The organism is Mesorhizobium sp. P2_C7, assembly GCF_056404515.1.
In genome coordinates, this window is sequence record NZ_JBFUDW010000001.1 from 505,124 (window position 1) to 560,750 (window position 55,627).

Here is a 55,627-nt window from a genome sequence, read left to right on the forward strand (position 1 = left end):
CAAAGATCCGTCCGCGCGCCGGGCATAGCGCAGCAGCGCGGTGCCGTGGCACAAAGCGGCGGCAACCTTGCCGGCTTCATGGAAGGCGACGAACGTCCGTTGCAGGCCTGTCGCGTGCTCATACGTGAACATCGGCGCCTGGCCGCCGGCGACGACGATCGCGTCGAAGCTTTCGACCTCGATCTCCGCCACCGGCCGCGTGCTGTCGACCAGGGCACTGAGTTTCGGGCTCGATAGGAAGCCGAGCGAGATGAGGTCGGTCTGCGAATAGCCCGACGGATCGCGCGGGTCGCTCAGCGCATCGGCCTCGCATTTGCCGCCATTGGGCGAAAAGATCTCCACCGCATAACCGCGTTCGGTGAAAGCGAACCACGGGTGGGTTAGCTCGCTCCACCAGAAGCCGACCGGCCACCCGGTCGTGGTCGAGAGTGCCGGGTTGGCGATGACGATCGCCACTCGCTTCGGGTTCTTCGCATCAACCGGATTGGCGTCCCGCACGCTCATCGCCGCTCTCCCTTTGAAGGCCTGCTGCCGACTGATACGGACGCGGCCCTGCGCTGCCTAGCTGGCCAGATGGCCTGGCAAATTCTGCTTCAGGCGCTGCCGGGCCTTGCCTACCATGCGTGCATGACCCAACGCGGTAGGCTTTACGGCTGCCCGGTCGAGTTCGCGCTCGATGCGCTCGGCGGCAAATGGAAGACGGTGATCCTGGCGCGGATCAAGCAACAGCCGCTGCGCTATTCCGAACTGCGGCGGACGATCCCGTCGCTGTCCGACAAGATGTTGACGCAGCGGCTCGCCGATCTCGTCGACATCGGCTTTGTCGTGCTGGAGGCGTCGCCCGATGGCAAGGGGCGCTACACCTTGACCGACCGCGGCCGCGATCTGGCAACCACCTTGCAAGCGCTCTATGACTGGGGAGACGTGCACGGACGCGCTGTCGGCGTCCGCTTCCGCACCGAGATCGAGGCCTAGCAAGGCGCGCCTATCTCCCTGCGGCGAGCGCGCCGCAAAAACCCGCGACATCGGTGATGACAGCTTCGCCAAGAAAGCCCAGCGTCGCCATCGAGCGGTCGCGCGCTTCCTGGTTGCCGAAGCCGCAGGCGTCCTCGATTACCACCGCCACGAAACCATTGTCGGCCGCCTGCCGGACCGTCGGCTCGATGCCGATTTCCATCGCCACTCCGGCGAGTGCGACCGCACGCACCCCGCAATCGTGCAAGGCGAAGCTGAGCGCTGTGGAATCGAAGGCCGACATGGTCAGCTTGTCGAACACCGCCTCGTCGGCGCGTGGCGCGAGTTCGGGAATGATTTGCGTGGCTTCGGCATCGCGCGGGAACCACGGCTCGACCATGTCTGGGCTATCGCACCGCTGCCAGGCCATGGCGGTGCGCAGCTGGGTTGCGCCCATCCATTTGCGCGGCAGCGACAAATGGCGTGTGAACGCCACTCGCATGCCCGCCGAGCGCGCCGCTTCGAGCACCATACCGGTGCATTCGACGATCGCTGCCGCCCCAGTGATCTGGCGGCAGATGCCGACCTGCATGTCGTAGACCACAAGCGCCATGCGGTGCGGGTCGCACCACTGCGCCAGGCTGGTCGGGATCTCGATCCCTTCGCTTGACCGGATCATGCGGCCGTCCTGTCCCAGGGTTGGGCGATGTCGACGGTGGGATCAAACAGATATTCGAGCGGCAATGGTGCGGGATCGAAGGCGAGAAAATGCCATTCCAGCAGCCCGGCCTTCGACAGCGGAAAGTCGTCGGTGTAGCGCCTGGCCGCCTCGACGCTGTCGAGCTCGAAGACGATGATCACACCGCCGACATCGGCTCGTGCGTAGTTTTCGCGGACGATACCCGCCTTCCAAAGCCGCCAGACATTCGAGACCTCGTCGCGCAGATAGGGTTTCAGATCGTCGATGGTGACGCCGGGCTTGAAATTATCATAGGCGATGATCTTCATCGAAGGTTTCCCTGCGTTTGGCCCCGAACGCCATGAGCGCGACCGCATCAGGGCGCCTCATGCCTCCCGGCTAGCATGCGGAAATTGCGGCTCGCAACGAACGAGTTGGTGCGTCGAGACGATCGGTGGCCGTGCCGAGGAAATCAGCCTGTCAGGGCGGCGCCGCCAGATTGTGGAATGACATTCTCCATCTGGCCGGTTGATTGGCACGATCTATCTTCTTTCCGACTGCAAAGGGCTGGAAAAGAGGATACGCTGCCGCTCTGCCCCGAGGCGGTCGCTTGATCATGGAGCATCGATATGAGCGAGCAGAAGATCGCCGCGGCTGGCAGTGCGCCCCCGGAAAGCGCGACATCCCGCCTGCGTCCGCCCTATGCGTCGGTACTCGACCTGATCGGCCAGACGCCGGTGGTCGAGCTGACCAAGTTCGACACCGGCAAGTGCCGGCTGTTCATCAAGCTTGAGAGCCAGAATCCCGGCGGCTCGATCAAGGACCGCATCGCGCTGTCGATGATCGCCGCCGCCGAAAAGCAGGGCAAGCTCAGGCCAGGCGGCACCATCGTCGAGGCGACCGCCGGCAATACCGGCCTCGGTCTCGCCCAGGTCGGCATCCCCAAGGGCTACCGCATCGTGCTGGTCGTACCTGACAAGATGTCGCGCGAAAAGATCCAGCACCTGCGCGCGCTCGGCGCTGAAGTGCGCATGACCCGCTCCGACGTCGGCAAGGGCCACCCCGAATACTACCAGGACATGGCGGAGAAGATCGCCGCCGAAGTGCCGGGCGCCTTCTATGCCAACCAGTTCGCCAACCCTGCCAACCCGCTGGCGCATGAAACGACCACCGGTCCGGAAATCTTCTCGCAGCTCGGCGGCGATGTCGATGCGGTGGTCGTCGGCGTCGGCTCGGGCGGCACGCTGACCGGGCTTGGCCGCTACTTCGCCAAAGTGTCGCCGAAGACCGAAATGGTGCTCGCCGATCCGGTCGGCTCGGTGCTGGCGCCGCTGATCAAGACCGGCAAGATGGAAGAGGCCGGCAGCTGGACGGTGGAAGGCATCGGGGAGGATTTCGTGCCGCCCAATGCCGACCTGTCGCTGGTGAAAAAGGCTTACGCCATCCCTGACAAGCAGAGCATGCTGGCCGTGCGCGACCTCTTGTCGAAGGAAGGCATTCTCGCCGGCTCGTCGTCGGGCACGCTGCTGTCGGCCGCTCTGCGCTATTGCCGCGAGCAGACGGTCGCCAAGCGCGTCGTCACCTTCGTCTGCGACAGCGGCAACAAATATCTGTCGAAGGTGTTCGACGATTTCTGGCTGGCCGAACAGGGCCTGGCCGAGCACGAGCAGCATGGCGATCTGCGCGACCTGGTCATGCGCACCCACCGTACCGGCGACACCGTCTATGTCGGTCCCGACGAAAGCCTGCTCAACGCCTATGGCCGCATGCGCCGCTCCGATGTCTCGCAGCTGCCGGTGCTCGACAATGGCAAGCTCATCGGCATCGTCGACGAGAGCGACATCCTCGCCCATGTCGACGGCCCCTATGACGGCCGCTGGGAGCGCTTCAACGGCCCGGTGCGCACGGCGATGACCTCCAGCCTGCACACGCTGCAGGCCAGCCAGACGCTCGACGCGCTGCTGCCGGTGTTCGACCGCAACGAGGTCGCCATCATCTTCGACGGCGACGAATTCGTCGGCCTGATTACCCGCATCGACCTGATCAACCATTTGAGGCGCGCACGATGACCAGCCACACACCACCACCATCGGGCAAAAATCGCCTGGCCTTCTCGACGCGCACCATCCATGGCGGCCAGAGCCACGACCCGCTGACCGGCGCGGTGATGGTGCCGATCTACGCCACCTCGACCTATGGCCAGCAGTCGCCCGGCGTGCACAAGGGCTTTGAATACGCCCGCAGCCAGAACCCGACTCGCTTCGCCTTCGAGCGTGCCGTGGCCGACCTCGAAAGCGGCTCGGCAGCTTTTGCCTTCGCCTCCGGCCTGGCGTCGATCGCCACCGTGCTCGAGCTGCTCGACAGCGGTGCCCATATCGTCGCCACCGACGACATCTATGGCGGCTCCTTCCGGCTGATGGAGCGGGTGCGCAAGCGCTCTGCCGATCTCAAGGTCAGCTTCGTCGACTTCACCGACCTTGCCGCGGTCGAGGCGGCGATCCGCCCGGAGACGAAACTGCTCTGGGTCGAGACGCCGACCAACCCGCTGCTGCGCATCGTCGACCTCGAAGGCGTCGCCGCCCTTGCCAAACGCAAGGGGGTTCTCACCGTCGCCGACAACACGTTCTGCAGCCCCTACATCCAGCGGCCGCTGGAGCTCGGCATCGACATCGTCGTCCACTCGACGACCAAATATCTCAACGGCCATTCCGACATGGTTGGCGGCGTCGCCGTGGTTGGCGACAACAAGGACCTCGCCGCGCAGCTGAAATTCCTGCAGAACGCCATCGGCGCCATCTCGGGTCCCTTCGACAGCTTTCTGGCGCTGCGCGGCCTGAAAACGCTGGCGCTCAGGATGGAGCGCCATTCCGCCAACGGCCTCAAGATCGCGCAGTGGCTGGAGGCCCGCAAGGACGTGCGCCGGGTCATCTATCCCGGTCTCGCCAGCCATCCGCAGCACGCCATCGCCGTCCAGCAGATGCATGCCTTCGGCGGCATGATCACGGCCGTGCTCGACCGCGACCTCGCCGGTACGAAACGCTTCCTCGAACGCACGCAACTCTTCACGCTTGCCGAAAGCCTCGGCGGAGTGGAGAGCCTGATAGAACATCCCGCGCTGATGACGCATGGCTCGATCCCGGCCGAGAAGCGGACGGAGATCGGCATTTCGGATTCGCTGGTGCGGCTGTCGGCGGGCATCGAGGACGGCGATGATCTGATTGCGGATCTCGACCAGGCGCTGGGGGCGTGAGGGCACGCCGCAGCTCGCACGCGTGAATACTTACCGATGTCGGCGCCCCCCTCATTGCCCTGCCGGGCATTTCTCCCCGTATAGTGACGGAGAGAAAGAAGCTGGCCGCAACGCCGTCGCCATCCTTGCAATGCTGGTGATTGGCGAAACCATTGATGACAGCGTCCCTCTCCCCGTCACTATACGGGGAGAGGATGCCGGCAGGCAGGTGAGGGGCAGCGCCAACCTCTCGCAATATGGGTTCACCACCCCCGTTGACCCCGAACCCCATCTGCCCGAATTGTAGCGCCCCATGGCAGCGCACGCCCCTCAAAAACCCGCCGAAACGCCCCTCACCTTCGCCGTGCTGGTGTTTCCCGGCTTTCCGATGATGGCGTTCAGCTCGGTCATCGAGCCGCTGCGCGCTGCCAATGTGCTGGCCAAGCGGCAGTGCTACCGCTGGATCATCGTCGGGGCCACCCCAGGTCCGGTCGAGGCCTCGAACGGCGTCGTCATCCAGCCAGGCTTTTATGCCGGGGATGCGCCCAAGGTCGACCGCATCGTCGTCTGCTCGGGCGGCGATGCCGATCACCTCGTCGCCGAGGATGCCGCCAGTTGGATCCGCAAAAGCCTGCGCAACGGCGCCCATATCGGCGCGGTGGCGGATGCCGCGTTCTTTCTTGCTCGCGCGGGCCTGCTCGACGGCCATGCCTGCACCTTGCACTGGACCAGCCAGGCCGCCTTCACCGAGGCGTTCCCCAACATCGAGCTGAGACGCGACCTCTATGTCATCGACCGCAAGCGCTTCACCTCGGCCGGCGGCGTCGGCAGCCTCGATATGATGCTGGAGATCATCACGCGCGACTATGGCGCCGAGCTCGCCGCCGGCGTCGCCGAATGGTTCGTGCACAGCCAGCTCCGCTCCAGCATCGATCGCAAGATGATGCCTTTGCGCCTGCGCACCGGCGTCCAGAACGAGCTGGTGCTGTCGGCCATCGCCATCATGGAGGATGCGGTCGAGGAGCGGCTCGGCATGGCCGAACTCACCGCCAGGCTCGGCGTGTCCTCAGACAAGCTCGAACGCTCCTTCCGCTCCGAACTCGCCATCTCGCCCAACGGCTACTACCGGCGGCTGCGGCTGAAGCGCGCCGCCGATCTTCTGGCGCATTCGACCCTCGCCGTGCGCGACGTGGCGCTGGCCTGCGGCTTTGCCTCGATGTCGAGCTTTGCCCGGGCGTTTCGCGAGGAGCATGGCCATCCGCCGAAGCTGGCGAGACGGCATTAGGGCGGCGGACGTACTAGGCGCGACGTCGAGTTCCGTCCCACCCCCCCTCTGTCCTGCCGGACATCTCCCCCACAAGGGGGAGATCGGATTGCATCTTTGCTTTCGCCAATCTCCACGTCGCAAGAGAGGCGGCGGCATCGAAGCTGCCAATCTCCCCCCTTGCGGGGGAGATGTCCGGCAGGACAGAGGGGGGTGCTGCCCCTCCAGCGTTCCGCATAAGATCCCAGCGGCATCCCGCATAACCCCTGCGGTTTTCCGCACAATCCTTCCGTCCCTCATGCGCCATGGTCAACCCTTGCAACCCAGCCAAGGCCGCACACCCATGAGCATCGTCGTTTTCGACCCCGACAGCACGCAGGACGTCGACTTCAAGGATCGCATGCGCCACCCCGCGGCGGCCGATCCGGCCGGCGGCATGTGGCTGTCCGACACCGAGCCGTCCTTCATCGATGCGGATGCTTTGCGAAAAGGCCGGCTGGCAAAGCTGCGCGGCTGGATGCGCGAGGCCGGCTATGGCGGCGTCGTGCTGTTCGACCCCTACAACCAGCGCTACGCCACCGGCTCGCGCAACATGTTCGGCTATTTCCTGCGCAACTCGACCCGCTATTTCTTCATCCCTACCGTCGGGCCGATCGTGCTGTTCGAATACCCGCAGAGCTACCATGTCTCGATGGTGCTCGACACGATCGACGAGGCGCGTCCTTCCAAGCTGGTCTGGTCGTCGGTCTCCGGCCGCGACGACGAGACATCAGGCCCCTTCGCCGACGAGATCGCCGAGCTGTTGAAGCTGCATGGTGGCGGCTCGATGAAGCTCGGCCTCGACCGCTGCAGCCATCTGCAGGCCCTCGCCTTGGAAAAGCGCGGCTGCGAGGTCCGGGATTGCCAGGGCGAAATCCTCGCCGTGCGCGCGGTCAAGACGCCCGAGGAAGTCAAATGCCTGCAGGTGTCGATGGCCGGCGCCGAGGCCGCCGTCTATGCCGTGCGCGAGGCGATCAAGCCCGGCGTGTCGGAAAACGACCTGTTCGCCATCATGTATGGCGAGGTCATCCGCCAGGGCGGTGAGTTCATCGAGACCCGGCTGTTGACCTCCGGCCAGCGCACCAACCCGTGGTTCAACGAGGCCAGCGGCCGCAAGATCCGGCCCGGCGAATTGTTGGCGCTCGATACCGACACCATTGGCTGCTACGGCTATTATTCCGACTTCTCCCGCACCTTCCGCTGCGGGCCGGGCAAGCCGACGCCCTACCAGAAATCGCTCTACCGCATGGCCCATGACCAGGTTCAGCACAACATCGGCATCGTCAAGCCTGGCATGGCCTTCCGCGAGATCGCCGAAAAGGCCTGGAAGATCCCCGACCGCTTCGTCGACCAGCGCTACACCTCGGTCATGCACGGCGTCGGCATGCATGGCGAAACGCCGTTCATCGCCCACGCCATGGACTACGAGACCTATGGCCGCGACGGCCATATCGTGCCAGGCATGGTGGTGAGCGTCGAAAGCTATATCGGCGAGAAGGGCGGCCGCGAGGGCGTCAAGCTGGAGGACGAGATCCTGATCACCGACATTGGCACCGAACTCCTGTCGCGTTTTCCGTATGAGGATGAGTTTCTGGAGAAGCAGGTTTGATGCTGGCATACAACGCTCGCAACGAGCGCATCATTCCCTCCCACCCCCCTCTGTCCTGCCGGACATCTCCCCCGCAAGGGGGGAGATTGGCAGCGTCGCCGGCAGCGCTGTTTCCTGCAACTCTGGCGATTGGCGAAGGTATTCGCGACGGCCGATCTCCCCCCTTGCGGGGGAGATGCCCGGCAGGGCAGAGGGGGGTGCTGTCCCACTGGCATGTGAAAGAGTCTTGGACTGCTTCGTCCTGGAATGACGAAGGCACCGCATGAAAACCCCCATCGCCCTCAAGCGTGGCACGGTGGCCGCGGTGTTCATCGACCTGCAGGAGGAGCACCGGCAGGACCCCCGCTATCTGGTCGAGGGCTTTGCTGGCATCCTCGCCAATGTCCAGCGCCTGCAGGCGGCGGCGCGGCAGAATCATGTGCCGCTCTATCACTGGGCCTACATCGTCGATCTCGACAAGCAGGATCGCCCGTTTCATCCGCTCGGTGCCGACGGCAAGTCGGCCTTTTCAGACAAGAGCGACCCGCTGACCGAAATCTGCCGTGAAGTCGCGCCCGCCAAGGGCGAAGCCTTGCTGGTCAAGGCCGAGGCCAGCGCCTTCCGCACCGGGCCGGCGGCCCGCGACCTCAAGTCGGTCGGCATCGAATGGCTGGTCGTTGCCGGCGTCTGGACCGAGGCCTGCATCGACGCCACCGTGAAAGATGCCGTCGCCAAGGGTTTTCGCGTGCTTTTGGTCAAGGATGCCTGCGGCAGTGGCAGTGCCGCCATGCACCAGACTGGCATCCTCAACCTCGCCAACCGGCTCTATGGCGGCGCCGTCACCGATACCGAAGGCGCATGCCGGCTGCTGGCGGGCGAAAGCGTCACCGCCTGGCAGGTCGAAGGCTCGGTGCCGCTGCGCTTCACGTTTGAAAACGCGGCGGAGCTCTACGCCGAGCTGTAATGCATGTCGCCCAAAAGTGTGCGGCGGTTTTGGGACAACAACATGCACAAAAAAGTAGCCGGACCGAGCATCAGCCGCGGCAAATACGAAACCCGGCTCGACCCGGCTTTGTGGGCCTATATCGACGCGGTCAACACCTGGTATCCGCCCGAGATCATCGGCCTGCCGATCGACAAGCAGCGCGCCGTCTACGACAGGATGTGCCGTGCCTTCCACCCGGGCCGCCCGCCAGGGGTCAAGGCCAGCGACGGCCTGATCGCCGCCGCCGGCCGCGACATCCCGGTCCGCCGCTACCAGCTTGCCGGCAAGGCGGCAGCGGCGATGGTGGTCTATTATCATGGCGGCGGCTTCATCCTCGGTGGGCTCGACAGCCATGACGACATCTGCGCCGAAATCTGCGCCGGCACCGGCTTCGACGTGCTGTCGGTCGACTACCGGCTGGCGCCGGAGCATGTTCACCCCGCCGCCTTCGACGATGCCATGACAGCCTTCGAATGGGCGGCAGCGGCCACCGGCCTGCCGCTCGCGCTGTGCGGCGAAAGCGCCGGCGGCAACCTCGCCGCGGCAGTGGCGCGGGCGACGCGCCGCCACGCCGCGATCGGCCAGGTGCTGATCTATCCCGAACTCGGCGGCGACGAAGGTGCGGGCTCCTATGTCAAGCACGCCGACGCGCCGCTGCTGTCGCTGCACGACATCGCCTTCTACCGCGACGTCCGCTCGACCAAGGCACAATCACCGGACGACCCAACCTTCTCGCCGCTGCGCGGCCGCGATTTCTCCGGCCTCCCGCCGACAGTGATCGTGTCAGCCGAATGCGACCCGCTGTCGTCGGATGGCGAGGCCTACCGCGACCGCATCCTGGCCGCCGGCGGCAAGGCGTTCTGGCGCGAGGAGCCCCGCCTCGTGCACAGCTTCCTGCGCGCCCGGAACACGGTGCCGGCGGCGGCCGAGGCGTTTGCGCGGATCATCGCGGCGGTTGCTGCGCTGGGCCGGGGCGAGTGGCCGTATTGACTTTTCAAGGCTTGGGTTCCTCGCCCCACGAAAGTGGGGAGAGGTGGCTCGGCGAAGCCGAGACGGAGAGGGGACCGCCCTATGAGAGCCCCCTCTCCGGCCGCTTCGCGGCCACCTCTCCCCCGCTTTGCGGGGGCGAGGAACCCAAGCTGGAACTGCGGAGCACCGCACAATCACTGCGGAAAACCGAACACTCCGCTACGTCACCCCGCCTTATCATCCCTCAGGCAATGGCGCCCCGGCGGTCGCGTCCGCCCCCGCGTCTGTCGACCGGCCGGGGCGCCCAACAAGAGGGAACGACGATGAAATTCATGCTGACCGACCGGAAACTGCACCCCCGGGCAAAGCCCGTCGCCGACGATTTCAGGACGGGCGGCATCAACCGCCGCGAATATCTCGCAGTGATGGCCGGCCTCGGCGCCAGCGCCGCCGGCGCGCTGGCGCTGGGCGGCCTTGCCTCGACGCCCGCCCGCGCCGCCGAGCCCAAGCGCGGCGGCACCTTGCGCGTCGCCATGAACGTCAAGGGGTTCAAGGACCCGCGCACCTTCGACGGCGTCGAAATGTCCAACGTCGCCCGTCACTGCAACGAATATCTGGTGCGCTGGAACACCGACTTCTCCTTCGAGCCCTGGCTGCTCGAAAGCTGGGAGGCGAGCGACGACGCCAGGACGCTCACCCTGCATGTGCGCAAGGGCATTTCTTGGTCGAACGGCGATGCCTTCAACGCCGATGATGTCATCCACAACCTCACCCGCTGGTGCGATGCCTCGGTAGCCGGCAATTCGGTCGCCGCGCGCATGGGCGCGCTGGTCAATGCCGACACCAAGAAGCTGGTCGATGGCGGCATCCAGAGGGTCGACGACTTCACCATAAAGCTCAATCTGCCCAAACCCGACATTTCGCTGATCGCCGGCATGGCCGACTATCCGGCGCTGATCATGCACCGCTCCTATGGGGGCGACGGCGACCCGCTGAAGGCGCTCGCCATCACCACCGGCCCGTGCGAGCTGGTCAGCTGGAATGCTGAGACCGGCGCCGAGGTGAAGCGCAAGGAGAAGCCGTGGTGGAAGGGCGAATTCTACCTGGACGGTATCAAATGGGTCGACTACGGCTCCGACCCCAACGCCATGCTGTCGGCCTTCGAATCCGGCGAGATCGACACCGACCACGAGACCGCCTCCGATGCCGTCTCGCAGACCGACAAGATGGGGCTGAAGAATTCCGAGATCGCCACCGGCTCCACCATCGTCGCCCGCTTCAATGTCGGCAACGCGCCCTATGACGACGCCAAAGTGCGCCGCGCCGCCCAGCTCGCAGTCGACAATTCCGCCGTGCTGAAGCTCGGCCTCGACGGCCGCGGCAAGCCCGCCGACAACCATCATGTCGGCCCCATGCACCCCGAATATGCCGATATCGGCCCGGCCAAGCGCGACGTGGAGGGGTCAAAGAAACTGCTCGCCGAGGCCGGCAAGGCCGACCACGAGTTCGACCTCATCTCCGTCGATGTCGAATGGCAAAAGAGCACCGGCGACGCGATCGCCGCGCAGATGCGCGAGGCCGGCCTGAAGATCAAGCGCACCGTGCTGCCGGCCGCCACCTTCTGGAACGACTGGAGCAAATATCCCTTCTCCTGCACCGAATGGCTCGGCCGCCCGCTCGGCGTCCAGGTGCTGGCGCTGGCCTACAAATCCGGCGCCGCCTGGAACGAAAGCGCCTACGCCAATCCGGAGTTCGACACGCTGCTCGACAAGGCGCTGGCGATGCCCGACGCCAAGGCGCGCAAGGAGATCATGGCCAAGATCGAGCAGAACCTGCGCGAGTCCGGCATCATCATCCAGCCCTACTGGCGCTCGGTCTACCGCACCTACCGCAAAGGCATCGAAGGCTGCGAACAGCACCAGGCACTCGAGCAGCACTTTGAGAAGGTGTGGATCGAAAGCTGAGCGGTAGCCGTCCTTGGTTCCTCGCCCCCGTGAAACGGGGGAGAGGTGGCCCGGCGAAGCCGGGACGGAGAGGGGGCGACATCCGCGAAGTCAAAGTCGCGTCGAGGACAGAGGGCTGACTGGCACGACAGGAAGCCTATAAGGAACCCTTTGAAGCAACCCTCCCAGACTCGGCGCAGTCCCCTCTCCGTCCCGGCTTCGCCGGGCCACCTCTCCCCACTTCGTGGGGCGAGGAACCCAAGCCTGAGAGAGCCGCAGCCAGATGAGGGGCGGCGCTACCGCTGATCTTCCCTTCTCCCCCAGTGGGAGAAGGTGGATTGCCGCAAAGCGGCAAGACGGGTGAGGGTGTTCCAGCTTGGCGATACATCAACAGCGCGGCACGCCGCTCACCGCCCAGGCCTCACCAAGGTCCAGATCCACCCGATGAAGGTCAGCACCAGGAACGGATAGCCGGCGGCGGGCAGCGGCGACGAGGTCGGCAGCAAGGGCGCGCCCCACAGGATCATGCCCGCCGAGGCGACAAACAGGGCGGCAGCCACGACAGCGGTCAGCCGCATCCAGATCGCAAAAGTGTTCGCTGCGCTGACCATGACAAGCCCCGCCGCCCAAAGCGAGATGCCGCCGGCATAGGAGGGAACGCTGGCCTGCAGGCCCGCCGCATTGCCGGCCAGCAGCAGGCTCTCGCCGGCGAGGAAGGTGAGGAACCCGGCCGCGACGCAGTCATTGCCCAGCCGCTGATACTTCATCGTCAGCAGCGCGGTCGCCACCACCAGTGCTGTGCCGTCGATCGCCCACAGCGTTTCGCGCAGCGCGTCGCTCGCGACGAAGGTGCCGGCCATTCCCAGGGCGCCACCGATGGCGAGGCCGATCGCGGCGACGGTGTCCAGATTGGAACGCATTTTTATGTCTCCCCCAAGCCGTGCGGAGGATACGCCTACGCGGTGCATTCTCAAAGGGAGCTGTCCGAAAGCGAAGCAGAGTGTCGAGAGGTTGCCGTCTGCCTCTGGCGATCCAGCGGCGGGGCAAAATGGCCGGCGCGAATGCCGGTGAGGGCAGCTGCCTGAGCCCGCGCCGGCCACTGGCGAACTGATTAAGGTCCGCCGCCCGATTTTTCTACCGCTCCGGCGCTGCAGGATCAACCAACTCAGGGTTGGTGCGGACTCGAACCAACCTTCCCTGGCATCATTTGTTATTGCGGGAACTGGGTGTCGTCCGCGCGATGATCGGGAAAGCCGTGTGCGTCCAGCACCACCTGAAAGCTGCGGTCAAACGCCCCGCACGTCATGAACAGCCGAAGCCGACACAGCCGAGCGCCACCAATCCGTTCTGGGACAGAGATCATACTTGATCCTGAAATGGCTGCGAGCTTGCGGAGATTTGAAGACATCCGTAACTAGCTTCACTAGGTCTGTCAGCAGATAGGCGACCGGCTTCTCAGTCCCCCATCTTCAGTGCCTGGATAAACGCCTCCTGCGGGATATCCACCTTGCCGAACTGGCGCATCCGCTTCTTGCCCTCTTTCTGCTTGTCCAGCAGCTTGCGCTTGCGCGAGACGTCGCCGCCGTAGCATTTGGCGGTCACGTCCTTGCGCAGCGCCGAGATGGTTTCGCGGGCGATGACCTTGCCGCCGATGGCGGCCTGGATCGGAATCTTGAACAGATGGTGCGGGATCAGCTCCTTGAGCTTCTCGCACATCTGCCTTCCGCGCTTTTCCGCCGCCGTGCGGTGCACCAGCATCGACAGCGCGTCGACCGGCTCCTCATTGACCAGGATCGACATCTTCACCAGGTCGCCTTCTTTGTAGTCGGTGAGGTGGTAGTCGAACGAGGCATAACCCTTGGAGATCGACTTCAGCCGGTCGTAGAAATCGAAGACGACTTCGTTGAGCGGCAGATCGTAGGTCAGCATGGCGCGCTTGCCGACATAGGACAGGTCGGCCTGGATGCCGCGCCGGTCCTGGCAGAGTTTCAGGATGCCGCCGAGATAGTCGTCGGGCGTCAGGATGGTGGCGCGGATCCACGGCTCCTCGATGGCCGAGATTTTGACCACGTCGGGCATGTCGGCCGGGTTGTGCAGTTCCTTCATCGAGCCGTCGGTCAGCAGCAGCCGGTAGACGACGCTGGGCGCGGTGGCGATCAGGTCGAGGTTGAACTCGCGCTCGAGCCGCTCCTGGATGATTTCCAGATGCAACAGGCCAAGGAAGCCGCAGCGGTAGCCGAAGCCGAGCGCCGCACTCGTTTCCATTTCATAGGAGAAGGAAGCGTCGTTGAGGCGCAGTTTGCCGACCGCGGCGCGCAGATCCTCGAAATCGGCGGCGTCGACCGGGAACAGGCCGCAGAACACCACCGGCTGCGCCGGCTTGAAGCCGGGCAGCGCTTTGGCGGTGGCGCGCTTGTCTTCGGTGATGGTGTCGCCGACGCGGGTGTCGGCCACTTCCTTGATCGAGCCGGTGAAGAAGCCGAACTCGCCGGGGCCGAGCTCGTCGACATTGATGCGGGCGGGCGTGAACACGCCGGTGCGCTCGACCAGGTATTTGGCGCCGGTGCCCATCATGCGGATGGTCTGGCCCTTCTTCAGCACGCCGTCGATGATGCGCACCAGCACGATGACGCCGAGATAGGCGTCGTACCAGCTGTCGACCAGCATCGCCTTCAAGGGAGCCGTGGCGTCGCCCTCGCGCGGCGGCGGCAATTGGTGGACGATCGCTTCCAGCACATCGGGAATGCCAAGCCCGGTCTTGGCCGAGATCAGCACGGCGTTGGAAGCGTCGATGCCGATCACCTCCTCGACCTGCTCGCGGATGCGCTCGGGCTCGGCGGCCGGCAGGTCGACCTTGTTCAGCACCACGACGATCTCGTGGTTGTTGTCGATCGCCTGGTAGACATTGGCCAGCGTCTGCGCCTCGACGCCCTGCGAGGCGTCGACCACCAGCAGCGAGCCCTCGCAGGCGGCGAGCGAGCGCGACACTTCATAAGCGAAGTCGACATGGCCGGGCGTGTCGATCAGGTTGAGGATATAGTCCTCGCCATTGTTGGCGCGGTATTTCAGCCGCACGGTCTGCGCCTTGATGGTGATGCCGCGCTCGCGCTCTATGTCCATCGAGTCCAGCACCTGTTCCTTCATGTCGCGCAGCTCCAGCCCGCCGGTCAGCTGGATCAGCCTGTCGGCAAGCGTGGATTTGCCATGGTCGATATGGGCGACGATGGAGAAATTTCGGATGTGGTCGAGGGGCGTGCTCATGGCGGGCGCTTTAGCAGGGGCTTGTTGCTGCGGCAAGCGCTGTACCGCCACCGGGCAAGCGCCGTACCGCTGGCGGGCAAGCGGCAGTGCCGATGCCGGGGCGCGGGAACTTGTCGGCTTTATCGGGGGATGTCGCGGAAAGTCGATAAATTTTAACCAAGTGCGTTAGAGCAATATTCGTGACTGCCATGTTAGCCCGTGGAGATATTCGTTTGTAAGGATCACGACATGCGGGGGTTAGCAGGCAGGTTTGTCAGGTCGAGGAGCGGCTCGTTCACGCCGATCCTCATCTTCGCCATGATGCCGATTATTGCCGCCATCGGCTTCTCGGTCGACTACACCTCGGCGGTCCAGACCAGGTCGGACATGCAGTCGGCGCTCGATGCCGGCATCCTGTCGATCACCACGATGGCGACGACCTCGACGCTGGCGCAGCGCCAGGTGGTGTTGCAGGATTCCTTCGCCGCCAATGGTGCACCGACGGGGGCCACCGCGACGCTGAACAGTTTCGTGGTCGGCACTGACGGCACCGCCACCGCGCAGGCCACGGCAAATTACTCGATGCCGACCGTTTTCATGCAGATCGCCAGGATCAACACTGTGCCGGTCGCCGTCGCGTCGGCGGTGAGCAAGTCGCCGGCGCTGGTGCAGACCACCTTCAAGGTAACCGGGGTGTCAGGTTACTGGAACAAGACGATGACGCTCTACGGCACGCAATTCGGTGCCACGGTGGCCAAACCGCTGATGACGATCAACTATACCTATGGCAACACCAAGGATCCCAAGGGCTACGGCACCACCACCGTCAACACCATCACCAATTCGGGCGGCCAGGACGTCACCACGATGGTCCAGAAGCAGGTCTGCTCCGTCGGCAACAATCCGCCGAACGGGGTGTCGGTCAAGACCGATGCGAGTGGCACGAAATATTACTGTGTCGATACGATGTATCCGTCCACTGGCTCCGGCGCGGTGATCGATGTCAGCCAGATGAGCGGTCTCTACCTGCAGATGGACGTGCCATCGGGCAACCCGACAAAGCTGATGTCGAACGATCCGAACACCTCCAACCGGCTCTACAATGGGGTGAGCGCGAACGGCCTGACGGAGATCGCGACCGGGCAGAACGTCGACATCTTCAGCATCGTGCCCTGCGGCATTCCGGGCTATCAGGCCTGGGAGGACGGCGGCAATGCGGTGCCGGCACCAGCCTCCAATGCCGACTTCTTCTACACCGTCACCGGCAAGTGCGACTTCAACAAGCGGCCCTCCGAGACGCTGCTGACGCAGTGAAGCTGCCAATCTCCCCCACGTGGGGGAGATGGCCGGCAGGCCAGAGGGGGGCGCTGTCCCGCCGACCTTGTCATTGTCGGCGATGTCCGCCCTCACTTTTCTCAGAGCGATCTGACCATCATTGCACACTGTCGCGCGGCGCCACCGTCGATCGCGCCTATGTTGGTGCTCTATGGCGCCCCCCTCTGTCCTGCCGGACATCTCCCCCACGAGGGTGGAGATCGGCTGCCGCGACCGGTTTTGCCGATCTCCAGCGTCGCAAAGGCGCTAACGACAACGATCACAAACCGGTGAGCGCTGTAACAAAGCCTCGGCCGGCGGCGAAGTGGGGACATGAGCGGCGCATCGGGGCGCCGTCACCCACGGAGCCAGCCGATGTCGCGTTCCTGCAAGTCACTCGTCGTGTCCAGCCTCGGCGCGCTCGCGCTCGCCACGTCGCTAGGTGCGGCGCAAGCCCAGCCGCTTACCGTGGTCGAACTGTTCACCAGCCAGGGCTGCTCGTCCTGCCCGCCGGCCAACGCCAATCTGATCAAGGTCAAGGACCAGCCGGACGTGCTGGCGCTGTCCTTCAACGTCACCTACTGGGACTATCTCGGCTGGAAGGACACATTCGGCCGCCAGGAATTCACCCAGCGCCAGGTCACCTACGAGCCCTCCCTTGGCCATGACGGCCCGTTCACCCCCCAAGTGGTGGTCAATGGCCGCGCTGATGTCGTCGGCGCGGCGCCGGGCGAAATCCAGCAGCTGATCTCGAGCACCGACCGCGCCAGCGGCCCGTCGCTGTCGCTCGTCGGCGGCAAGGTCAGCATCGGCGCCGGCTCGGCGCCGGGCGGCCGGGCCGATGTCTGGGTGGTGCACTATGCCAAGGGTGTCGTCGAGGTGCCGGTGGCGCGCGGCGAAAACACCGGCCGCACCTTGCCGCACGCCAATGTCGTGCATTCGCTTGAGAAGCTCGGCAACTGGACCGGTGACGCGACGGCGCTGAATGTGCCGGTCGCTTCAGGCGGGCTCAGCACCGCGGTGCTTGTCCAGTCGCCGGGCGGCGGACCGATCCTGGCCGCCGCGACCAACTGATGTTTCCCCTGCGCATGGTCCCGGAAAGGATCATGCGCAGACAACGACCCGCGCAACGCCGCAGCAGCGGCGCCGCGACAACCCGGCCCACCGAAAGAGGTGCGCCATCATCCCCAACCCAAGGAGACCATCATGACGACCTTTTCCCGGATGACGCTGCCGGCACTGGCTCTCGCTTTGTGCTCGACGGCACTGTTTGCCGGCGGCATCGCCCGCGCCGACGACGCGACCAACGCCATGAAGCCCGCCGTCAACGCCATGAAGCCGGCGACCGACGCGATGAAACCGGCCGACGCCATGGCACCCGACGCGATGAGCACGAACGCCATGAAGCCCGCGGACAACGCCATGAAGCCGGCAACCGATGCGATGAAGCCGGCAACGGACGCCATGAAGCCGGCGGCGGATGCCATGGCCCCGGCCAACTAGGGTTGACGCTGTTTCCGGCTCCGGTCCCGACACCAGGACCGGATCCGGACGCACGTGAAAGTGAGGCTTCGGCCGCAACTCACCGTCGCATGATCCTCTTTTATCCAATAGACTCCACATGATGGACGTCACAGGAGCTCAGCCATGACCGACATTCGAAAACCAGTCGCCAGACGACAGTCGAATTTTGCCAGGAGCGCGCTCGCCGCGTTGGCGCTTGCCGCCGTGGGCGCCGCCTTCTGGCTGACGCCGGCGGTTTCCGCCGAGGACGCGGTGGTCATCCCGCCGCCGTCGATCGACGAGAAGGCAGCCAGCGGCAGCGAGAAGGCGATCTTCGCCGGCGGCTGCTTCTGGGGCGTGCAAGGCGTCTTCCAGCACGTCAAGGGCGTCAGCAAGGCGGTCTCCGGCTACACCGGCGGCAGCAAGGACACCGCCGTCTACGAGACCGTCGGCTCAGGCAGCACCGGACATGCCGAATCCGTCGAGATTACCTATGATCCGTCTGTTGTAACCTATGGCCAGCTGCTGCAGGTCTATTTCTCGGTCGCCCACAACCCTACCCAGCTGAATTTCCAGGGTCCCGATAGCGGCACGCAGTACCGCTCGACGATCTTTGCCGAAAACGATGCGCAAAAGAAGATTGCGCAGAGCTACATCGCCCAGCTCGACCAGGCCAAGGTCTTCCCCAAGCCGATCGTCACCACGCTGGAAACCGGCAAGACCTTCTATCCGGCCGAGAACTACCACCAGGACTTTTTGACCCTGAACCCGACCTATCCCTACATCGTCTACAACGACCTGCCCAAGGTTGCCAACCTCAAGCAGCTGTTCCCGGCGCTGTACAGCGAGAAGCCGGTGCTGGTGCTGTCGGCCAGCAACTGAGGCAGCTTTGCCGAAGAGGCGTCGGGCRCGACAGCGCCACCCTCTGCCCTGCCGGGCATCTCCCCCCTCGAGGGGGGAGATTGGCAGTTCCGCCGTCCCAGCGACCTTGCAGCGTCGACCGCGGGCGGCGGGGTCTTCAGCGATCCCACCGGTCGTAGTCTCGCCAGTCCCGTCGCGTCTGCCGCTCCGGCAAGCCGATATCGTGCCTCAGATGGTCGCTTTGCGGTGGCAAGCGGCGCTTGCCCAGCAGTTGCGTGGGCAGCTCCACCGCGATCCGCCATAGACGTCCGGGCAAGGAGGGCGCGCGGCCGCTGTTTGCCATGGCCGCGACACCGGCCGGCATGTCGCCATTGCCGCCTCGAGCGATCGTATCTTCATCAGCGATAAAAGTAGGGTTCAAGAACCCTCACCTCCGTGATCTTGTCGACCGGCAGCGAGTTCATCTGGGCGGTGCTGCGGATCGCCTCCGGCGAGGGCGCGTCGTAGACGCAGAAGGTGTGCTTCTTGTCGGGCGACACGAACGACTGCACCCAGGTCACGCCTTTCTCCGCGTTGCGCATGATGACGCCGCCCAGCGCATCGGCGCCGGCTTCGTTCATCGGCACGTTGAGGCCATCCGGAAATGTACGTTCAATCAGGTAACGGGGCATGGGAGACTTCCCTTTCCACTGCTTCACGCTCGATTTTGAGCGCGGTTGGACAAAGATCACGCTCGCAAAGGACGCGCATCGGAGCCTTTCCCTATGTTTGGCGGGACGATTCCCCATGTTAACGACGTTCAGTGCTGGAGCCACAAAGCAGATACCGACCCGGGCTATCCTGGCGGTCGAGCTGGGGTGGGGCGGCAGCAACCGGGATCACCATGAGCGAATGACCATGCTTCTGGAACGGCAGCCACAGCTGGCGCAACTGGACAACCTTCTGGCGGAAGCCGCGCGCGGCCGTGGTCGCGTGTCGGCTTTGTCGGGCGAGGCGGGTGCGGGCAAGTCGACGCTTGTCGATGCGTTCGTCGGCGGTGCCGGCCAGGAGGCGCGCATCTTCCGCAGCGCTTGCGAGGACCTGTCGATCCCCGATCCGCTCGGGCCGCTTTACGATCTTGCGCGCGAGGCACAATGGGCGATGCCGCAGGCGGTCGACGCCCGGCAGGGACAGCGGCTGCCGCTGTTTTCCGACGCGCTGGATGTCTTCGAGGCGAGGACGGGCGCAACGCTGCTGGTGATCGAGGACCTGCACTGGGCCGATGACGCGACACTCGACTTCGTCCGCTTTCTCGGCCGCCGCATTGCCAACACCCATATCCTGCTGCTGGTGACGGCGCGTACCGATCGCAGCGAGGGGCAGATGCGCGTACGCCGCGCGCTGGGCGAAATCCCGTCGGGCAGCGTCGCGCGCATCGACGTGCCGCTTTTGAGCGAGGCAGCGGTGCTGTCGCTCGCCAATGCGGCCGGCCGCGACGGCGATGCCATCTACCGGGCCACAGCTGGCAACGCCTTTTTCGTCACCGAACTGTTGAGCGCCGAAAATGAAACGGCGTTGCCGGCCAGCGTGCGCGATGCGGTGCTGGCGCGCGCCGAAAGCCTGTCGGCCGGCGCCCGCTCGATGCTCGACGCGGTGTCGGTGTTCCCAAGACGGGCCGACGCCTGGGCCTTGCAGGGCCTGTGCGGCGTGGCCAGTGCCGGCCAGCTTGCGGAATGCGTCTCGAATGGCCTGCTGGACGATCTGGGCGACGGCTATGCCTTCCGGCACGACATCGCCCGCCGCGCCATCGAGACGATGCTGACGACAAGCCACAGAAGAGAGTTCAACCAGCGCGCCCTGACAGCGATGCTCGAAAAGGGCGACATTGCCACCGCGCGTTTGGTGCACCACGCGGTGGAGGCGCACAATCTGGAGGCGGTGCGCGAACTGGCGCCGGTCGCCGCCCGGGAGGCTTCCCGCATCGGCGCGCATCGCGATGCTGCCGGCTACTACGAAGTCGCCTTGCGACAGGCTGACGGCCTGCCCATGGAAGAGCGCGCCGGCCTCTACGAGAACTATGCCTTCGAATGCCACCTGATCGGCCGGATCGCCGAGGCCATCGAGGCCCAGCAGCAGGCGCGCGCGCTGCAGCGCGCCCTGGGCAATACGCTGAAGGAAGGCGACAGCCTCAGATGCCTGTCGCGTTTCGCCTATCTGATGGGCGACCGTGAGGCCGCCGATCTGTTCGGCGCTCAGGCGGTCGCGTTGCTGGAGACCGCACCGGCCGGGCCGGAACTGGCCATGGCCTATTCCAATCTCTCGCAACTGGCGATGCTGGCCGAAAGGCTCGACGAGACATTGTCGTTGGGCGACAAGGCGATCAGGCTCGCCGAACAGGTGGATCGGCCGGACATCGTCTGCCACGCGCTCAACAATGTCGGCGCTGCCGAACAATGGCTGGACCTGTCCAGCGCGCGGCTGCACCTTGCCCGCAGTCTCGAAATCGCGCTCGAGCAGAATTTCCAGGAACACGTGGCGCGTGCCTTCACCAATTGCGCCTGCAGTGAAATGAACCAGTTGGACTACAATCAGGCTCAGTCCTTTCTCGATCGCGGCATCGACTATTGCGTCGAGAACGACCTCGCGACCTGGCGTGACTACATGCGCGGCGTGCGGGCGCAGTTGCTGCTGCGTTACGGACGATGGGACGAGGCGGCTGCCGAAGCGCTGGAAGTCGTCACCAACGACCGCGCAGCCGCGTTGGTGCGCTATCCCGCCTTGGTGGCTCTGGCGAAATTGCGCCTGCGCCGCGGCGATCCTTCAGCCGAGCCGCTTCTGGCGGAAATGAAGCGGTTTCTCGAAAAGGGTGCTGAGCTGCAGAGGCTGCTGCCCTATGCGGCGGTCGTCGCCGAACAGGCATGGCTGGGCGAGGCGGAAGAGGACGAGGCGCTGCGGCTGATAGACCTTGCCGAAAGCCTTTCACCGAAGCCTGCGGTCTTTGCCGAACTGGCCAGCTGGCGGCGTTTGCTGGTGCCGGCGATTGGCCCCGGCGACACGTCGGGCATGGCCGCGCCCTACCGGATGCTTCTGGAAGGCGACTGGCAAGGGGCGGCGGATTTGTGGGCCGCGATGGACGCTCCCTTCGAACGTGGGCTTGCCCTGGTTCAGGGCGATGAGGCGGCGCAGCGCTCGGCGCTCGAGATATTCGAAAACCTCGGCGCCAGGCCGGTCGCCCAGCACGTGCGCGACCTCATGCGGCGAAACGGTGTCAATCACATCACGCGGGGACCGCGCCGCACCACGCGCGCAAACAGCGCCGGGCTGACCCTGCGCCAGATGGAAGTGCTGCAACTGATCGAGCGCGGCTTCTCCAACAAGCGGATTGCCGACCACCTCGCCATTTCGCCGAAGACGGTCGACCACCACGTCTCGGCGGTTCTGGGAAAACTGGACGCCATCTCCCGTGGCGAAGCGACGGCTGCGGCACGCGACTCAGGGCTGATCTGAAGCACCGCACCTGCTTGATCTGCAGGATGGCCACTGGCGACCGGTAAGGCGTCAGTCGTAGGTCAAATCCGTAGCCTTGCCGCCGAACACCCGGTAGGCATAGAACGAATAGAAGATGATGACCGGCAGCACGACCACCGTGCCGGCCAGGATGATGGCCAGGCTTTCCGGCGCCGAAGCCGCCTGCCAGATGGTCAGCCTGTCGGGCACCACGAATGGGTAGAACGACCAGGCAAGACCTGCAAAGCCGAGCGCGAAGATGGCGGCCAGCGTCAGGAACGGCGTCAGCGAATGGCGGTCGTCGGGCCTGGGCAGGTGGAAGGTCTGCCGCCACAGCCACAGGAACAACAGTGCCGACAGGATCGGCAGCGGCGACAGATAGAGCATCGCGGGAAAGACGAACCATTTGTCGAAGATGCGCGGGCTGGCGAACGGCGTTGCCAGCGACACCGCGGCCATGCCGAGCGCGGTCAGCACAAGGGCGGTGCGCAACCAGCGCACGGCCTTCTTCTGCAGCTCGCCCTCGGTCTTGTAGATCACCCAGGCGGCACCCATCGCCGCGTAAGCCGCAGCAAGGCAGAGCGCAACCAGCACGCCGAACGCCACGCCGCCCGGGCCGACATCGAGGCCGAGCACATAGACGCCCAGCATATAGCCCTGCGCCAGCGAGGCGATGACCGAACCCAGGAAGAAAATACGGTTCCAGCGATGCTTCTTGCCGCTCGGCACCTTGGCGCGAAAATCGAAGGCGACGCCGCGCAGGATCAGCCCGATCAAGAGCACGAACACTGGGATGTAGAGCGCGGTCAGGATGACCCCATGCGCCAGCGGGAAGGCGACCAGGAGCAGGCCGACGGCCAGCACCAGCCAGGTCTCGTTGGCGTCCCAGAACGGACCGATGGCCGCGACCATCGTGTCCCGCTCGGTGTCTTCGGCGGCGGCGAATAAGATGCCGATGCCGAGATCGAAGCCGTCGAGTATGACGTAGATCAGGATGGCGAGGCCCATCAGGCCGGCGAAGATCAGGGGCAGCAGGGTTGGCCAGTCGAAGGTCATTGTCTTCTCCTCACTCGCCGGCCGCCGGCTGCGACAGGGCTGCGTTCATCACCCCAGGCAGCGGCGATGCATCGCCGTCCTTCGCCGCCTTCAGCGCCAGGTGCACCAGCACGCCGAGATAGGCGATCAACAAAAGCACATAGAGGATGAGGTAGATGGCCAGCGTCAGCGCGACATGGCTGCCCGCCACCGGCCCGACCGCGTCGGCGGTCTTCAGCACGCCGGTCACCAGCCAAGGCTGGCGACCGATCTCGGTGGTGTACCAGCCGGCCAGCGTCGCCAGCCAGCCCGACAGCGCCATCGGCACCATCAGCAAGGCGAGCGGCTTCGGCAGGCTGTGCCGGCGCTTGAGGAAGAAGGCGGCCGACCAGGAAACCGCAAGCATCAGCAGTCCCGTACCGACCATGATGCGGAAGCTCCAGAAGATTGGAAAGACCGGCGGATGGTTGCCTGGATAGTCGTTCAGCCCCGGCACCACGCCGCTGGTGCGGTGCCGCAGCACCAGGCTGGCGCCGTCGGGAATGGCGATCTCGAACCTGTTTTCCTTCGCCGCCTCGTCGGGCAGGGCGAAGAGCACCAGCGGCACGTTGGGGCCGGTGTTCCAGTTGGCCTCCATGGCGGCGATCTTCTGCGGCTGATGCTCCAGCGTGTTCAGCCCGTGCTGGTCGCCGGCGAAGATCTGGATCGGGATCAGGATCGCCGCGGTGAAGACGCCGGTGCGCAGCGCCTTCCACATCGATTCCGAGCGGTCGCCATAGAGATAGCGCAGCGCTGACAGGCCGGCGATCAGGAACGACACTGTCAGGCCGGAGGCGAGCAGCATGTGGGCCAGCCGGTAGGGCATCGACGGGTTGAAGACGATCGCCCACCAGTCGACGGCGTGCGCGACGCCATCGCGTATCTCGAAGCCGGCCGGCGTCTGCATCCAGGAATTGAGCGCGATGATCCAGAACGCCGAGAGGGTCGTGCCGCCTGCCACCAGCACCGTCGCCAGCGTGTGGATGCGGTTGGAGACGCGACGGAAGCCGAACAGCATGATGCCGAGGAAGGCCGCTTCGAGGAAGAAGGCGGTGAGGATCTCGTAGGCCAGCAGCGGCCCGGCGATGTTGCCGACCTTTTCCATGTAGCCCGGCCAGTTGGTGCCGAACTGGAAGCTCATGGTGACGCCCGACACCACGCCCATGGCGAAGGACAACGCGAACACCTTCACCCAGGTGAAATAGGCACGCATCCAGGCGGAATCGTTTGTCGCATTGTAGCGGAGCTTGAAGAACAGCAGCACCCAGCCAAGCGCAATGGTGATCGTCGGAAACAGGATGTGGAACGAAATATTCGCGCCAAATTGCATGCGCGACAGGATGAGCGGGTCCATGGTGGGCTCCGGCTGCTTCTAATGTGGCAAGAATAAGCCCGTCGCGCCTGTCGGTCAAAGCGGCGTCCCGCCGCGAGGCGGAACGCCGCAGCGCCCGGGCAAGATGACGCTTGCGTGCTGCAGCCGTGTCGGATTGCAACCGCCGCCGGCCAGCACTGGCCGGCCTGCAACGATTGTCGAGAACTGTCAGCAGCGGCGTCGACTTGCGGTTGCACGCACCGGCATTCAGCCTATATCAGGGGACCTCTCTTTCAGGCAGCCGTTTCCAGCCATGCCCTCCATCCTGTCCATTTCCGGGGTCTCCAAGACCTACGCCACCGGCTTCACCGCGCTCAAGGAAGTCAACCTCGACATCGAGCGTGGCGAGATATTCGCGCTGCTCGGCCCCAACGGCGCCGGCAAGACGACGCTGATCTCGATCGTATGCGGCATCGTCAATCGTTCGTCGGGCACCGTCACCGTCGACGGTCACGACATCAACAGGGACTACCGCGCCGCGCGCAGCCTGATCGGCCTAGTGCCGCAGGAACTGACCATCGACGCCTTCGAGAGCGTCTGGGCGACTGTCAATTACAGCCGTGGCCTGTTCGGCAAGCCGGCCAATCCGGCCTTCGTAGAGAAGGTGCTGCGCGATCTGTCGCTATGGGAAAAGAGGGACGCCAAGGCGATTACGCTGTCGGGCGGGATGAAGCGCCGGCTAATGATCGCCAAGGCGCTGTCGCATGAGCCGCGCGTCCTGTTCCTCGACGAGCCGACCGCCGGCGTCGATGTCGAACTGCGCCAGGACATGTGGGCGATGGTGCGCCGGCTGCGCGAGGACGGCGTCACAATCATCCTCACCACCCACTATATCGAGGAAGCCGAGGCGATGGCCGACCGCGTCGGCGTCATCAACCGTGGCGAGATCATCCTGGTCGAGAACAAGGCCGAACTGATGCACAAGCTCGGCCGCAAGCGGCTGGTGATGGAGCTGCGCAGCCCGCTGACGGTCATTCCCGAAACCTTGTCGCGCTATGCGCTGGAGCTGTCGCCGGATGGCGGGCAGCTGACCTACACCTATGACAACCAGGCCGAGCGGCCGGGCGTCGCCTCGCTGATCCGCGATCTCGAGGCCGGCGGCATCCAGTTCCGCGACATCGACACGCAAAACAGTTCGCTCGAGGAGATCTTCGTCAATCTGGTGAGGAGAGAGCCATGAACCTGCGTGCGGTATGGGCAATCTACCGGATGGAAATGGCGCGTGCCTTCCGCACCGTGCTGCAGAGCATCGTCTCGCCGGTCATCTCCACGTCGCTCTATTTCGTCGTCTTCGGCTCGGCCATCGGCTCGCGCATCACCGAGATCGACGGCATCAGCTACGGCGCCTTCATCGTGCCAGGGCTGATCATGCTGTCGCTGCTGACGCAGTCGATCTCCAACGCTTCCTTTGCCATCTACTTCCCGAAATTCGTCGGCTCGATCTACGAGCTCCTGTCGGCGCCGGTGTCCTATCTGGAGATCGTCATCGCCTATGTCGGCGGTGCCGCGACCAAGTCGATCCTGCTTGGCCTGATCATCCTGGCCACCGCCTCGCTGTTCGTCCCGCTGACCATCCAGCACCCGTTCTGGATGGTTGCCTTCCTGGTGCTGACGGCGGTGACCTTCAGCCTGTTCGGTTTCATCATCGGCATCTGGGCAAAGAGCTTCGAGCAATTGCAGCTGGTGCCACTGCTGATCATCACGCCGCTCACCTTCCTCGGCGGCAGCTTCTATTCGATCGACATGCTGCCCGGCATCTGGCGCACTGTGACGCTGTTCAACCCGGTCGTCTATTTGATCAGCGGCTTCCGCTGGAGCTTTTTCGGCAAGTCCGATGTCTCGGTCGGCGTCAGCCTCGGCATGACGATCGTCTTCCTGCTGGCCTGCATAGCGATCGTCGCCTGGATCTTCAGGACAGGTTACCGGCTAAGGAACTGACGAACCTCAGATCTCAAATCGCCTTGACCAGCCGCAGCAGCCCCAGCATCTCCACATATGTCCCCTTGCGAAAGGCGATGTAGACCGGCTCTTCGACACCGTGGAAGCGGCGCTTGAACGCCGCCTGGCCTTGCAGGTTGAACCTGCGGCGGTTGACCCATGGCGAAGAGTAGGCGCGCTGGAAGGCATTGCGCCAGAAATCGCTTTCGGCAAACCCGCTCGGGACCACATCGAGCATCGGCGACAGGCCGAGAGTGACTACCGAGATGCCTTGCTCGCGGAAACGGTCGACGGCGAATTTGGTCAGGCCGATCTCGGCGTGCGGCGAGGCGTCGATATGCTTGCGCTTGAACGCCGTGGTGTAGCCGATCACCTTGCCGTCGCGAAACAGCGGGTCGAAGTCGAGCAGTGCGACCAGTCCGCCATCGGGGCCGTGCAGGACGAAACGGCGCATGTCGGTGCCGAGATGGTCGGCGAAGGGGCGGTTGAGAAAGCCCATCTCCCAGCGTTTGACGATGCGGTCGCCGCGCCAGTTTTCGGAAAGCCGGGCGATTTCGTCGAGATGGACGGTCCGCATGTCCTCGTCGAACCAAAATCCCTTCTTCAACAGCCAGCGCTCGGAATAGCGCACGGTCTCGTTGCGCTTTCCGGAAAAATCATGGTCGGGCAGGTTGAGGCGGGTGTCGATGCCGAGGCGATTGATCTTGTAGCCGAGCCCGGCCAGCACCCGCGCCGTCTCCTCGCCGATCTGCACGAACCACGGGCTGCCGGCGGTTTCGACGAAGCGTCTGATGTAATCGGGCCGCAGCATTGGAGCCACCACGGGATCGCCGAGCGCGAAATGGCGCCCCATCTTGGTGCCGAAGGCGATGTAGCCGTCGGCGTCGCCGAAATAGGAAAGCTTGCCTTGCACGGCGGTCGAATAGGCAAGCGAGAAGTCACCATGGCGGCGAACAAGCGCCAGGCGCTCGACATGGGTCAGCCTCTGCCGCGCCACCTTTGGCGCGACGTCCTCAAGGATTTTGTCGAAATAGATCCGCAAGGAGGGCATGGTCGAAGTTCCGCGAGCCGCCTACAGCGCCGCGCCCAGGACGCGCAAAGGTGCTGTAACACTTTGATTCTGCGCATGACCCCGGAAATCGACTCGATTTCGGGCATGCACGTGGGGGAATAGCAGAGACCCGCCAGCCCCAGGGCCTCGAATCAATCACATTGCCGCGACCTGATTACCGCTGATATCGCGCATATGCCATATAGTGCGCAATCGCGGACGGCGCATGCTCGAAATTCGGGTTCGATTCGCGATATATAAATCAACCGCAGGATCGAGCCGCCGCGGCCTCCCTTGGCGACCACGGGAAGCGTGGCGTCGGAAGGGTCGAATGGAGATCAAAGAAGGAATGGCTGAGACGACCATCAGACCGGTGACGAACGAACCGGTCGAGCCGGCGATCGTCGTCGGTGCCGGTGCCGCCGGGCTGGCTGTCGCACATGCCTTGATGAACGTCGGCGTGCCCACGGCAATCCTGGAAAAGGAAAGCCGGTTGGCCGAGCCCTGGCACCGGCGGCATCGGCAATTGCATCTCAACACCCATCGCGATCTGTCCTCTCTGCCCGGTCTTGCCTATCCCCAGGGCACGCCTGCCTTTCCGCACAAGACGGTCGTCATCCGCCATATGAATGATTTCAGGGAGGAGAACCGGCTGCCGGTGCAGTTTGGCGTAGCTGTCGAAGAAATCGTCTTCAAGGGTGATCACTGGGCGCTGCTGACCAGCGCCGGACCGCGCCTGGCCCGCCATGTCGTCATCGCCACCGGCCGCGACAGGCAGCCCTTCATTCCCGAATGGAAAGGCATGACGGGTTTCGCCGGCCGCATCATCCACGCGGCGGATTTCGGCGACGCACGGGACTATGCCGGCAAGAAAGTGCTGGTCGTCGGCGCCGGCAATTCGGGCTTCGATACGCTCAATCATCTGGCCGGCATAAACACGGCCGCGATCTGGCTGTCGGCCCGCAACGGCCCCGCGCTGCTGCCCAAGCGGTTCGGCAAGATCGCCGTGCACCGGCTTTCGCCGTTCATGGCACGCTTGCCCTTGCGCGTCGCCGATGCGGTGATGGCGGCGACGCAGCGCCTGGTTTTCGGCGACCTGACCAAATTCGGCATGCCGCCCGCGCCTTCGGGTGGCGCCAGCCGCCTGACCTCGGACTACACCGCGATCGCCTCCGATGACGGCGCCGTCAGCGCCATAAAGGCCGGCAAGATCGTTGTGGTGCCGGCGATACGGGAATTCGCCCGCGACGGCGTGATCCTGGCCAATGGCAACCTGATCCATCCCGACATCGTCATTGCCGCGACAGGCTACCGCACCGGGCTGGAGCCCATGGTCGGCAAGCTCGGCGTCCTCGACAAAAAGGGCGTTCCGCTCTTCAACGGCGGGCAAGCCGATCCAAAATTGCCCGGCCTGTGGTTCACCGGCATGCGGCCGAGCATTCGCGGCTGCTTCGCCAATGCCGGCATCATGGCCAAGGCGATCACCAAACGGATTGCCAGTTCCGCTGGCACCTCCGACCAATCCGGCGCTTCACGCTGACTTGGGCTCAAGCCTCCGGAAGCCGACAGCCTCGATCAGCATGTCCTCTTCCACCATGCCGGCATTGTGCAGCGCCAGCAGGGTGAGAGCCAGTTCGCGAGCCTCGGCCGATTCGGGATGCGCTTCGCGGCGCCGGCAGGCTTCGTCGAACACACGTTGCAAGGTGGCGACTTCGGCAGGTTTGAGCAGGCCACGGTCATAAACGGACTTCGGCATGGCAATCTCCTGGTAAAGACCTAGGGCGCCATGTGTAAATTGCCAATCTTTCCCGTGGCTTGAATGATTGACGCAAAAAAGGAGGGGCTTCGGCTCGCCGAAACCCCTCCCTGAGATTGCGGTGCTTGATATTATACCGCGATCTTGCCGCCGCCCTGTCTGGTGATGGCGACGACCGCCGGCCGCACCGGCATGTCGGGCTTGAAGTCGGGCCAGCGCGTCGACAGGTCCTCATAGTAGGATGGGCGGCCGAACGCTTCCCAGTCCTCGCCGCCGTCACCCGGATGCTGGACGGCGACAAAGGCGGTCTGATCGTCAGGGGCGAACAGCGGGCCACACATTTCGGCGCCGATCGGCACGCGGAAGAACAGTTTCGAGGTTGCCCGCGCCGAGCCTTCCGTGTCGACCGCCCACAGCCCATCGGTGCGGCCGGTGGTCTTTGGGCTCTGGCCGTCGGTGGCGACCCACAGGCGTCCGGCTGAATCGACCGCGCAATTGTCGGGCATGCCGAACCAGCCATTGGCCGTCGTCGCCGTCGAGAAGGTGGCGCCTACATCGGCAACCGCCGGATCGCCACATTTCAAAAGCACTTCCCACTTGCCCTTGGTGGCAGTGAAATCGCCGCCATCCTCGGCGATCTCGATGATGTGGCCAAAAGCGTTTTCGGCGCGCGGGTTGGCGGCATCGACCTGGTCTGCCTTGCGCTTCGAATTGTTGGTCAGCATGACATAGACCTTGCCGTTGACGGCATTGGGCTGGATGTCCTCTGGGCGGTCCATCTTGGTGGCGCCGAGCAGGTCGGCGGCGCGTCGTGTCTCGATCAGCACGTCGGCCTGGCTTGCAAAGCCGTTTTCGGCGGTCAACGGTCCCTGGCCGAAGACGATCGGCAGCCATTCGACGGAGCCGTCTTCGGCGAACTTGGCGACATGCAGCGTGCCGTCGTCGAGCAGATCCTTGTTGGCCGCGAGGTCATTGGGATTGAACTTACCGCTGGTGACGAACTTGTAGGCATAGTCGAAGCGCTCGTCGTCGCCGAGATAGAAGACGACGCGGCCATCCTTGGCGACGATCGATTCGGCGCCCTCGTGCTTGAAGCGGCCCATGGCGGTGCGCTTCCTCGGCGTCGAGGTCGGATCGTTGACATCGACCTCGACGATCCAGCCGAAGCGGTTGGCCTCGTTCGGCTCCTTGGCCAGGTCGAAGCGGTCATAGTGCGCCGCCCATTCATAGGCGCCTTCGGGAATGCCGAGGCGCTTGTAGTTGGCGGCTTCCTTGTGGCCCTCGGGCAATTCGCCGGAGAAATAGCCGTGGATGTTCTCCTCGGCCATCACATAGGTGCCCCACGGCGTGACGCCGCCGGCGCAATTGTTGAAGGTGCCCAAAACCTTCGTGCCGGACGGGTCGGCATTAGTCTTGACGCGGTCATGGCCGGCAACCGGGCCGGACAGCGCCATTTCGGTGTTGGAAGTAATGCGGCGGTTGAGCTTGCCGTCGCGCACGACTTGCCATTTGCCGCCGTCCTTGCGGATCTCGACGATGGTACCGCCATGCGCCGCCATCTCGACATCGACCTGTTCCTTGCTGAGCGGCGAGACGTCGGCCGATTTCTTGCCGTCCTTCTCGACGATCTTGACGATGCCCGGGAACATCAGATGCGGGTTGGTGTATTCGTGGTTGACGACCAGCAGGCCGTGTTCGGCCGAACCGTCGATCGCGATGTAGCCGACATAGTCGTTGTTGTAGCCGAACTGTTTCGCCTGCGCCTGCGCCGATTGCTTGGTCGGGTCGAACTCCGGCGAATCGGCAAACAGCGGATCGCCCCAGCGCAACAGCACATCGGCATCGTAGCCCGGTGCGACATGGTGCTTGTCGTCGATGCCGGCCTCCAGCTCGTCGAACGCGAAGGCGGAGCCTTCGGCGGCCCGGGCCTGGTCGGCGCTGACCAGCGCCAGCGGGCTGACGGTGGCGGCGATCGCCGAGACGGCCAGCGAGCCTTTCAGGAAACCACGGCGCGAGAACCGCGCGGCGATGATCTCGCCCATGGTGCGGTTGTCGGTGGGATTGGTGGCCGGTCCGGCGTTTTCTTCGAGCAGGCTGGTGCGGAATTTGGCGTCGGGGGAGCGATGTTCGGTCATCTGGCTTGCCTCTGGCTTTGCGGGTGGCTGGAGCGTGTTGCCTCTTCAACCCCCTTATAGTCACCTGATCACATTTTCGTGACATCAAAAGCCTTTCAGCCGCGACAGCATTCTGAGACGTCGGCTAAGCACTCTGCGAGCAGCACGTAACACTGGGACAAAGGTCCCTTGTCAGGTCCGGCAAAGGTCCCTTGGCGGCACCGCATCGGTCGTGGGCCGGTTACGCGAGGCCGCCATGTCGGCGATGGTGGGTCCCTTGCGAAAACGCCGGCGGTGAAATCCGCCTGCCTGATCGAAGAGGAGACCAGGATGCGCAGATCGATCGCGACCCGCTGTTGCTGGCTGGCGCTGAGGGCGACCTCGGCACTGGCGCTGGCCATCGCCCCCTATCAACTCGCTTTCCACGGCTCTGGTCCCGGCATCGTTGCCGCAAGCGCGCATGCCAAGGATGGCGGACATGGCAGTGGCGGTGGAGGTGGCGGCGGAAATGGCAGCGGCGGGAGTGGCGGGAGCGGCAACAGCGGCAACGGAAACGGTAACTCCGGAAACGCTGGCGGAGACAATGGTGCCGGCGACGATCACGGCGCAGCCGGCAATTCCGGGGTCGGCAAGGGTCACGACGACGATGGAGATCACGTCAACGCGAAAACCGGTGACAAGGTCGAAGTAGACGGCAACAAGATCGAGGTCGAGCATCCCGACGGCATCACGGAAGAGATCGAGAACGGCCGTTTCCAGATGAAGGATGCAGTCGGCCGCACGATTGTCGAGCGTCCGGCGACGGCAAACGACATCAGTCGACTTCGGGCCTTGTGAAGCAGAAGGCCCCTGTGAAGCAGGTCAACTGGGGAACGACCAGCCTGACAAGTCACCTCCGCCGCCCCCGGCGGAGGTGACTTGATGTTCGGCGGCATCAGTAAGCCAGCTTCCAGTCGGCGATGGCGGTCGCCGCCGTCCATACAACGCATATATTAGCACAAGCTTGGGACTTTAGTCCAATCTTGCGCTTGCAAAGGTCCTGGGTGACAAGCGCAACGGTCGGATACGGCTTTCGGGTATCTTTTCTTTCGGCGATGCTGGTGCAACTCCAACGTCGACGGTGGCACGCCAGCTCAATCGACGGAGATCACCATGCATAGATCGATCACGACCCGTTGTTGCCGGCTGGCGCTCAGATCGGCGGCCGCGCTGGCGCTGACCATCGCTCCCTATCAGATTGACCTCCACGGCTCCGCTCCTGGAATACACGCAGCTAGCGCACAGGCCGGTAAGGGCGGCGGTGGCGGCGGCAATGGTGGTGGCGGAGGCAATGGTGGTGGCGGCGGTGGCGGAAACGGTGGCAACAGCGGCGGCAACGGAAACGGCGGCAACAGCGGCGGCAATGGAAACGGCAACAGCGGCGGTAACGGTAACGGAAACAGCGGCAATAGCAGCGGTAACGGAAACAACGGCGCCGGCGACGGAAACGGCAAAGGAAATAGCGGAACCGCCAGCGGCAACTCCAAATCCGACCAGGGGCAGAACGAAAATGGCAACGGTCGTCATGTCAACGCCAAGACCGGTGACGAGGTCGACGTGGAGGGCAAGACGATCACGGTCCAGCATCCCGACGGCATAATGGAAAAGATCGAGAATGGCCGTTTCAGGATGGAGGATTCGCTCGGGCGCACGATCATCGATCGCGGAGCCACGCCGGCGGATTTCAGCCGCCTCAAAGCGTTGTGAAGTTGGCCAACAGGCAACGGCCGGCTTCACACGTCACCTCCGCCGCCCCCGGCGGAGGTGACCTCTCTTTTGTCACCCGGTTTCCGGCTGATGCGTGTCGCCCAGAAGTAGAGGCAACGACAAAGACTTAAAGCGCGCCTGATAGAGCTGTTCGGCGTTTCCGTGAAACGGTGAGCCGCTCTCGGGATGGCCGAAGCCTCTACGAATGGTTCCGGTCCCGGTCGCGCGACTCACGCATCATCAAGGCTGCTTCGGTGCGGTTTCGCACATTGAGCTTCGACAGCACGCCGGTCATGTGATGCTTGACGGTCTTCTCCTGCAGCTCCAGCCGCAAGGCAACTTCCTTGTTGCTTAGGCCCTCCGCCACCAGTCGCAGAATTTCTGCCTGTCGCTCGGTGAGTTGCCGCAGCCGGTCCACTATGCCGTCGGTCGGCTGCAGGGACTGGAGATCCGAAAGCAGGCGGGCTGACAGCGTCGGCGAAAGATAGCTTTCCCCGGCCGCCACGCTGTGCAGGATGTCTGCGAGCGCGCGCGACCCGACGCCCTTGAGGACATAGCCACGCACCCCGGCGTTCAGGGCCCTGGTCACGTCGGCATTGGCCTCCGAAACGGTCAACATGACGATCTTCTGGGCGGGATGGCTGGAGAGGATGCTTGCAACCGCGGTCAGACCGCCGCCCGGCATGGAGATATCGAGCAGCAGAATGTCCGGCCGTACGGTCGAGACGATGCGCTCGGCATCCTGCGCCGTGGCGCCCTCGCCAACCATCTCGAAGCCGCCGATTTCCGTCAGGCTGCGCGTCACGCCCTCGCGAAAGAGGGGATGGTCGTCGATAATGGCAATGCGAATGGCGCCGATCATGCTTGCTCCTCGACCGATAGGCGGATCACCAATCGCGTGCCGTGCGGCCCGGTCAGGGTTTCAAACTGGCCGCCAATGCTTTCGACCCGCTCTCTGAGCCCGGCGAGCCCGAGACCCTCGACGCGTGCCGGATCGAAGCCCGGCCCGCCGTCCGAGACTTCAACGAAAAGCCTGCTGCCTTTCATCCCCGCACTCACCGCCTGATCCTTGCCTCGCCCGTGGCGATAGGCATTGTTCAACCCTTCCTGCACGAAACGATAGATGCTGATCTTCTCGGAGGCGCCGGGCTCTGGCAAGTGTCCGGCCAGCGTGAGTGTAACCGACGTTCCCGTCCTCATCTCGTGTTCGTTGACGGCCAGCCGCAGGATGTCCGTTGTGGCTGCCGTCTCGATCTGCGGCAGGACGAGGCCAGTGCAGATACCGCGTATTTCGCGCATCGCATCCTCCAGCGTCTTGCGGATCATCGCAACCTCGGTCGAGCGGCTTTCGCTCGAATGGCCGTCGCCGGAAAATACCGGACTGTCCATGCGCAGCGCCGCCAGCGCGACGAGTTGGGCCGGACCGTCATGCAGGTCAGCGCCGATGCGGCGCAGGTATCTTTCGTTGAGCGCGGTGGCACGGCGGGACGCCCGCTGCACGCGAACCCGCAAGGCGTTGTTTTGCGCCACCAGACCCTGCAGCTCCGACACTTGGCGGCGCAGCGCCCCGCGCTGGTCGTCGATGGTGCGGCTGCCGCGCAGGACGATGCCGGACAGGAGCACAAATGCCGCCAGGGTCGCGCCGGCAACGATCAGCCAGCTTGACAGCAGAGCCGAAGCCAGGGTGGCTTTGAAGTCGTCGGCGACCTCATAGAATTCTGTGACGGCCACCACTTCGCCGGACCACGGTTCGCGCACGGGATTGTAGATCTCGAGCAACGGCAGGCCGATCGCCTCTGCCTGGCTTTCGTTCTCGTCAAACGTATCGAACTGGGCGACGACATTGCCCTCGAAGGCGGAACGCAAACCGGGGCTCAGATCGAAGCGATGGCCGATCAAACCCGCCTCCTTCGCATAGAGAACGGTGCCGTCACGGCGCCAGAGCCTGAACGATACGATGCGCTTGCCGAGCGCGCCCTGGCCGAGCGTCTCATCGAGCGCTTGTTTGACGCTATCGCTGAGTTCCTGGCTCTTGCGCAGGTCGGGCAGCAGCGGCGCAATCACGCTGTCGACATAGAGCGCCGTCGTGGCAGCCGAATTGCGGATGACGCCGTCCCGGATCTGTGTCGTCACCCAGGCGCCCACCACCAGCATGACGGCCAGAAGGCCAAAGCCGCCGGCAACGAGGAATTGCAGCGCGAGAGAAAGCTCGCTCCAGCGTCGCAACAAGTTTTGAAGAATGCGAATCATGGCCCCCGACCGCCCTTCAATCGACAGGCTGGGCGATGCCGGCACTTTGAGCTTCCATCCTGCCGTTGCCAAGGCCTTCGTTTGATCAACGTCGCTTGACGTCCCGGCGCGCTTCGGAAACAAGTCCGCGATACATGCGGCGCGATCCGCTTCGAGAGGGGACAGGACGTTGAGTTTTTCGGGGTTGCTGCAGCTTGGCTTTTCGACGGTGATCTTCCTGCTGGCGGCGATGGCGGCCAAGCAATGGGGCATGGCGCCGAGCCTGGGCAAGATACTGCTGACGCTGGCGCTCTATTCCCTGGGCAATCTGATCATGCTGCGGCTGATCCGCGAATTCGGCATGTCGGTGTCGTTCAGCCTCTCGGCCGTCATCCAGCTGGTCTCGGTGAATGTCGTCGCCCTGATGTTCTTCGGTGAGCGCGTCAACACGCTGCAGGCGACCGGCATCGTGCTGGCGATCGCCGCCGTGGCGCTGATCACGCTCGGGCCCTATCTGCAGGGGCGGTTGTAAGGGCGAGTTGCCGATGAAGAACGCCGCCAATGCACTGCTGAACCGGATCGAATTCCCGGTGCTGCTGGCCGGCCTGGTCATCGCCGGCTGCCTGTGGGGGTTCGAGGAGTTGATGGAGGTGGCGCGGGCTACCACGCCGCACGCCTTCGACACCGAAATCCTGCTCGCCTTCCGCCAGCCGGACCAGCCGGGTGTGCCGATCGGCCCGCTTTGGCTGGAAGGCGCCATGCGCGATATCACCAGCCTCGGCAGCTCGGCCGTGCTGGTGCTGATCACGGCGGCGACGATCGTCTATCTGTTGTTGATCCGCCGTCCGGCAACGGCGCTGCTCATCTTCGTCGCGGTGGCGGGCGGCCAGGTGCTGTCAAGCCTACTCAAACTCGGTGTCGACCGGCCGCGGCCCGAACTCGTTTCGCATCTGGTCAACGAAACCTCGCTGTCCTTTCCGAGCGGTCACGCCATGCTGTCAGCGGTGACCTATCTGACGCTCGGCTCGCTGGCGGCGAGTTTCCTGCCGGGAAGGGTGACGAAGATCTATGTGTTGTCGCTCGCCGTGCTGGTGACGCTGCTGGTCGGCGTCAGCCGCATCTATCTCGGTGTCCACTGGCCGTCGGATGTGCTGGCCGGCTGGTGCGCCGGCTTCGCCTGGGCAATGCTGTGCTGGTTGGCGGCCCGCGCATTGCAGCGGGGACGCGGACGGCCCCTGAACGACGAAAGCGAAATTGCAGATTGACGGCCCGGGCAGAAATCAAATCAGTCGGTTGATCAGCCCATGCCCACAGCCTGCCAGCAAAAGAACCAACGACAGCAAGCATGCCGATGTCATGAAGCTCCTGAAAAGATTCAACCGCGCTACCCCCTGCCCCAGATGGAACACCCTAGCTTGAAGTCCCCAGGAAGTATCTGACAAAATGGACAAACAGGCGCTTACGTCTCAGACATTCATGTTGATGCTTGAAACATCACAATGATGGTATTATACGCTAAAGCCGCAGACTCAGACGGGGATTTCGGCCGATGATCACTGCCGCGCAGATGCGCGCCGCAAGGGCGCTGGCCGGTATCGATCAGAAGTCGCTCGCCGAACGCGCCGGGGTTTCGCTTCCGACCATCCAGCGGATGGAGGCGAGCGACGGCGTGGTCAGGGGCGTGGTCGATACGCTGATGAAGGTCATCCAGGCTCTCGATGAGGCCGGGGTGGAGCTGATCGGCGAGAACCAGACCAGCGAGCGCGGCGGCAGGGGCGTGCGCCTCAAGCCTGTCGTGCCGCCGGATCCGAAGGCTGAGCCGGCATAAAGTCGCGACGGCGACCGCCGACAGTCCTGCCGACGATCCCGCCGCCTTCTGGAGCGGAAACCAGTCCATGGATCAGGCGCAGCGGACAGTGCATCAATCGGCCCAGAGGTCGGCCCAAGGGTCGGCAAAGCCGACATTTTCCGAATTGTTCACGCCAAAGCTAGTGACGGTCTGGCGCGAGGGCTACCATCTGCCGCAGTTCAAGGCCGACTTCATGTCCGGCCTGACCGTCGCCATCGTCGCGTTGCCGCTGTCGATGGCGATCGCGATCGCCTCGGGCGTGACGCCGGAGCGCGGCCTCTATACCTCGATCATCGGCGGTTTCATCATTTCGGCGCTCGGCGGCAGCCGCTTCCAGATCGGTGGGCCCGCCGGCGCCTTCATCGTGCTGGTGGCAGCAACGGTGGCCCGGGTCGGCGTCGACGGGCTGTTGCTGGCGACCATGATGGCCGGCGTTTTCCTGCTCGCCATCGGCTATCTCCGCCTCGGCACCTACATCAAGTTCATCCCCTATCCAGTGACGGTCGGCTTCACCGCCGGCATCGCCGTCATCATCTTTTCAGGACAGATCGTCGAACTGTTCGGACTGAAACTTGCCGGCAAGGAGCCTGGACCGCTGGTGCCGAAACTGATGGCGATCGGTGAGGCGGCCGGCACCATCAACCTCGCCGCGACCTTCGTGGCGGTGTTGACCATCGTCACCATCGCCGGCCTGAAGCGCTGGCGGCCGACATGGCCCGCCATGCTCATCGCCATCGGCCTGGCGTCGCTGGTGGTGGCGTTGTTTGCGCTGCCTGCGGAGACGATAGGCACTCGCTTTGGCGGCATCCCACGCAGCCTGCAAATGCCTGCCTTGCCGCCGGTCAGCCTAGGCAGGATGATTGACGTGCTGCCGGATGCCATAGCCTTTGCCCTGCTCGGCGCGATCGAATCGCTGCTGTCGGCGGTCGTCGCCGACGGCATGACCGGTCGGCGGCACCGTTCCAACTGTGAGCTAGTGGCGCAAGGCTTCGCCAACATCGCCTCGGCTCTGTTTGGCGGCATCTGCGCCACCGGCACCATCGCCCGCACGGCGACCAATGTGCGGGCCGGCGCGCATGGACCGATTTCTGGCATGATCCACTCCGCCATCCTGCTTGCGCTGATGCTGGCGGCCGCGCCGCTCGCCAGCTACATCCCGCTTGCCGCCCTTGCCGGCGTGCTGGCGGTGGTGTGCTGGAACATGTTCGAGAAGCAGGCTTTCGCCACGCTGCTGCGCGCGTCGCGCGGCGACGCGCTGGTGCTGATGGTGACCTTCCTGCTCGTCGTCTTCCGCGACTTGACCGAAGGCATCGTCGTCGGCTTCGTGCTGGGGTCGATCCTGTTCATCGACCGCATGGCCAAGTCGATCGCGGTCGAGGCCGACTTGCCGCTGGTGCAGGAGGATGTCGCCGACAGCAGCGGCAGCGCCTATGATGCCAGTGAGGCAAGCGACGTCGATACCGTCGTCTACCGCATCTCCGGCGCCTTCTTCTTCGGCGCCGCATCGACTGTCGGCACCGTGCTCGACCGCATCGCCGACCAGCGCAAGAATTTCATCCTCGACTGCTCGGCCGTGCCGTTCCTCGATTCGACCGCGGCCAATGTCATCGAGGGCGCCGCCCACAAGGCCAGGCGCGCCGGTGTCCGCTTCATCATATCGGGCGCCTCGCCGCAGACACGGCGCATGCTGATCAACCACGGCGTCAAGCGGCCGCTGGTGACCTACGCCGCCTCGATCCGCGACGCGCGGGCACAGCTGAACGGGAAACGAGAGACGCAGTAGTGGTCGGGATTTGCCGGCCGGGAGCCACTTGGTCAGGTGAAACTTGTCCGCCGTCAGCGCCGATCGCCAGGCCCCGTTTTTGACCCGAAGCGGCCACTGGCTCAATCCCCGATTTGGATGATCCCACTGGACCGCAGCCGGGATCGACCGCAAAGTGCAACGACAGGGGAGGAGGGCTGTCGTGGCCGACGAGGTGGTTATTCGTGAACTCAATGGGCTCGATGAGATACTCTCGATCTATCCGGTGTACCGGCTGAGCCACTCGCATCTGGACGAAGCGGCGTTTCGGGAACGGCTGTCGGCCATGCTCGCGCAGGGCAACTACCGCTGTATCGCGGCCTATGTCGGCGATCGGATGGTGGGTGTCTCCGGCTTCTGGACGGGCATTCAGCTCTGGTGCGGGAAGTACATCGAAGCCGACCATGTGGTGGTCGACACGACGCTGCGCCGCCTTGGCACGGGCAGCAGGCTGATGGCGTGGATCGAGGCGGAGGGCGAGCGGACTGGATGCGCTGTCTTTCGTATCGCTATGGTGCTTGGCAAGGAACCCACGCACCAGTTTTATGTTCGAAACGGCTTCTTTGATGACGGCCTTCTCATGGTGAAGGCCCTGAGCCTAGGCGCGGCGGAGTTTCCCGAGTATGTATCGCGACCTGCCAAGCCAGGCCTGGGGGGCTAGCGGCTCGCAGCCATTTCTCTTCGGGTGTCCGCTTCCGGCTTTTGACCATTGCCGACTTCGATCCCTGGCCCGGAAGCGGCCTGCGCGCCTTGCGCCTCAACCGTCGAAGAAATTTGCGGGACGATGTCGATTTCCGTAGACCCCGTTCGTCGTTTCGATGCGAGGCCGATGAGGCCGGCTCAAAACAGGAGACAGACGATGCGAGTGATGGTGTTCGTGAAGGCGACCGAAGACAGCGAAAAGGGCTTTGTCCCCACGCCCGAGACGATGGCGATGATGGAGGCGATGGGCAAGTACAATGACGAGCTGCGCAATGCCGGCATCCTGCTCACCGCCGATGGCCTCAAACCCTCCTCGGAAGGCAAGCGTATTGCGTTCGATGGTCCCGGCCGCAGGGTCATCGACGGGCCTTTCGCCGAGACCCGCGAGCTGGTCGCCGGCTTCTGGCTTTGGGAAGTCAAGGATATGGACGAGGCGGTGGCCTGGGTGAAACGCTGCCCCAATCCCATGCCGGGACCGAGCGAGATCGAAATCCGGCCGCTGTACGAGATGGCTGATTGGCAGGAGTAGCTGACGCCGGAGGTCATGGAAATTCATGACCGGACCCGCGCGAAGCTCAGCGGCCCTAGCGACTGTCGGCCGTAGCCTGCTTGCCTGCCTTGTGACTTTGGCCAACAATGCGGCGGCATGACAGCAGGCGAGACGCACCAGGCGATCGAAGCGATTTTTCGCATTGAACGGGCCCGGCTCATCGCGGGTCTGGCCCGCGTCGTGCGCAATGTCGACCTTGCTGAGGAACTAGCGCAGGACGCCCTGGTCATTGCCCTTTCGCGATGGCCCGGGACCGGTGTTCCGGCCAATCCCGGTGCCTGGCTGATGACGGTGGCCAAGCGCCGCGCCATCGACGCGATCCGTCGCGACAAGATGCGCGCGCGCAAGCATGAGGAGATCGCGCGCGAGCAGGACGGCGAAGTCGACGACACGCCCGGGATGATCGAAGCGGCCATGAACGACGATCTAGGCGACGAATTGCTTGGCCTCATTTTCACGGCCTGCCATCCCGTGCTTTCGGCCGACGCCCGCGCCGCGCTCACGCTGCGTGTCATCGGCGGTCTGACGACGGACGAGATCGCCCGTGCCTTCCTCTCGACTGAGGCGACGATCGCCCAGCGCATCGTCCGCGCCAAGAGGACGATCGGCAAGGCCGGATTGAGTTTCGAGGTGCCGCGCGGCGCCGAACGCACGGCGCGGCTCTCTTCGGTGCTTGAGGTCGTCTACCTCATCTTCAATGAAGGTTATGCCGCCACGGTGGGCGACGATCTTGTCCGGCCGGGCCTGTGCCGGGAAGCGCAACGGCTGGGCCGCATGCTGGCGGGGCTGATGCCCGAGGATGCCGAAGTGTTCGGCCTGCTGGCCCTGATGGAAATCCAGGCATCGCGCCTGCCGGCACGCATTGGCCTGGACGGTGACCTGATGCCGCTGACCGAGCAGGATCGCGCACGCTGGGACCAATTGCTGATCCGCCGGGGCCTTGACGCGCTGGCTCGCGCCGAGACGCTCGGGGGCGATGGCCCTTATGCACTGCAAGCCGCACTCGCGGCCTGCCATGCGCGCGCACGCAGCCCGGCCGATACCGACTGGCCCCGCATTGCAGCGCTCTACGACCGGCTGCGGGCCGTGATGCCCTCACCGGTGGTCGATCTCAATCGAGCGATCGCCCACAGCATGGCCTTCGGGCCCGAAGCCGGCCTGCGGCTGGTGGACGAGATTGCCGACGCCGCCGCGCTGCGCAACTATGCGCCACTGCCGGCGGCGAGGGGCGACTTCCTGTTTCGGGCCGGCCGGCTGGCCGAGGCCCGCTCCGAATTCGAGACCGCGGCCACGCTTACCCGCAACATGCGGGAAGCCGCCTTTCTCCTCGCCCGCGCGGACGCTTGCGCCGAGAACAGCTAGGCCGAGAGGGACGGGTTGGTGTTGGGCGGCAGCGCTTCTTCCGCCTCATGATCGTCCGGAAGACTATCGCCGTTCACGGCCAGCGGCCGGCCTATCCAGACCGGATCGACCAGATGGTCGCGCCTTGGGTTGGTCGTGTTCGGGTGGATGAGTATGCTGAGCCCCCTATGGTTCAGCATCAGCCACGGGACGAGTGAGGCGAAAATCTCGCTCGCAAATGAGACCTGATACATTGCCTGATCATGCGGCCCTACTTTCTGCTCATGCCAATTGCCCAGGCGCACGCGGAAACGTTCTCCGATGCGAAGACGCAGCCACTCGGCATGTTGCCGCTCGCTTTGCCCGTCGTAGTAGATATGGGCATGATAGCTGGCAATCTCGGCGAGCGGCCTTGGACTGGCGGCGTCTTCGTTCACCTCGATAGTCTCCTTCGATGATTGTCGCTTCCGGCATAACTGTAGCCGAAGCACGGACGCCTTGTCTGCAACCGGTGCGGGTTCGTTCGAGTTCGGTCCAGTCGTCTGTTTCTCGCAGGATAGCACATCGGGCTTGGAATTTTTCCCCTAGGTGTTGACGGCACGCGGGACGAGCATCGGGTTCACTGGGGGTGTGCGATGACAGGCGTCTCGATACGCCGCGCGGACTTCATGATGGTCCTGGCCCATGGTGACTGGGCGGCGCCGGGGACTGGACCGGAAGCCGCAAGTTCCCGGCCCTGGGCTGCCTGTCTGAAAAGCGCCTGTTTCAGACATTTTGGGATCTACTGCGAAGACATGGAAGCGGACATTGGTCCCTGCATTCGCTAAAACCACCAAACGATTTGCCCTTCATGCCGAGCTCGGCAGGACGAGAACTGATGATGCATGACGATCAGGTGGATCTCGACATCGATGTCGCCCGCCGGATGATCCGCGATCAGTTTCCCCAGTATCGTCATGAGGACATCACCCCAGTCAGATCGTCGGGAACCGTCAACGCCATCTTCCGCATTGGCTCGAAGAGCACTGCGCGGTTCCCACTGCGGGCGATGAACCCGACCGAATGCGCCGATATGCTTCGGTCGGAGGCCGCTGCCATGGTCGAGCTTGGAGAACATTGCCTGTTTCCGACGCCTCAACCGATTGGTCTCGGCGAGCCAGGTCCTCACTATCCAATGCCATGGGCATTGCAAACGTGGATCGAAGGCGAGGTTGCCACGCCGCACGGGCTCAGTGGATCGCAGACGTTCGCCCTGGACCTTGCACACCTCGTGGCATCGTTGCGCAAAGCGGACACACGGGGCCGACGCTTCGACGGTCAAGGACGTGGTGGACATCTCTCCGATCATGACGATTGGATGAATGTTTGCTTTGAAAACAGCGAGGGCCTTCTCGACGTGGCTCGCCTGCGCGACTTGTGGGCTCGCTTCCGCGAGTTGCCATCCGCTGGGCCTGTCGTGATGAGTCACAAGGACCTTATCCCACCAAACCTTCTCGTGCAGGCAGAGCGTCTTGTCGGAGTGCTTGATGGTGGCAGTTTCGGACCAGCCGACCCGTCGCTGGATTTGGTCGTCGCGTGGCATCTCCTGGACCGCGAGCGAAGGGCGACCTTTCGCTGCGGCCTTCAAGTTGAGGACCTTTGGTGGCAGCGTGGTGCGGCTTGGGCATTCCAGCAGGCGATGGGTCTCGTCTGGTATTACCATCGCACCAACCCCGCCATGAGTGCGCTTGGGCGCAGCACGCTCTCTCGCATTCTCGATGATCCCGACATCTGAACTCTGGTAGTCGGGGCGCGCGCCATTCCGGAACTCGCTCTGGCACAACCCGCTCCGGATTGACCGCCTTTTGTCCCTTGGCGGAAGTTTCGTTGCGTGTGTTATGCAGAACGCAAGCGGAGGCCGACAACGTGACCCTGACCAATCGAGACATCGTCGAGCTCACGGGATGGCGGCGCCAGCTGCACCAGCGCCCGGAAATCTCGAATGAGGAGGAGAGGACGGCCAAAGAGGTCGTCGACTTCCTCGCCGATACGGGACCGGACCAGGTGCTGACCGGCTTGGGCGGGCACGGCGTGGCGGTGGTCTACGAAAGCGGCGAGGCGGGACCGACGCTGTTGTTCCGCTCGGAACTCGATGCGCTGCCGATCCACGAACTTTCGGGCGCGCCTCATGCATCGCTCGTTCCGGGCAAGTCGCATATGTGCGGCCATGACGGACACACCGCGATCCTGGCGGCGCTTGGTCGTCAGCTGGGGCGCGAGAGGCCGGCCCGCGGCCGTGTCGTGCTGATGTTCCAACCGGCGGAAGAAACCGGCAACGGCGCGGCCGGCGTCGTCGCCGATCCGCGCTTCGGCGCGATCGCGCCGGATTTCGCGTTCTCATTGCACAATCTGCCGGGCGTGCCACTCGGCGAGGTTCGGCTCAAGACGGGGGTAGTGAACTGTGCCTCGCGCGGCATGCGCATCGTCCTGGAGGGCAAGACCGCGCATTCGTCGATGCCAGAGACCGGCATCTCGCCCATGATGGCAATCAGCCAATTGATGCCGGCCCTGCCTGCGCTGGGCAGTGGAACCTTTGCCGACGACGACTTCAGCATGGTCACCGTCACCCATGCCGAGATGGGCGAAGCCGTGTTCGGCATTGCGCCCGGCCAGGCCGAGATCTGGGCGACGCTGCGCACCCGGCGCGACGATCGCATGGCAAATTTGTGCGCCGCCGCGGAAGCCCTGGTCACGCGCATCGCCGCCGGGCATCGTTTGTCGCCCCGGTGCGAGTATCACGAGGTGTTCGTGGCCAGCGTCAACGCACCGGAGGCGGTGGAGCATCTGCGGCGAGCGCTCGACGAGGAGGGCGTCCCGCACGGCGAAGAAAACCTGCCGATGCGCGCCTCGGAGGATTTCGGCGTGTTCGGCCACAAGGCGGCATCGGCGATGTTCTTCCTTGGAGCGGGCGAACGGCACCCGGCGCTGCACAATCCCGACTATGATTTTCCGGACGACCTGATCCCGATCGGGTCGAAGGTGTTCATGCGGACGCTGCGCAACCTCCTTGGCTAACGCTGGCCACGGTCGACCCGAATGCAAAACCCGGCTCACAGGAACATCGTTTCGTAGGCGGAACATCCGATGGCATGAGCGCATTTCTGTATTCGCACCCGTCGAGGCCGACTGTGAATCGCCGCCGGGGTGCGTGGGAAACCGGGCCGCAACGGCTTCAAAGGGAAAGGGACAAGCAATGGCAATTGCCAAGAACACGATCTGCCTGTGGTACGACAAGGATGCGGAGGCTGCAGCCTGCTTCTACGCCGAGACTTTTCCCGACAGCTCGGTGAGTGCCGTCCATCGTGCGCCCAGCGACTATCCGTCCGGCAAGGCGGGCGATGTGCTGACTGTCGAATTCACGGTCGTCGGCATCCCCTGCCTCGGCCTGAATGGCGGGCCGGCGTTCAAGCACAACGAAGCCTTCTCGTTCCAGATCGCCACCGACGATCAGCAAGAGACCGACCGCTACTGGAACGCCATCGTCGGCAATGGCGGCCAGGAAAGCGCATGCGGCTGGTGCAAGGACAGATGGGGTGTCTCCTGGCAGGTCACGCCGCGCGTGCTGACCGAGGCGATGGCTGCCGGCGGCGATGAAGCAAAGCGCGCCTTTGATGCGATGATGGACATGAAGAAAATCGACGTCGCCGCGATCGAGGCCGCGCGGCGCGGCTGACGACAGGCACCGTCAGACTGTCGCCTCGATCGGCTCGGCCAGCTTCGGGTTTGCGCGCGCCGCGATCAGGCATCCGGCGACGATCAGGCATGCTCCTGTCAGCGTGGTCCAGGTCGCCGCCTCGTCGAAGAAGAACCAGCCAAGCGCGATGGCCCAGATGAAGGCCGAGTATTCCGTCGGGATCAGATATTGCGCCTCGGCGCGGGCGTAGGACCAGCTCATCAGGAATTGCCCGGCAAGCGACAGCACTGTCACGCCGGCCAGGGGAAGCCAAAGATTGGTCGGCAGTGCCACCGCGAGCCACGGCGCGGCGAGGCCGAGGAGAATGGCGACGCAAAGGTTCTGGAACAACATGATCTCGACTGGCTTGGCCAACTGCGCCTGTTGCCGTGCCAGGATCAGATTGTAGCCGTAGAACACCGTCGATACGAGCACCGCCGCCGTGCCCAGCATGGCATCGTGCGAATAGCTTTCCCGCCCGAACTGGCCGGCCATTATGATCGCGACGCCGGCGATGCCGGCCAGCGATGCCCATATCGTCTGCCGTCGGATTCGCTCGCCCAGCAACAAGGCGGCGAGGAAGAGGGCGAACAGGGGCGCGATGAAGCTGAGCCCGATCGCCTCCGCCAGCGGCAGCCTGGCCAGACCCCAAAAGAAGCATATCAGGACGATGCCGACGACAGCGGCACGCAGCGCATGCAGCCGCAGCACCGCAAGGGTTGGCTTTGAGCGCGCCCCTGCAGACCAGGCTGCACCGGCGACGACAGTCGCGACCATGCTGCGCCACAGCACGGTGTTGTAGACGCCGACGGCGATAACCAGCGTCTTCATCGCCGCGTCCATCCCCGACAGCAGGAAGATCGCGAACGCGCAGACCAGCACCGGGGTCATCGGGGAAACGGCGCCGGCCAGGCTGGATGTCTTGACGGCTTCACTCATGTGCAGCCGGATATCCCGGAGCGAACGGCAGCACCAGATGGCAGCCCCGTCGATATGGCGGTCCAATCCCGACCGGCTTTGTGTCCGTCGAGACAGGGGGCTGTCCCCCTATTCGTTGAGCGATCTCGGCCCGCTGACGAACGGGCTCCCCCTGACATAAAATCGCAGCAGGCGGCTCGCGTCCCGCGAAATGCCGATCCTGGTGCTCTGCCCGATTTCGCCGGGCTCGTCGTCCTCACCATGTCCGAGCCATAGCGGGCCTTTCCGGCAAAGATCGAGCCCGTCGAGCGAACGATCGATCCGCAACGCCGTGGCGAGCCTTCCCGGTCCTCGCGCCAGGTCGCGCAAGCGCTCGATGCCGCGATTGAGCCGCATGATGGCGATGCCTTCGAGCGGCTCGAGCGCCCGGATCAGGACGCCGGTTCCGATCCCAGGCACGTCGCTCGAGACGTTCAGCATGTATGAGATGCCGTAGGCGACATAGACATAGGCGTGGCCGGGCTCGAGAAACAGCGAGCGGTTGCGCGGGGTTATTCCCCGATAGCCATGCCCGGCGGCATCGCCGACGACATAGGCCTCGGTCTCGACAATGCGGCCGCTGGCGACGCCTTCCGGCAATTCTCGCACCACCACCTTGCCAATGAGATAGCGGGCGAGAGCGGCCGTATCGTTCGGCAGTTCGGAGCGGGCGAGTGGACGAATGACCATCCCTATGGCGGCCTAGTTTTAGGGGATCCGCTCGACCCATTGCGCGCGCGAAGGCCCTGGCTCGAACGGATCGCCGAAATACTGCGTCTCGCGGGCCACCTTGCCATCGAGGAACTCCATGATGCTCACCGTGTAGGACGGCCGCCCGTCATAGGCCAGGACATATTCAGTGACCCAGAGGTCGCCCGCCCCGGTGATCCGCCGCACCGTGAAGCGCTTCCGGTTCGGCTGCGCGGCGCGGGACGATTGAATGTTCTGCCGCCCGCGGATGCGCTCGCCTGATTGCGGATAGTCGAGCACCGCATCCTCCCGATAAATATCGTGCTCGGCCTCGAAATCGCTCGCATCGGAGGCGGCCCAATGGCGATCCAGAGCCGCGCGAATCTCCCCGTCTTCCATATCAACCTCCTTCGCCGCTTACGCCGGGCCAGCGTACCATACGCCAGCCTGGAAGTCGGGACGAGCCGGCTAACAATACTGGAAGACAACCCTCAGTCGAGTGTCAGCGCGGCAACTTCGCCCTCATTCATCAGCGGCACGAAAATGGTCGACTTGCCGTCGGTGCCGATGTCGGCGCTGCCGGGCTTGAAATGCGCCACCACTTCCGGCGCGGCGCCGGCACGGTAGCGGTAGAGCGTGCCGGTCATGTAGGCGGTGGCGTAGATGGTGTCGCCGATGGCGATGACGCCGTCGAGATCGGCGAATTTCTGCGCGCCGGGCAAGGGCGAAACCGCCTTGCTGGCGAGATCGACCGACAGCAGCCCGCCCGGCTCCGCCGTGCTGAAATCGGGCTTGATGCCCTTGCCCCAGGAGGCGACGATCAGCCGGTTGCCGTCGGCGAAGACGCCGTTAGGCGAAGCCAGCGCCGCATCCCTGACGAACAGCTCCGGCCGGTCGCCGTCGATGCGGTAGATGGCGTCGGCCAGCATGTCGGTCACATAGACCTTGCCGGATTGGTCCGATGTCATGTCGTTGAGGAAAACCGCATTCGGCACCGCTATGCTCGAAACAAGTTTGCCGCTGGCGAGATCGACGACGCGGACCTTCGTGATGTCGGCGACATAGAGCTTGCCGCCCGATATCGCCATGCCCTTGGGTGCGTCCATGCCGTCGGTCCAGTGCTGGGTGACCGTCTTGCCGTCGCTGGACAGCACCGAGAGATAGCCGTTGCCGTCGGCATCGCCGGGATTGCCGACGATGTTGGAGACGATGATGCGGTTGTTGGCGGCGTCGAACAGCGCCGATTCCGGCTGTTCAAGGCCCGTCGCGCGCCAGAGCTCGCCAGCCTGGGCGGCGGGCGCCGCTACGATGCCGATGACTGCGAAAAGGGGGATGAAGCGATTCATGGGTGCTCTCCTGTGATGACGGGGAAGAGCTACGGTTTTCGATACTTTCTGAAAAGGCCGATTACCGCTAGTATCGTAAATCGATACGAAACTGCCGGCAAGAGGTGCATCCGATGAACGGTTTGATCTTCGAGGCGCTGAAGCGGACGCTGAAGGCCAAAGGCGTCACCTATCGCCAGCTTGCCGAACGCATGGGCGTTTCCGAGCCGACGGTGAAGCGCATCTTCCACGAGCGCAACTGCAAGCTCGACCGGCTGATGGAGATCTGCACGGCTGCCGGCGTCGAACTGGAAAACGTGCTCGGCTCGATGAACCGCGGGCCAGGGCCGGTCAACCACATCGCGCCGGACATCGAGCGCAAGCTCGCCGRCCGGCCGGCGCTGCTGTTCATCTTCGTCATGCTGTCGGAGAAGTTCACCCCCGAAGGCATCATGCGCTCGCAAGGCCTGAGCGAGGCCTCGATGTTCCTCTATCTGCGCGATCTGGAGGAGCTCGGCCTGGTCACGCTCGGCCGGGGTCTCACGGCAAGATTGCTGGTCGAGACGCCGATCCAGTGGAATTTCGAAGGGCCGCTGAGGCCGCTGTTCGAGATGACCAACAAGAATTTCATCGGCTGGGCCATCACCCATATCGACAACGAAGCGACCTTCGTCAGCTTCTCCAGGCGGATGCGGCCGGAGACGGCGGAGATGGTGCGGCGCGAGGCGGAGGAGCTCGCCGGGCGTGTCAAATTGCTTGCCCACCACGACCAGCACACCACGCCGGAGGATGGATTGGTCGGCTACAAATGGACGTTCGCGTTTGGTGCAACACCGTTTCCGGCGATCATGCCGATTGGGCCGCATCCGCGCGATGCCGGAGCGTTCGATCGGCCCGCCGCCCCTGCAAAGGGACGCCGCCCGTTACCGGCCTGACACGGCCAATCATCCCGAGCAGGATAGGGCGCGTTGGGATAGAACAGATCCGGCACCGACACGGTATAGCCCCCTGCAGCCAAGCGTTCCGCCATGCCGCCCAGCGCCGGCCGAACGCATCCATGCAGAGAATAACGCCGGGCGCTGCGGTTTTTTGGTGACCTGAACAGGGAGGTTCCGCCTGTCCTGCTTCGGTTTTTACCATGATCTTTTTTCCGGATATTATTGCTCTCTGCAACCGCGTTTCAGAATGAAATCACATTCATGATAGAGTTCGCGCACTGATTTGTCAGACTGTAGAGGGCGGGTTTGCCGAATGCGTGGCACGTCCCCCGTGAAATCGAAGTGATCCTATGCCGACCGCGCCAACACTTGAACTTCGCCGCTATTCGCGCCTGAAAAATTTGCGGGCGCGCGCAGAACGCCAGGGTGCTGCATTGCAGTTCTGGGCGCGTACGGCATCGCTCGCTGTGATCGCCTGCTTCTTTTCATTGATCAGCCGCTGGGATGCTTCGCTGCTCTTCGTGCTGACGGGCCTCGTGCTGTTCCAGCTCATCGGCCTGATCCAGTTTCTCTTTGCGCGCCGTCGCACGGCGCGATGGTGGATCGGTTACCTCGTCGGTACGCTTGACATCATTCTGTTGACCGTTCTGCTGGTAACGCCCAACCCGTTTTCCCTRGAGGTCGCGCCGGCCGCGATGCAACTGCGCGAGGGCAGCTTCAAATTCCTGCTGATTTTCGTATGCCTTGGCGCGCTGACCCTTTCGACACGATTGGCGCTCTATCTTGGCGCGCTCGCGGCCTTGACATGGGCGATCGGGGTGGAATGGGTGATTTATCATCCGGGAACCGTCATTCCGGCGACGAACCTCTATTCGCTGCCGATGACAGAGCGACTGAACCTTTATCTCAACCCCAATTTCGTCGATACATTTGCGCAGGCGACCAACGTGTTGGTTGTGCTGATTATCGGCGCGATCATGGCGCTGGTCGTCTTTCGTTCCCGACATCTGTCGGAAGACTATGTGAAGGCAGAGCGCGCCCGCGCCAATCTCGCCCGGCATTTTTCGCCCAATGTCGTCGACCAGCTCGCCACCGATGACGAGCCCTTCGGCCCGGTCCGCCGGCAGGATATCGCGGTGCTGTTCGCCGACATCGTCGGCTTCACACACTATTCCGAGGATCATCCGGCCGAAGCAGTGTTCGAACTTCTGCGTCAGTTCCACCGTCGCATGGAACAGGTCGTTTTCGACCACCATGGCACCGTCGATAACTATATCGGCGATTGCATCATGGCGACATTCGGGGTTCCGCAAGCCAGCCATGACGACGCGACTCGGGCCATCCAGTGCGCTGAAGCGATGGTCGCCGCTCTCGAAGACTGGAATGTACAGCGGGTGTCCAGGGGATACCCGCCGCTGGACGTTCGGATCGGTGCACAATATGGCGCAGTTGTCATCGGGGCGGTCGGCAGCGAGCGCAATCTGTCCTTCGCGGTGGTTGGCGACACCGTCAACGTCGCCAGCCGTTTGCAATCACTATGCCGTGAGCTCCAGGCGAATATTTGCTTTGGGTCACGACTGATTGACGCCGCGAAGGCGGAATCGCCCACGACACAGTTGAATGCGCGCGATCATGGACCGGTGAGCATCCGGGGCCGGGACGAACCGGTCCATGTCTGGATCGAACATAGAGCCGAAAACCAGGGTGCGGTTTCGGCGTGATGTAGGCCGCCATGTGAAACGCCTGCACCCCGGCTGGATGGCGGTAGGCCGCGCCATAAGGGGCATGTCCATCACGTGTCTGAGGCGATTGCCCCAGCCTTTGCGGCTGCGGCGTCTGAGCTTGCCTTGTCGTCCCACGTCACCGCCCGGTAGTCGAAACCATATTCCAGCGTCGGCTTGACGATGCGGAAATAGGGCGACAGGTCGAAATCGCGCGGCGTGTACAGCGAGTGGTGGCGGATATGCAGGATTTCCCTGCGTGAATAGTTGGACTGCGCCGACGCGCGGCCGGGCGCGCGGGTGATTTCGGGCAGGATCGGATAGCGGATCTGGCCGTAGGCCTCGGCGATCAGCGAGGAACAGATGGCCCGTGTCGGGTCGCCGGAGCCGAATGCCAGCATGCGGCGGCGCCAGCGCACCGGCACCGGCGGCGCCGGCAGGAAATAACGCAGCATGTCGAGGATGTTCTTGAGATCGTATTTCAGGCCGAGCTTACCGATCATGAAGGCGACGACCCTGTCGCGGTCCTCCGGCGCCAGGCCGCTCGCCCGGCAGATGCGGGTGTTGTAGGTGCGATAGCGCGACAGCGGCACGGCAACGCAGCCTTCGCCCATCGAGACCTCGATCAGCCGCGGCCGCTCCGTTCCGTCTTGCGGCTCGGGCAACGCATCGCCGACATAAAGGGCCGCGTGCGACCAGGTCGACTGGGTCAGGTACTTGATCACCGCCGAGATCTTCTGATTGCCCTCGATCAACAGGATGTCGCCGGGCTCCAGCGCACGGCGCAGCGTCTCGGCATCGGACGGGGTGTAGGGTTCGTAGCCGGAAGACTCTTCCTGCAGCGCGCCGGCGAGCCGGCGGCCAAGTCGATCCAGAAGCGTGTCTCTGAGCTCGGTCATGCCAAATGCCGATTAGCACGGGCAGGCGCTGGGTGCCAGCGGGAGGGTGGTTGCGCCGACGTCAGCTCACCCTCCACAAGGGGAGAAGGGAGAGGACAGCTCCGTCAGCCGGCGGTTGCGATCAGATCGTCCTGGGCTGCCTCGGCCAGATCGCCGCGCGCCTTGCGGGCCAGTTTGCGTGTCGAGCGTTTGGGACTGTCGCCGAACAGCTCGGCCGCCTCGGCCAGACAGGCCTTCTTCAGCTGCTTTTCCGACCGCTTCAGAAGCTTGCCCAGGAGCCTGGTGTCTTCGGGCGGTCCGAGCGGACGGTCATCGGCCTCGAGCAGGTCGCGCATAACGAACAGGTCATGCAGGTCGCCCAGCCGCTCACCCAGTGCGTCGACCGCCTTGCGCCTGGCCTTGATCGGCGTCGGCCACAGCCTGCCGAGCAGCGACAGATGCATGCCGTGCGTCTTGGCCGCCTTGCGCAGATCGTGGAAATCATTGGCCGCACCGCGCGATCCGGCCCTGTCGAGCGCTTTCCTGGCCCGGCGCAAGGTGGCGCGGGCGCCTTCGGCAAGCACGTCGGCGGCCTGTTCCGGCTGATCGGGCAGAGCGAGGGTTTCGATCCGGTGCAGGCCTTCCTCGCAAGCGGCGGTCGCAGCAGCGATTGCCGCGTCGAGCCCGGCGCCTTCGTGCAATTCATGCTGCCGGGCAATCAGCCTGTCGCGCACCGCAGCCAGCCCGTCGTCGGCGCTCTCCTTGGGAAAGCTTGCCGCCAGCCGGTCGACGGTCTCGATCAGCGCCGTCGCCTCGCGCGGCCCGGCAAGCAGACCCGCTACGTTGCGGTAGCATTGGTTCTCGGTCTCGCAGAATGTTCCGTCACCGGAACGAACAAGCCTCAGCAACGCGCGCGCGCTCTTCAGCCGCTTGCGGCATTTGTGCAGCCCCTGTTCCGGCCGGCTGCGCGCGGCGTCAAGATGGGCCATTGCCTTGCCGATTTCCTCGGCAAGGATACGCCTGACCTCGCCGGTCAGCGGCAGGCGCGGATCGATGCGAAAACTCATGCGGCGATCTCCGGAATCCCCCCGAGGGCGAGCGACGCGTTGTAAAATTCAGACTCGCCAGTGACCTCGCGGCCGAGCCAGTCAGGCAGCATTTCGTCAGGCACGTCCTCCGGCGTCTCAAGTTCGGCGACCACAAGTCCCGCAAGCGGACCGCCAAAGACATCCACCTCATAGAGATGGCCGCGATGCCTAACATGGTGGCGTGTCTTCTCGATGACACGTCCAAGCGCGAAGGCCAGCATCTCCTTGGCCTCCGCCAGCGGGATCGGATATTCGAATTCGTCGCGCACGCGCGCCCTGCTGCCGAATTTGAGTGTCAGCTTGGCGGAAGTGTCGTCGCTGATGCGGATGCGCAGGGTTCGACCGGGGGTCGCGGCAAGATAGAACTGGCGAATGCGGATCTCCGCCTCGACCAGATCCCGCCATGCTGTGCCGGAGACCAGGAATTTGCGTTCGACTTCCTTGCCCATGGCCGCGCACTAAAGCGTTAACAGCCGGCCGTGGCAAGATGGTCGCGTACACTAGTTTAACTCATCGATTGACTTTAATCAATCGATTGATTAAATGGTGCTTATGACCAAGTTGCCCGACACCGGAAGCCCCCGCCGCGAGACGTCGCCCGCCGAGATGACGCGCGCGGCTCTCGTCCAGGCGGCCCTGAAACTGTTTGGACGGCAGGGTTTCGACGGCACCTCGACGCGCCAGATCGCGGCCGAGGCAGAGGCCAATATCGGCTCGATCGCCTATCACTTCGGCGGCAAGGAGGGCCTTCGCGCCGCAGCCGCCGACTTCATCGTCGAGACCATCCAGACGGTTGCCGGCCCGGCGCTCGGAAATGTGCAGACACCCACACCGGGACTGGCCAATCCGGAGGCGGCGCAAGCGCTGCTCTTCGCGGCGCTGGAGCGGATGGTCGGCTTTGTCGTTGCCAGCCCGCAGGCCGGCGAGATCGTGCAGTTCGTGCTGCGCGAGCTTTCGCATCCGACGGCAGCGCTCGACCGCATCTATGACGGCGTGTTCGAGCCGACGCACCGCCGGCTGTGCCAGCTCTGGGAGCAGGCGACGGGAGAGCCGGCCGAAAGCGAGGCCACGAGGCTCACCGTGTTCACGCTGATTGGCCAGGTTATCTATTTCCGCATCGGCCGCGAGGCGGTGATGCGCCGCATGGGCTGGAACGACATTGGCGCTGCCGAGGCAGCCAAGGTGGTGGCGGTCACATCGGGCAATCTCAAGGCCATATTGGCTGCCCGCAAGGGCCAGGGATGAAGGGGCAAAGACCATGAGCTTTCTGTGTTCGCTGCCACTCGCCGCGCAGCTTTTCAGCGCCTGCGCGCCGGCAGCGCCGCTGGCCGTCGGCTATGTCGAGGGCGACTATGTGCTGCTGGCGCCGATCGAGGTGGCGCAGGTCGAGACCGTCACCGTCAAGCGCGGCGATCGTGTCACACCCGGCACGACCGTGGTGACGCTGGAAAGCGCCGATGCCAAGATCGCGGTCGCGCAGGCCGAGGCCGGCCTGGCCCAGGCCCAGGCGCAATTGGCCGACCTGCAGATCGGCAAGCGCCCGGAAGAGATCGCGGTGCTCAGGGCCGAGGTCGACATGGCCAGCGCGCAGGCCGCCGACGCCAAGCGCAAATACGACCGCGCCGCCGATCTGTTCAAGCGCGGCGCCGGCACGCAGGCCGATTTCGACACCGCTTCGGCGACACTGGAGACAGCCAACGCGCAGGTCGGCCAGGCCAATGCCAATCTCGCTGTCGGCGGCCTGCCGGCGCGCCCGGAAACGATCAAGGCCGCCGACAACCAGGTCAAGCAGGCGCAGGCAACCCTGGAGCAGGCGCGGTGGCGGCTGTCGAAGCGGGTGCTGGCGTCGCCGTCGCCGGGCCGCGTCAACGATGTCATCCGCAATCCGGGCGACACCGCCGGCCCGACCTCACCGGTCATTTCGATCCTGCCCGACGGCGCCGTAAAGCTCAGCGTCTACATCCCGGAAGCTGCCTTCTCCTCGGTCAAGGTCGGCACCTTGCTCGGCGTCCATTGCGACGGCTGCGGCCCGGACGTGAAGGCGCGGGTCAGCTACGTCTCGCCGGATCCCGAATTTACCCCGCCGGTGATCTATTCGTTGGAGAACCGGCAGAAGCTGGTCTATCTGGTCGAGGCGCGGCCGGAGGGCGACGCCGGCCCGCTGCAGCCGGGCCAGATCGTCGATGTCGATCTCGCGGATGGCGGAAAATGAACGCCATCGACGTCCATGGTCTGGTCAAGCGGTTTGGCGACAAGACCGTCGTCGACCATGTGACGATGACCGTCGCCGAAGGCGAGATCGTCGGCTTTCTCGGGCCCAATGGTTCGGGCAAGACCACCACCATCCGCATCATGTGCGGCCTGCTGACGCCCGACGAGGGCGAAGGCACGGTGCTCGGCTTCAACATCCGCACCGACAGCCTGCGCATCAAGCGCGAAGTCGGCTACATGACGCAGAAATTCTCGTTCTACGAGGATCTGACGATCGGCGAGAATCTCGAATTCGTCGCGCGGCTTTACCGGTTGAAGCCGGTCGAGGAGCATGTGGCGCGTACGCTGGAGGAACTCGGCCTGACGACGCGCCGCAACCAGTTGGCTGGCACCTTGTCGGGCGGATGGAAGCAGCGGCTGGCGCTGGCCGCCTGCATCATGCACAAGCCGAAGCTGCTGTTGCTCGACGAGCCGACGGCCGGCGTCGATCCAAAGGCGCGACGCGAGTTCTGGGACGAGATCCATCGCCT

At 64.2% G+C, this 55,627-nt stretch carries 55 protein-coding genes (2 of these 55 cut by a window edge); 33 read left to right on the forward strand and 22 right to left on the reverse strand.

The genetic code is table 11. The features are described from left to right. Positions 1-504, reverse strand: partial view of a type 1 glutamine amidotransferase domain-containing protein gene (locus AC1D2G_RS02430; protein ID WP_477411749.1) — the 5' portion only. Its footprint begins 267 nt before the window's first position; only the first 504 of its 771 coding nucleotides appear in the window; its start codon is at positions 502-504; the stop codon falls past the left edge of the window. A 69-nt stretch (positions 505-573) separates the two neighbouring features. Between AC1D2G_RS02430 and AC1D2G_RS02435 the strand changes: the two genes are divergently transcribed. After that, the gene (locus AC1D2G_RS02435) at positions 574-975 is read left to right on the forward strand and encodes a winged helix-turn-helix transcriptional regulator (protein WP_477411750.1); all 402 of its coding nucleotides are present in this window, start codon (positions 574-576) and stop codon (positions 973-975) included. Between the two features lie 10 nt (positions 976-985). Here AC1D2G_RS02435 and AC1D2G_RS02440 read toward each other — a convergent pair whose 3' ends face one another. Together AC1D2G_RS02440 and AC1D2G_RS02445 are read right to left on the reverse strand one after the other, a co-directional pair. Continuing rightward, entirely contained in the window at positions 986-1,633 is a 648-nt protein-coding gene (locus AC1D2G_RS02440; protein WP_477411751.1) for a cysteine hydrolase family protein, read from the reverse strand. After that, the gene (locus tag AC1D2G_RS02445; RefSeq protein ID WP_477411752.1) at positions 1,630-1,962 is read right to left on the reverse strand and encodes a hypothetical protein; all 333 of its coding nucleotides are present in this window, start codon (positions 1,960-1,962) and stop codon (positions 1,630-1,632) included. The genes AC1D2G_RS02440 and AC1D2G_RS02445 overlap by 4 nt, the downstream gene beginning before the upstream one ends. Positions 1,963-2,262: 300 nt before the next feature. Between AC1D2G_RS02445 and AC1D2G_RS02450 the strand changes: the two genes are divergently transcribed. The 7 genes from AC1D2G_RS02450 to AC1D2G_RS02480 all read left to right on the forward strand — a co-directional run bounded on the left by AC1D2G_RS02450 (position 2,263) and on the right by AC1D2G_RS02480 (position 11,671). After that, positions 2,263-3,702, forward strand: a complete 1,440-nt coding sequence (locus AC1D2G_RS02450; protein ID WP_477411753.1) for a pyridoxal-phosphate dependent enzyme — start codon at positions 2,263-2,265, stop codon at positions 3,700-3,702. After that, a complete protein-coding gene (locus AC1D2G_RS02455) occupies positions 3,699-4,883 on the forward strand; it encodes a trans-sulfuration enzyme family protein (RefSeq protein WP_477411754.1) in 1,185 nt (394 codons plus the stop codon). Before AC1D2G_RS02450 ends, AC1D2G_RS02455 begins: the two co-directional genes overlap by 4 nt. Positions 4,884-5,175: 292 nt before the next feature. Next, a complete protein-coding gene (locus AC1D2G_RS02460) occupies positions 5,176-6,147 on the forward strand; it encodes a GlxA family transcriptional regulator (protein WP_477305549.1) in 972 nt (323 codons plus the stop codon). Between the two features lie 322 nt (positions 6,148-6,469). Then, complete coding sequence (locus AC1D2G_RS02465; protein ID WP_477411755.1) at positions 6,470-7,774, forward strand: M24 family metallopeptidase; 1,305 nt, start codon at positions 6,470-6,472, stop codon at positions 7,772-7,774. Positions 7,775-8,036: 262 nt separating this feature from the next. After that, a complete protein-coding gene (locus tag AC1D2G_RS02470; protein ID WP_477411756.1) occupies positions 8,037-8,717 on the forward strand; it encodes an isochorismatase family protein in 681 nt (226 codons plus the stop codon). Between the two features lie 42 nt (positions 8,718-8,759). Further along, positions 8,760-9,728 (forward strand): alpha/beta hydrolase, encoded by a 969-nt coding sequence (locus AC1D2G_RS02475; protein ID WP_477411757.1) that lies wholly within the window; start codon positions 8,760-8,762, stop codon positions 9,726-9,728. A gap of 302 nt (positions 9,729-10,030) precedes the next feature. Continuing rightward, entirely contained in the window at positions 10,031-11,671 is a 1,641-nt protein-coding gene (locus tag AC1D2G_RS02480) for an ABC transporter substrate-binding protein (RefSeq protein ID WP_477411758.1), read from the forward strand. Between the two features lie 386 nt (positions 11,672-12,057). Here AC1D2G_RS02480 and AC1D2G_RS02485 read toward each other — a convergent pair whose 3' ends face one another. Both AC1D2G_RS02485 and lepA read right to left on the reverse strand, forming a co-directional pair. Beyond that, a complete protein-coding gene (locus AC1D2G_RS02485; RefSeq protein WP_477411760.1) occupies positions 12,058-12,570 on the reverse strand; it encodes a hypothetical protein in 513 nt (170 codons plus the stop codon). Positions 12,571-13,105: 535 nt separating this feature from the next. Continuing rightward, entirely contained in the window at positions 13,106-14,911 is a 1,806-nt protein-coding gene (gene lepA, locus AC1D2G_RS02490) for a translation elongation factor 4 (protein WP_477224817.1), read from the reverse strand. A gap of 228 nt (positions 14,912-15,139) precedes the next feature. On the opposite strand from lepA, the gene AC1D2G_RS02495 reads away from it, so the two are divergent. The 4 genes from AC1D2G_RS02495 (at position 15,140) to msrA (ending at position 18,589) form a co-directional block, all read left to right on the forward strand. Then, the gene (locus AC1D2G_RS02495; RefSeq protein WP_095083855.1) at positions 15,140-16,204 is read left to right on the forward strand and encodes a TadE/TadG family type IV pilus assembly protein; all 1,065 of its coding nucleotides are present in this window, start codon (positions 15,140-15,142) and stop codon (positions 16,202-16,204) included. 375 nt (positions 16,205-16,579) lie between these two features. After that, a complete protein-coding gene (locus AC1D2G_RS02500) occupies positions 16,580-17,278 on the forward strand; it encodes a DUF1223 domain-containing protein (RefSeq protein ID WP_477411762.1) in 699 nt (232 codons plus the stop codon). Between the two features lie 132 nt (positions 17,279-17,410). Continuing rightward, positions 17,411-17,707: a hypothetical protein gene (locus AC1D2G_RS02505; RefSeq protein ID WP_477411764.1), complete on the forward strand. Its 297-nt coding sequence runs from the start codon at positions 17,411-17,413 to the stop codon at positions 17,705-17,707. 144 nt (positions 17,708-17,851) lie between these two features. Next, entirely contained in the window at positions 17,852-18,589 is a 738-nt protein-coding gene (gene msrA, locus AC1D2G_RS02510) for a peptide-methionine (S)-S-oxide reductase MsrA (RefSeq protein WP_477411766.1), read from the forward strand. 136 nt (positions 18,590-18,725) lie between these two features. Here the strand turns inward: msrA and AC1D2G_RS02515 are convergent, their stop codons facing one another. Beyond that, the gene (locus AC1D2G_RS02515) at positions 18,726-18,989 is read right to left on the reverse strand and encodes a hypothetical protein (RefSeq protein WP_477411768.1); all 264 of its coding nucleotides are present in this window, start codon (positions 18,987-18,989) and stop codon (positions 18,726-18,728) included. Continuing rightward, positions 18,967-19,239, reverse strand: coding sequence for a DUF4242 domain-containing protein (locus tag AC1D2G_RS02520; RefSeq protein ID WP_095083851.1), 273 nt, complete (start codon positions 19,237-19,239; stop codon positions 18,967-18,969). The genes AC1D2G_RS02515 and AC1D2G_RS02520 overlap by 23 nt, the downstream gene beginning before the upstream one ends. A 220-nt stretch (positions 19,240-19,459) precedes the next feature. Here AC1D2G_RS02520 and AC1D2G_RS02525 point away from each other — a divergent pair, with 220 nt between their 5' ends. Next, the gene (locus AC1D2G_RS02525) at positions 19,460-22,054 is read left to right on the forward strand and encodes an ATP-binding protein (RefSeq protein WP_477411770.1); all 2,595 of its coding nucleotides are present in this window, start codon (positions 19,460-19,462) and stop codon (positions 22,052-22,054) included. A gap of 51 nt (positions 22,055-22,105) precedes the next feature. On the opposite strand, the gene AC1D2G_RS02530 is transcribed toward AC1D2G_RS02525, so the two are convergent. Next, a complete protein-coding gene (locus AC1D2G_RS02530) occupies positions 22,106-23,110 on the reverse strand; it encodes a cytochrome d ubiquinol oxidase subunit II (RefSeq protein ID WP_477411772.1) in 1,005 nt (334 codons plus the stop codon). Positions 23,111-23,120: 10 nt separating this feature from the next. Then, complete coding sequence (locus AC1D2G_RS02535) at positions 23,121-24,482, reverse strand: cytochrome ubiquinol oxidase subunit I (protein WP_477411774.1); 1,362 nt, start codon at positions 24,480-24,482, stop codon at positions 23,121-23,123. A gap of 271 nt (positions 24,483-24,753) precedes the next feature. On the opposite strand from AC1D2G_RS02535, the gene AC1D2G_RS02540 reads away from it, so the two are divergent. Continuing rightward, complete coding sequence (locus AC1D2G_RS02540; protein WP_477411776.1) at positions 24,754-25,680, forward strand: ABC transporter ATP-binding protein; 927 nt, start codon at positions 24,754-24,756, stop codon at positions 25,678-25,680. Beyond that, positions 25,677-26,438 carry an ABC transporter permease gene (locus tag AC1D2G_RS02545; protein WP_477411778.1) on the forward strand — a complete coding sequence of 254 codons (762 nt, stop codon included), beginning with the start codon at positions 25,677-25,679 and terminating at the stop codon, positions 26,436-26,438. Before AC1D2G_RS02540 ends, AC1D2G_RS02545 begins: the two co-directional genes overlap by 4 nt. A 13-nt stretch (positions 26,439-26,451) precedes the next feature. On the opposite strand, the gene AC1D2G_RS02550 is transcribed toward AC1D2G_RS02545, so the two are convergent. Next, positions 26,452-27,489: a phosphatidylglycerol lysyltransferase domain-containing protein gene (locus tag AC1D2G_RS02550; protein ID WP_477411780.1), complete on the reverse strand. Its 1,038-nt coding sequence runs from the start codon at positions 27,487-27,489 to the stop codon at positions 26,452-26,454. Between the two features lie 349 nt (positions 27,490-27,838). Here AC1D2G_RS02550 and AC1D2G_RS02555 point away from each other — a divergent pair, with 349 nt between their 5' ends. Beyond that, complete coding sequence (locus tag AC1D2G_RS02555) at positions 27,839-29,029, forward strand: flavin-containing monooxygenase (protein ID WP_477411782.1); 1,191 nt, start codon at positions 27,839-27,841, stop codon at positions 29,027-29,029. Here the strand turns inward: AC1D2G_RS02555 and AC1D2G_RS02560 are convergent. Together AC1D2G_RS02560 and AC1D2G_RS02565 are read right to left on the reverse strand one after the other, a co-directional pair. Next, positions 29,021-29,245 carry a hypothetical protein gene (locus AC1D2G_RS02560; RefSeq protein ID WP_457151285.1) on the reverse strand — a complete coding sequence of 75 codons (225 nt, stop codon included), beginning with the start codon at positions 29,243-29,245 and terminating at the stop codon, positions 29,021-29,023. The two genes, AC1D2G_RS02555 and AC1D2G_RS02560, sit on opposite strands and share 9 nt — an antisense overlap. A 131-nt stretch (positions 29,246-29,376) precedes the next feature. Beyond that, positions 29,377-31,380, reverse strand: a complete 2,004-nt coding sequence (locus tag AC1D2G_RS02565) for a PhoX family protein (protein ID WP_477411784.1) — start codon at positions 31,378-31,380, stop codon at positions 29,377-29,379. Positions 31,381-31,689: 309 nt separating this feature from the next. Between AC1D2G_RS02565 and AC1D2G_RS02570 the strand changes: the two genes are divergently transcribed. Together AC1D2G_RS02570 and AC1D2G_RS02575 are read left to right on the forward strand one after the other, a co-directional pair. Next, entirely contained in the window at positions 31,690-32,196 is a 507-nt protein-coding gene (locus AC1D2G_RS02570) for a hypothetical protein (RefSeq protein WP_477411786.1), read from the forward strand. Positions 32,197-32,511: 315 nt separating this feature from the next. Next, complete coding sequence (locus AC1D2G_RS02575) at positions 32,512-33,105, forward strand: hypothetical protein (RefSeq protein ID WP_477411788.1); 594 nt, start codon at positions 32,512-32,514, stop codon at positions 33,103-33,105. A 199-nt stretch (positions 33,106-33,304) separates the two neighbouring features. Here AC1D2G_RS02575 and AC1D2G_RS02580 read toward each other — a convergent pair whose 3' ends face one another. Together AC1D2G_RS02580 and AC1D2G_RS02585 are read right to left on the reverse strand one after the other, a co-directional pair. Further along, the gene (locus AC1D2G_RS02580) at positions 33,305-33,967 is read right to left on the reverse strand and encodes a response regulator (protein ID WP_477392658.1); all 663 of its coding nucleotides are present in this window, start codon (positions 33,965-33,967) and stop codon (positions 33,305-33,307) included. Further along, a complete protein-coding gene (locus tag AC1D2G_RS02585; RefSeq protein ID WP_477411790.1) occupies positions 33,964-35,355 on the reverse strand; it encodes a sensor histidine kinase in 1,392 nt (463 codons plus the stop codon). Before AC1D2G_RS02585 ends, AC1D2G_RS02580 begins: the two co-directional genes overlap by 4 nt. Before the next feature lie 169 nt (positions 35,356-35,524). Between AC1D2G_RS02585 and AC1D2G_RS02590 the strand changes: the two genes are divergently transcribed. The 7 genes from AC1D2G_RS02590 to AC1D2G_RS02620 all read left to right on the forward strand — a co-directional run bounded on the left by AC1D2G_RS02590 (position 35,525) and on the right by AC1D2G_RS02620 (position 41,598). After that, a complete protein-coding gene (locus tag AC1D2G_RS02590) occupies positions 35,525-35,866 on the forward strand; it encodes a hypothetical protein (protein WP_477411792.1) in 342 nt (113 codons plus the stop codon). Between the two features lie 13 nt (positions 35,867-35,879). Continuing rightward, positions 35,880-36,599 carry a phosphatase PAP2 family protein gene (locus AC1D2G_RS02595; protein ID WP_477411794.1) on the forward strand — a complete coding sequence of 240 codons (720 nt, stop codon included), beginning with the start codon at positions 35,880-35,882 and terminating at the stop codon, positions 36,597-36,599. A 284-nt stretch (positions 36,600-36,883) separates the two neighbouring features. Next, positions 36,884-37,162, forward strand: coding sequence for a helix-turn-helix domain-containing protein (locus AC1D2G_RS02600; protein WP_477411796.1), 279 nt, complete (start codon positions 36,884-36,886; stop codon positions 37,160-37,162). Between the two features lie 67 nt (positions 37,163-37,229). Continuing rightward, positions 37,230-38,966: a SulP family inorganic anion transporter gene (locus tag AC1D2G_RS02605; RefSeq protein ID WP_477411798.1), complete on the forward strand. Its 1,737-nt coding sequence runs from the start codon at positions 37,230-37,232 to the stop codon at positions 38,964-38,966. A gap of 181 nt (positions 38,967-39,147) precedes the next feature. Then, positions 39,148-39,645 carry a GNAT family N-acetyltransferase gene (locus AC1D2G_RS02610; RefSeq protein ID WP_477411800.1) on the forward strand — a complete coding sequence of 166 codons (498 nt, stop codon included), beginning with the start codon at positions 39,148-39,150 and terminating at the stop codon, positions 39,643-39,645. Between the two features lie 198 nt (positions 39,646-39,843). Beyond that, positions 39,844-40,215, forward strand: coding sequence for a YciI family protein (locus tag AC1D2G_RS02615; RefSeq protein WP_477411802.1), 372 nt, complete (start codon positions 39,844-39,846; stop codon positions 40,213-40,215). 117 nt (positions 40,216-40,332) lie between these two features. Beyond that, a complete protein-coding gene (locus AC1D2G_RS02620; RefSeq protein WP_477411804.1) occupies positions 40,333-41,598 on the forward strand; it encodes an RNA polymerase sigma factor in 1,266 nt (421 codons plus the stop codon). On the opposite strand, the gene AC1D2G_RS02625 is transcribed toward AC1D2G_RS02620, so the two are convergent. After that, the gene (locus AC1D2G_RS02625) at positions 41,595-42,014 is read right to left on the reverse strand and encodes a DOPA 4,5-dioxygenase family protein (RefSeq protein ID WP_477224833.1); all 420 of its coding nucleotides are present in this window, start codon (positions 42,012-42,014) and stop codon (positions 41,595-41,597) included. The two genes, AC1D2G_RS02620 and AC1D2G_RS02625, sit on opposite strands and share 4 nt — an antisense overlap. A gap of 440 nt (positions 42,015-42,454) precedes the next feature. Here AC1D2G_RS02625 and AC1D2G_RS02630 point away from each other — a divergent pair, with 440 nt between their 5' ends. The 3 genes from AC1D2G_RS02630 to AC1D2G_RS02640 all read left to right on the forward strand — a co-directional run bounded on the left by AC1D2G_RS02630 (position 42,455) and on the right by AC1D2G_RS02640 (position 45,289). Next, positions 42,455-43,351 carry an aminoglycoside phosphotransferase family protein gene (locus AC1D2G_RS02630; RefSeq protein WP_477411806.1) on the forward strand — a complete coding sequence of 299 codons (897 nt, stop codon included), beginning with the start codon at positions 42,455-42,457 and terminating at the stop codon, positions 43,349-43,351. A gap of 131 nt (positions 43,352-43,482) precedes the next feature. Continuing rightward, the gene (locus AC1D2G_RS02635; RefSeq protein ID WP_477411808.1) at positions 43,483-44,631 is read left to right on the forward strand and encodes an amidohydrolase; all 1,149 of its coding nucleotides are present in this window, start codon (positions 43,483-43,485) and stop codon (positions 44,629-44,631) included. Between the two features lie 184 nt (positions 44,632-44,815). Next, the gene (locus AC1D2G_RS02640) at positions 44,816-45,289 is read left to right on the forward strand and encodes a VOC family protein (RefSeq protein ID WP_477412423.1); all 474 of its coding nucleotides are present in this window, start codon (positions 44,816-44,818) and stop codon (positions 45,287-45,289) included. A gap of 12 nt (positions 45,290-45,301) precedes the next feature. On the opposite strand, the gene AC1D2G_RS02645 is transcribed toward AC1D2G_RS02640, so the two are convergent. The 4 genes from AC1D2G_RS02645 to AC1D2G_RS02660 all read right to left on the reverse strand — a co-directional run bounded on the left by AC1D2G_RS02645 (position 45,302) and on the right by AC1D2G_RS02660 (position 48,282). Beyond that, positions 45,302-46,228 (reverse strand): DMT family transporter, encoded by a 927-nt coding sequence (locus AC1D2G_RS02645; RefSeq protein WP_477411810.1) that lies wholly within the window; start codon positions 46,226-46,228, stop codon positions 45,302-45,304. Between the two features lie 108 nt (positions 46,229-46,336). After that, complete coding sequence (locus tag AC1D2G_RS02650; RefSeq protein WP_477411812.1) at positions 46,337-46,936, reverse strand: DNA-3-methyladenine glycosylase; 600 nt, start codon at positions 46,934-46,936, stop codon at positions 46,337-46,339. 18 nt (positions 46,937-46,954) lie between these two features. Beyond that, positions 46,955-47,335 (reverse strand): nuclear transport factor 2 family protein, encoded by a 381-nt coding sequence (locus tag AC1D2G_RS02655; RefSeq protein WP_477411814.1) that lies wholly within the window; start codon positions 47,333-47,335, stop codon positions 46,955-46,957. Positions 47,336-47,427: 92 nt separating this feature from the next. Continuing rightward, positions 47,428-48,282, reverse strand: a complete 855-nt coding sequence (locus AC1D2G_RS02660) for an SMP-30/gluconolactonase/LRE family protein (protein ID WP_477411816.1) — start codon at positions 48,280-48,282, stop codon at positions 47,428-47,430. A gap of 113 nt (positions 48,283-48,395) precedes the next feature. Here AC1D2G_RS02660 and AC1D2G_RS02665 point away from each other — a divergent pair, with 113 nt between their 5' ends. Both AC1D2G_RS02665 and AC1D2G_RS02670 read left to right on the forward strand, forming a co-directional pair. After that, entirely contained in the window at positions 48,396-49,196 is an 801-nt protein-coding gene (locus tag AC1D2G_RS02665) for a helix-turn-helix domain-containing protein (protein ID WP_477411818.1), read from the forward strand. Positions 49,197-49,549: 353 nt separating this feature from the next. After that, complete coding sequence (locus AC1D2G_RS02670; protein ID WP_477411820.1) at positions 49,550-50,920, forward strand: adenylate/guanylate cyclase domain-containing protein; 1,371 nt, start codon at positions 49,550-49,552, stop codon at positions 50,918-50,920. Positions 50,921-50,991: 71 nt separating this feature from the next. Here AC1D2G_RS02670 and AC1D2G_RS02675 read toward each other — a convergent pair whose 3' ends face one another. The 3 genes from AC1D2G_RS02675 to AC1D2G_RS02685 all read right to left on the reverse strand — a co-directional run bounded on the left by AC1D2G_RS02675 (position 50,992) and on the right by AC1D2G_RS02685 (position 53,335). Next, positions 50,992-51,819, reverse strand: coding sequence for a C40 family peptidase (locus AC1D2G_RS02675; protein WP_095083829.1), 828 nt, complete (start codon positions 51,817-51,819; stop codon positions 50,992-50,994). A gap of 104 nt (positions 51,820-51,923) precedes the next feature. Continuing rightward, positions 51,924-52,865 carry a CHAD domain-containing protein gene (locus AC1D2G_RS02680; protein ID WP_477411822.1) on the reverse strand — a complete coding sequence of 314 codons (942 nt, stop codon included), beginning with the start codon at positions 52,863-52,865 and terminating at the stop codon, positions 51,924-51,926. After that, positions 52,862-53,335, reverse strand: coding sequence for a CYTH domain-containing protein (locus tag AC1D2G_RS02685; protein ID WP_477411824.1), 474 nt, complete (start codon positions 53,333-53,335; stop codon positions 52,862-52,864). Before AC1D2G_RS02685 ends, AC1D2G_RS02680 begins: the two co-directional genes overlap by 4 nt. A gap of 103 nt (positions 53,336-53,438) precedes the next feature. Between AC1D2G_RS02685 and AC1D2G_RS02690 the strand changes: the two genes are divergently transcribed. The 3 genes in view from AC1D2G_RS02690 to AC1D2G_RS02700 are tightly spaced (at most 13 nt apart) and all read left to right on the forward strand, a layout consistent with a single transcriptional unit that may run on beyond the window. Continuing rightward, positions 53,439-54,131: a CerR family C-terminal domain-containing protein gene (locus AC1D2G_RS02690; protein ID WP_477411826.1), complete on the forward strand. Its 693-nt coding sequence runs from the start codon at positions 53,439-53,441 to the stop codon at positions 54,129-54,131. Positions 54,132-54,144: 13 nt separating this feature from the next. After that, positions 54,145-55,098: an HlyD family secretion protein gene (locus tag AC1D2G_RS02695; RefSeq protein WP_457151753.1), complete on the forward strand. Its 954-nt coding sequence runs from the start codon at positions 54,145-54,147 to the stop codon at positions 55,096-55,098. Beyond that, positions 55,095-55,627, forward strand: the 5' portion of a protein-coding gene (locus AC1D2G_RS02700; RefSeq protein WP_477305600.1) for an ABC transporter ATP-binding protein. The gene runs 388 nt beyond the window's last position; the window shows 533 of its 921 coding nt (coding positions 1-533); its start codon is at positions 55,095-55,097; its stop codon lies beyond the right edge, outside the window. Before AC1D2G_RS02695 ends, AC1D2G_RS02700 begins: the two co-directional genes overlap by 4 nt.

Coding starts and splice junctions, on each gene's coding strand:
- AC1D2G_RS02525 (WP_477411770.1), top strand. CDS start 19,460: ATGACCATGCTTCTGGAACGGCAGCCACAGCTGGCGCAACTGGACAAC.
- AC1D2G_RS02465 (WP_477411755.1), top strand. CDS start 6,470: ATGAGCATCGTCGTTTTCGACCCCGACAGCACGCAGGACGTCGACTTC.
- AC1D2G_RS02555 (WP_477411782.1), top strand. CDS start 27,839: ATGGCTGAGACGACCATCAGACCGGTGACGAACGAACCGGTCGAGCCG.
- AC1D2G_RS02470 (WP_477411756.1), top strand. CDS start 8,037: ATGAAAACCCCCATCGCCCTCAAGCGTGGCACGGTGGCCGCGGTGTTC.
- AC1D2G_RS02695 (WP_457151753.1), top strand. CDS start 54,145: ATGAGCTTTCTGTGTTCGCTGCCACTCGCCGCGCAGCTTTTCAGCGCC.
- msrA (WP_477411766.1), top strand. CDS start 17,852: ATGACCGACATTCGAAAACCAGTCGCCAGACGACAGTCGAATTTTGCC.
- AC1D2G_RS02435 (WP_477411750.1), top strand. CDS start 574: ATGGCCTGGCAAATTCTGCTTCAGGCGCTGCCGGGCCTTGCCTACCAT.
- AC1D2G_RS02660 (WP_477411816.1), bottom strand. CDS start 48,282: ATGAATCGCTTCATCCCCCTTTTCGCAGTCATCGGCATCGTAGCGGCG.
- AC1D2G_RS02605 (WP_477411798.1), top strand. CDS start 37,230: ATGGATCAGGCGCAGCGGACAGTGCATCAATCGGCCCAGAGGTCGGCC.
- AC1D2G_RS02500 (WP_477411762.1), top strand. CDS start 16,580: ATGTCGCGTTCCTGCAAGTCACTCGTCGTGTCCAGCCTCGGCGCGCTC.
- AC1D2G_RS02535 (WP_477411774.1), bottom strand. CDS start 24,482: ATGGACCCGCTCATCCTGTCGCGCATGCAATTTGGCGCGAATATTTCG.
- AC1D2G_RS02585 (WP_477411790.1), bottom strand. CDS start 35,355: ATGATTCGCATTCTTCAAAACTTGTTGCGACGCTGGAGCGAGCTTTCT.
- AC1D2G_RS02450 (WP_477411753.1), top strand. CDS start 2,263: ATGAGCGAGCAGAAGATCGCCGCGGCTGGCAGTGCGCCCCCGGAAAGC.
- AC1D2G_RS02505 (WP_477411764.1), top strand. CDS start 17,411: ATGACGACCTTTTCCCGGATGACGCTGCCGGCACTGGCTCTCGCTTTG.
- AC1D2G_RS02580 (WP_477392658.1), bottom strand. CDS start 33,967: ATGATCGGCGCCATTCGCATTGCCATTATCGACGACCATCCCCTCTTT.
- AC1D2G_RS02690 (WP_477411826.1), top strand. CDS start 53,439: ATGACCAAGTTGCCCGACACCGGAAGCCCCCGCCGCGAGACGTCGCCC.
- AC1D2G_RS02655 (WP_477411814.1), bottom strand. CDS start 47,335: ATGGAAGACGGGGAGATTCGCGCGGCTCTGGATCGCCATTGGGCCGCC.
- AC1D2G_RS02645 (WP_477411810.1), bottom strand. CDS start 46,228: ATGAGTGAAGCCGTCAAGACATCCAGCCTGGCCGGCGCCGTTTCCCCG.
- lepA (WP_477224817.1), bottom strand. CDS start 14,911: ATGAGCACGCCCCTCGACCACATCCGAAATTTCTCCATCGTCGCCCAT.
- AC1D2G_RS02495 (WP_095083855.1), top strand. CDS start 15,140: ATGCGGGGGTTAGCAGGCAGGTTTGTCAGGTCGAGGAGCGGCTCGTTC.
- AC1D2G_RS02630 (WP_477411806.1), top strand. CDS start 42,455: ATGATGCATGACGATCAGGTGGATCTCGACATCGATGTCGCCCGCCGG.
- AC1D2G_RS02615 (WP_477411802.1), top strand. CDS start 39,844: ATGCGAGTGATGGTGTTCGTGAAGGCGACCGAAGACAGCGAAAAGGGC.
- AC1D2G_RS02595 (WP_477411794.1), top strand. CDS start 35,880: ATGAAGAACGCCGCCAATGCACTGCTGAACCGGATCGAATTCCCGGTG.
- AC1D2G_RS02460 (WP_477305549.1), top strand. CDS start 5,176: ATGGCAGCGCACGCCCCTCAAAAACCCGCCGAAACGCCCCTCACCTTC.
- AC1D2G_RS02600 (WP_477411796.1), top strand. CDS start 36,884: ATGATCACTGCCGCGCAGATGCGCGCCGCAAGGGCGCTGGCCGGTATC.
- AC1D2G_RS02485 (WP_477411760.1), bottom strand. CDS start 12,570: ATGCGTTCCAATCTGGACACCGTCGCCGCGATCGGCCTCGCCATCGGT.
- AC1D2G_RS02475 (WP_477411757.1), top strand. CDS start 8,760: ATGCACAAAAAAGTAGCCGGACCGAGCATCAGCCGCGGCAAATACGAA.
- AC1D2G_RS02620 (WP_477411804.1), top strand. CDS start 40,333: ATGACAGCAGGCGAGACGCACCAGGCGATCGAAGCGATTTTTCGCATT.
- AC1D2G_RS02570 (WP_477411786.1), top strand. CDS start 31,690: ATGCGCAGATCGATCGCGACCCGCTGTTGCTGGCTGGCGCTGAGGGCG.
- AC1D2G_RS02565 (WP_477411784.1), bottom strand. CDS start 31,380: ATGACCGAACATCGCTCCCCCGACGCCAAATTCCGCACCAGCCTGCTC.
- AC1D2G_RS02440 (WP_477411751.1), bottom strand. CDS start 1,633: ATGATCCGGTCAAGCGAAGGGATCGAGATCCCGACCAGCCTGGCGCAG.
- AC1D2G_RS02455 (WP_477411754.1), top strand. CDS start 3,699: ATGACCAGCCACACACCACCACCATCGGGCAAAAATCGCCTGGCCTTC.
- AC1D2G_RS02445 (WP_477411752.1), bottom strand. CDS start 1,962: ATGAAGATCATCGCCTATGATAATTTCAAGCCCGGCGTCACCATCGAC.
- AC1D2G_RS02540 (WP_477411776.1), top strand. CDS start 24,754: ATGCCCTCCATCCTGTCCATTTCCGGGGTCTCCAAGACCTACGCCACC.
- AC1D2G_RS02480 (WP_477411758.1), top strand. CDS start 10,031: ATGAAATTCATGCTGACCGACCGGAAACTGCACCCCCGGGCAAAGCCC.
- AC1D2G_RS02685 (WP_477411824.1), bottom strand. CDS start 53,335: ATGGGCAAGGAAGTCGAACGCAAATTCCTGGTCTCCGGCACAGCATGG.
- AC1D2G_RS02575 (WP_477411788.1), top strand. CDS start 32,512: ATGCATAGATCGATCACGACCCGTTGTTGCCGGCTGGCGCTCAGATCG.
- AC1D2G_RS02530 (WP_477411772.1), bottom strand. CDS start 23,110: ATGACCTTCGACTGGCCAACCCTGCTGCCCCTGATCTTCGCCGGCCTG.
- AC1D2G_RS02675 (WP_095083829.1), bottom strand. CDS start 51,819: ATGACCGAGCTCAGAGACACGCTTCTGGATCGACTTGGCCGCCGGCTC.
- AC1D2G_RS02545 (WP_477411778.1), top strand. CDS start 25,677: ATGAACCTGCGTGCGGTATGGGCAATCTACCGGATGGAAATGGCGCGT.
- AC1D2G_RS02520 (WP_095083851.1), bottom strand. CDS start 19,239: ATGCCCCGTTACCTGATTGAACGTACATTTCCGGATGGCCTCAACGTG.
- AC1D2G_RS02560 (WP_457151285.1), bottom strand. CDS start 29,245: ATGCCGAAGTCCGTTTATGACCGTGGCCTGCTCAAACCTGCCGAAGTC.
- AC1D2G_RS02550 (WP_477411780.1), bottom strand. CDS start 27,489: ATGCCCTCCTTGCGGATCTATTTCGACAAAATCCTTGAGGACGTCGCG.
- AC1D2G_RS02650 (WP_477411812.1), bottom strand. CDS start 46,936: ATGGTCATTCGTCCACTCGCCCGCTCCGAACTGCCGAACGATACGGCC.
- AC1D2G_RS02680 (WP_477411822.1), bottom strand. CDS start 52,865: ATGAGTTTTCGCATCGATCCGCGCCTGCCGCTGACCGGCGAGGTCAGG.